The 47,172-nt window shown below is 62.0% G+C and carries 42 protein-coding genes and 1 tRNA gene (1 of these 43 cut by a window edge); 14 read left to right on the plus strand and 29 right to left on the minus strand.

Features of this window, described 5'->3' with window-relative positions:
* From OXH56_00980 to OXH56_01010, 7 genes are all read right to left on the minus strand, one after another.
* Window positions 1-426, minus strand: partial view of a phytanoyl-CoA dioxygenase family protein gene (locus OXH56_00980; protein ID MCY3553870.1) — the 5' portion only. Its footprint begins 372 nt before the window's first position; only the first 426 of its 798 coding nucleotides appear in the window; its start codon is at window positions 424-426; its stop codon lies beyond the left edge, outside the window.
* Between the two features lie 42 nt (window positions 427-468).
* The gene (locus tag OXH56_00985) at window positions 469-951 is read right to left on the minus strand and encodes a lysozyme (GenBank protein MCY3553871.1); all 483 of its coding nucleotides are present in this window, start codon (window positions 949-951) and stop codon (window positions 469-471) included.
* Between the two features lie 60 nt (window positions 952-1,011).
* Window positions 1,012-1,452, minus strand: a complete 441-nt coding sequence (locus tag OXH56_00990; GenBank protein MCY3553872.1) for a hypothetical protein — start codon at window positions 1,450-1,452, stop codon at window positions 1,012-1,014.
* Window positions 1,453-1,578: 126 nt separating this feature from the next.
* Window positions 1,579-2,811 carry an XRE family transcriptional regulator gene (locus OXH56_00995; GenBank protein MCY3553873.1) on the minus strand — a complete coding sequence of 411 codons (1,233 nt, stop codon included), beginning with the start codon at window positions 2,809-2,811 and terminating at the stop codon, window positions 1,579-1,581.
* Between the two features lie 190 nt (window positions 2,812-3,001).
* Window positions 3,002-3,988: a mannonate dehydratase gene (locus tag OXH56_01000; protein MCY3553874.1), complete on the minus strand. Its 987-nt coding sequence runs from the start codon at window positions 3,986-3,988 to the stop codon at window positions 3,002-3,004.
* 13 nt (window positions 3,989-4,001) lie between these two features.
* Window positions 4,002-5,132: an amidohydrolase family protein gene (locus OXH56_01005; GenBank protein ID MCY3553875.1), complete on the minus strand. Its 1,131-nt coding sequence runs from the start codon at window positions 5,130-5,132 to the stop codon at window positions 4,002-4,004.
* A gap of 18 nt (window positions 5,133-5,150) precedes the next feature.
* The gene (locus tag OXH56_01010) at window positions 5,151-6,332 is read right to left on the minus strand and encodes a molybdopterin-dependent oxidoreductase (GenBank protein MCY3553876.1); all 1,182 of its coding nucleotides are present in this window, start codon (window positions 6,330-6,332) and stop codon (window positions 5,151-5,153) included.
* Window positions 6,333-6,566: 234 nt separating this feature from the next.
* Between OXH56_01010 and OXH56_01015 the strand changes: the two genes are divergently transcribed.
* A complete protein-coding gene (locus OXH56_01015; protein MCY3553877.1) occupies window positions 6,567-7,721 on the plus strand; it encodes a sialidase family protein in 1,155 nt (384 codons plus the stop codon).
* A 722-nt stretch (window positions 7,722-8,443) separates the two neighbouring features.
* Here the strand turns inward: OXH56_01015 and OXH56_01020 are convergent.
* Window positions 8,444-9,574 carry a DNA methyltransferase gene (locus OXH56_01020; GenBank protein MCY3553878.1) on the minus strand — a complete coding sequence of 377 codons (1,131 nt, stop codon included), beginning with the start codon at window positions 9,572-9,574 and terminating at the stop codon, window positions 8,444-8,446.
* A 200-nt stretch (window positions 9,575-9,774) separates the two neighbouring features.
* Here OXH56_01020 and OXH56_01025 point away from each other — a divergent pair, with 200 nt between their 5' ends.
* Together OXH56_01025 and OXH56_01030 are read left to right on the plus strand one after the other, a co-directional pair.
* On the plus strand, window positions 9,775-10,005 hold the full coding sequence (locus OXH56_01025; GenBank protein ID MCY3553879.1) for a prevent-host-death protein: 231 nt from the start codon (window positions 9,775-9,777) through the stop codon (window positions 10,003-10,005).
* A complete protein-coding gene (locus OXH56_01030; GenBank protein MCY3553880.1) occupies window positions 10,005-10,385 on the plus strand; it encodes a type II toxin-antitoxin system VapC family toxin in 381 nt (126 codons plus the stop codon). The genes OXH56_01025 and OXH56_01030 overlap by 1 nt, the downstream gene beginning before the upstream one ends.
* Before the next feature lie 30 nt (window positions 10,386-10,415).
* On the opposite strand, the gene OXH56_01035 is transcribed toward OXH56_01030, so the two are convergent.
* The 5 genes from OXH56_01035 to OXH56_01055 all read right to left on the minus strand — a co-directional run bounded on the left by OXH56_01035 (window position 10,416) and on the right by OXH56_01055 (window position 18,497).
* The gene (locus OXH56_01035; protein ID MCY3553881.1) at window positions 10,416-10,844 is read right to left on the minus strand and encodes a cupin domain-containing protein; all 429 of its coding nucleotides are present in this window, start codon (window positions 10,842-10,844) and stop codon (window positions 10,416-10,418) included.
* 131 nt (window positions 10,845-10,975) lie between these two features.
* A complete protein-coding gene (locus tag OXH56_01040; protein ID MCY3553882.1) occupies window positions 10,976-15,598 on the minus strand; it encodes a M28 family peptidase in 4,623 nt (1,540 codons plus the stop codon).
* Between the two features lie 46 nt (window positions 15,599-15,644).
* Window positions 15,645-16,550 carry a phytanoyl-CoA dioxygenase family protein gene (locus tag OXH56_01045; GenBank protein MCY3553883.1) on the minus strand — a complete coding sequence of 302 codons (906 nt, stop codon included), beginning with the start codon at window positions 16,548-16,550 and terminating at the stop codon, window positions 15,645-15,647.
* A gap of 22 nt (window positions 16,551-16,572) precedes the next feature.
* Window positions 16,573-17,805, minus strand: a complete 1,233-nt coding sequence (locus OXH56_01050; protein MCY3553884.1) for an ATP-binding cassette domain-containing protein — start codon at window positions 17,803-17,805, stop codon at window positions 16,573-16,575.
* Window positions 17,805-18,497, minus strand: coding sequence for an ABC transporter permease (locus OXH56_01055; GenBank protein ID MCY3553885.1), 693 nt, complete (start codon window positions 18,495-18,497; stop codon window positions 17,805-17,807). Before OXH56_01055 ends, OXH56_01050 begins: the two co-directional genes overlap by 1 nt.
* Window positions 18,498-18,735: 238 nt before the next feature.
* On the opposite strand from OXH56_01055, the gene OXH56_01060 reads away from it, so the two are divergent.
* The 3 genes from OXH56_01060 (at window position 18,736) to rho (ending at window position 23,090) form a co-directional block, all read left to right on the plus strand.
* Window positions 18,736-20,046, plus strand: a complete 1,311-nt coding sequence (locus tag OXH56_01060) for an ABC transporter permease (protein MCY3553886.1) — start codon at window positions 18,736-18,738, stop codon at window positions 20,044-20,046.
* Window positions 20,047-20,048: 2 nt separating this feature from the next.
* On the plus strand, window positions 20,049-21,335 hold the full coding sequence (locus OXH56_01065) for an ABC transporter permease (GenBank protein ID MCY3553887.1): 1,287 nt from the start codon (window positions 20,049-20,051) through the stop codon (window positions 21,333-21,335).
* Window positions 21,336-21,839: 504 nt separating this feature from the next.
* Complete coding sequence (gene rho / locus OXH56_01070; protein ID MCY3553888.1) at window positions 21,840-23,090, plus strand: transcription termination factor Rho; 1,251 nt, start codon at window positions 21,840-21,842, stop codon at window positions 23,088-23,090.
* An 88-nt stretch (window positions 23,091-23,178) separates the two neighbouring features.
* Here rho and OXH56_01075 read toward each other — a convergent pair whose 3' ends face one another.
* On the minus strand, window positions 23,179-23,457 hold the full coding sequence (locus tag OXH56_01075; GenBank protein MCY3553889.1) for a hypothetical protein: 279 nt from the start codon (window positions 23,455-23,457) through the stop codon (window positions 23,179-23,181).
* Between the two features lie 101 nt (window positions 23,458-23,558).
* On the opposite strand from OXH56_01075, the gene OXH56_01080 reads away from it, so the two are divergent.
* The gene (locus OXH56_01080; GenBank protein ID MCY3553890.1) at window positions 23,559-24,857 is read left to right on the plus strand and encodes an MFS transporter; all 1,299 of its coding nucleotides are present in this window, start codon (window positions 23,559-23,561) and stop codon (window positions 24,855-24,857) included.
* Between the two features lie 166 nt (window positions 24,858-25,023).
* Here OXH56_01080 and OXH56_01085 read toward each other — a convergent pair whose 3' ends face one another.
* The 4 genes from OXH56_01085 to OXH56_01100 all read right to left on the minus strand — a co-directional run bounded on the left by OXH56_01085 (window position 25,024) and on the right by OXH56_01100 (window position 29,236).
* On the minus strand, window positions 25,024-25,836 hold the full coding sequence (locus OXH56_01085; protein MCY3553891.1) for a hypothetical protein: 813 nt from the start codon (window positions 25,834-25,836) through the stop codon (window positions 25,024-25,026).
* 154 nt (window positions 25,837-25,990) lie between these two features.
* Window positions 25,991-26,491, minus strand: coding sequence for a peptidylprolyl isomerase (locus OXH56_01090; protein MCY3553892.1), 501 nt, complete (start codon window positions 26,489-26,491; stop codon window positions 25,991-25,993).
* A 210-nt stretch (window positions 26,492-26,701) separates the two neighbouring features.
* Entirely contained in the window at window positions 26,702-27,298 is a 597-nt protein-coding gene (locus OXH56_01095) for a peptidylprolyl isomerase (GenBank protein MCY3553893.1), read from the minus strand.
* A gap of 75 nt (window positions 27,299-27,373) precedes the next feature.
* Window positions 27,374-29,236 carry a radical SAM protein gene (locus OXH56_01100; protein MCY3553894.1) on the minus strand — a complete coding sequence of 621 codons (1,863 nt, stop codon included), beginning with the start codon at window positions 29,234-29,236 and terminating at the stop codon, window positions 27,374-27,376.
* Between the two features lie 245 nt (window positions 29,237-29,481).
* On the opposite strand from OXH56_01100, the gene OXH56_01105 reads away from it, so the two are divergent.
* Both OXH56_01105 and OXH56_01110 read left to right on the plus strand, forming a co-directional pair.
* A complete protein-coding gene (locus OXH56_01105; GenBank protein ID MCY3553895.1) occupies window positions 29,482-30,405 on the plus strand; it encodes a DUF4835 family protein in 924 nt (307 codons plus the stop codon).
* A 263-nt stretch (window positions 30,406-30,668) separates the two neighbouring features.
* Window positions 30,669-31,529, plus strand: coding sequence for a hypothetical protein (locus OXH56_01110; protein ID MCY3553896.1), 861 nt, complete (start codon window positions 30,669-30,671; stop codon window positions 31,527-31,529).
* 63 nt (window positions 31,530-31,592) lie between these two features.
* Here OXH56_01110 and OXH56_01115 read toward each other — a convergent pair whose 3' ends face one another.
* From OXH56_01115 to thyX, 7 genes are all read right to left on the minus strand, one after another.
* Entirely contained in the window at window positions 31,593-32,417 is an 825-nt protein-coding gene (locus OXH56_01115; protein ID MCY3553897.1) for a carbohydrate ABC transporter permease, read from the minus strand.
* A 58-nt stretch (window positions 32,418-32,475) separates the two neighbouring features.
* Entirely contained in the window at window positions 32,476-33,357 is an 882-nt protein-coding gene (locus OXH56_01120) for a sugar ABC transporter permease (GenBank protein ID MCY3553898.1), read from the minus strand.
* Entirely contained in the window at window positions 33,354-34,748 is a 1,395-nt protein-coding gene (locus OXH56_01125) for a sugar ABC transporter substrate-binding protein (protein ID MCY3553899.1), read from the minus strand. The genes OXH56_01120 and OXH56_01125 overlap by 4 nt, the downstream gene beginning before the upstream one ends.
* 85 nt (window positions 34,749-34,833) lie before the next feature.
* Entirely contained in the window at window positions 34,834-36,243 is a 1,410-nt protein-coding gene (locus OXH56_01130) for a sugar ABC transporter substrate-binding protein (GenBank protein MCY3553900.1), read from the minus strand.
* A 121-nt stretch (window positions 36,244-36,364) separates the two neighbouring features.
* Window positions 36,365-37,864, minus strand: coding sequence for an alpha-N-arabinofuranosidase (locus OXH56_01135; GenBank protein ID MCY3553901.1), 1,500 nt, complete (start codon window positions 37,862-37,864; stop codon window positions 36,365-36,367).
* A 36-nt stretch (window positions 37,865-37,900) separates the two neighbouring features.
* Window positions 37,901-38,896 (minus strand): ribonuclease HIII, encoded by a 996-nt coding sequence (rnhC, locus tag OXH56_01140; protein MCY3553902.1) that lies wholly within the window; start codon window positions 38,894-38,896, stop codon window positions 37,901-37,903.
* A gap of 67 nt (window positions 38,897-38,963) precedes the next feature.
* Complete coding sequence (gene thyX, locus OXH56_01145) at window positions 38,964-40,055, minus strand: FAD-dependent thymidylate synthase (protein MCY3553903.1); 1,092 nt, start codon at window positions 40,053-40,055, stop codon at window positions 38,964-38,966.
* 145 nt (window positions 40,056-40,200) lie between these two features.
* Between thyX and OXH56_01150 the strand changes: the two genes are divergently transcribed.
* From OXH56_01150 to OXH56_01170, 5 genes are all read left to right on the plus strand, one after another.
* The gene (locus OXH56_01150; GenBank protein ID MCY3553904.1) at window positions 40,201-41,088 is read left to right on the plus strand and encodes a phytanoyl-CoA dioxygenase family protein; all 888 of its coding nucleotides are present in this window, start codon (window positions 40,201-40,203) and stop codon (window positions 41,086-41,088) included.
* Window positions 41,089-41,230: 142 nt separating this feature from the next.
* The gene (locus tag OXH56_01155; GenBank protein ID MCY3553905.1) at window positions 41,231-41,527 is read left to right on the plus strand and encodes a type II toxin-antitoxin system RelE/ParE family toxin; all 297 of its coding nucleotides are present in this window, start codon (window positions 41,231-41,233) and stop codon (window positions 41,525-41,527) included.
* Window positions 41,524-41,811, plus strand: a complete 288-nt coding sequence (locus tag OXH56_01160) for a putative addiction module antidote protein (GenBank protein ID MCY3553906.1) — start codon at window positions 41,524-41,526, stop codon at window positions 41,809-41,811. Before OXH56_01155 ends, OXH56_01160 begins: the two co-directional genes overlap by 4 nt.
* A gap of 73 nt (window positions 41,812-41,884) precedes the next feature.
* Complete coding sequence (locus OXH56_01165; GenBank protein MCY3553907.1) at window positions 41,885-42,736, plus strand: SDR family oxidoreductase; 852 nt, start codon at window positions 41,885-41,887, stop codon at window positions 42,734-42,736.
* 14 nt (window positions 42,737-42,750) lie between these two features.
* Complete coding sequence (locus tag OXH56_01170) at window positions 42,751-43,593, plus strand: SDR family oxidoreductase (protein ID MCY3553908.1); 843 nt, start codon at window positions 42,751-42,753, stop codon at window positions 43,591-43,593.
* 130 nt (window positions 43,594-43,723) lie between these two features.
* On the opposite strand, the gene OXH56_01175 is transcribed toward OXH56_01170, so the two are convergent.
* The 4 genes from OXH56_01175 to OXH56_01190 all read right to left on the minus strand — a co-directional run.
* Window positions 43,724-44,587: a hypothetical protein gene (locus OXH56_01175; protein MCY3553909.1), complete on the minus strand. Its 864-nt coding sequence runs from the start codon at window positions 44,585-44,587 to the stop codon at window positions 43,724-43,726.
* Window positions 44,588-44,755: 168 nt separating this feature from the next.
* Window positions 44,756-46,429: a thiamine pyrophosphate-binding protein gene (locus OXH56_01180; GenBank protein ID MCY3553910.1), complete on the minus strand. Its 1,674-nt coding sequence runs from the start codon at window positions 46,427-46,429 to the stop codon at window positions 44,756-44,758.
* A 170-nt stretch (window positions 46,430-46,599) separates the two neighbouring features.
* Window positions 46,600-46,673 (minus strand) — tRNA-Met (locus OXH56_01185).
* Window positions 46,674-46,711: 38 nt separating this feature from the next.
* A partial coding sequence (locus OXH56_01190) for a Gfo/Idh/MocA family oxidoreductase (protein MCY3553911.1) occupies window positions 46,712-47,172 on the minus strand: 461 nt, incomplete at its 5' end.

The following is a 47,172-nucleotide window of genomic DNA, read 5'->3' on the forward strand; positions in this document are numbered from 1 at the left end:
GCGGGGGTCGTGGCGGGGCACGTCGTCCGGCAGCGGGAACTCCACCCGGTCGTCCACGTGCCACAGATCGATCGCCTGGCCCGGCGCGTTGCGGATCACGTTCTGACCGCAGAACTTGCAGTCCTCTCCCACGACCGCCTCGGCCAGGCTCAGGATCGGCTCCCGGATCAGCATGTCCACGAACACCGCGTCCAGCTCCAGCGTGTTCCGCAACACGAATCCGTCGCCCTGTCCGCTCACGTAGTCGGTGCCGGCCAGCACGGGATCGTTGAAGCAACGGTCCGTGACCTCGCGGAGTGCGTCGATTTCTTCCCGCGTCAGCACCCCGGGGATGAGGGTGACACCATTCCTGAAAAAGTCCTCGAGAATCACTTCCATTTGGGCGTCGTCGAGGCGCTCGCCGGGTAGTATGCGTTTTGAGATCACGGTTCATCCTTCCGTTTACCAATCCCAGACAGTCGATATTCGCTAAACACTCGCCCTTTCAGCAGCAGTTCTCAAGACATCTACTATACGTTGGGCTCGCTCACCTACTTGATTGAACCAACGCGAGTCCTCGGCCTCAATGGCAGCGAGGGCATAGTCACGCTTTTCTATGGCCACGATCGTTTTTTTGAACTTCCGAAACGTTGTCAGACCGAGGTTGAACATCATGTTCGATACTACCCGTTTAACATCATCAGGATGAGAATCGAAGTCGGTGAAGACGCCACGTGCTTCAATGTGGCATCGTTCGATATCGTTCTGACAAAGGTATTTCGCTTCTTTGTCAGTGATTCCGTCATCAACGTTACTCCGACCTAAATAGGCTGCTTCCTCCTCCGAAATACCTACGTCCTCAAGGTTTCGACCAATACCAATGGTCTTTTTGTTTGCCGGACACATGTAGGGTATAAGACGAACCCCTTCGTCTCTCTTCAAGTCTTCAAAAAGGCGGTCTTTCCAGTCCATTTTCAAAACTCCAAATTGTTCAACTGTATGGATATTACCAGTAGTTTCTACATCCCGTTTTTAGTTGTATGGATTCCTCCCGTGTCTACTAATCCGGTTTCTGCGAATGAATCGATGTAGTCCATCACCAGAATCCTTAATTATGAAACGGTGTTTTCGCGCCCATTGGTCCTTTATCGCCGCCGCTTCATTTTCACTCAACAGATCCTGATCTATCATGGATTCGAGCAGATCTGGTGTTGTAATGACTTTAAGATTTTGGTTGATACTATGAGCATGCTTAATGGCACGGCGGTCATCCATTGCCAGGATGAGATTACGATGGACCGCAAGCGCGATGGCAGAACACTCACCACCACCCAGGATCCTCGTTGCGATAAGTGATCCAAAAAGCTCCAGTTCATCAGTACTCTTTATGGTCATTTGCTGTAGCGTGCCGTCAGAAATGGAGTTTCGTAGTTGAAGCTTCTGTACCGCGTAATGATCGGTTATTTCTGACACGACATGATCCGTAACGATGTAATTAAGGGAATGTCGCCTTAATAGGTCCATACGAGCTATTCGCAGGAAATTGACAAGCACAGATGTATCCAGAGCGACTGAGGACATTTGCATCACAATTACCCTTTAATCCCCTCGAGCTTTAGCAGCAAGGTCCAGGAATCGTGGACCATCGATTTTAAGTACTTTACTAAGTTCGAGAAGTCGTCCCTGCGAAATCTCCTCCTGTCGATAGGCTTCAATGGCCAGATTTGCAACCTCGAAACGCAATTCACGCCCTGACCGTTGTATATTGTCTTTTCGTTCGACACTATCTGCGTCATTCAGCTCATTGAGTAGCTGTTTACCGAATCCCTCAAGTGACTTTAGGCTGTCCGTCTCCTTATCAGTTAACAACTTAAGGCTTTTAAGTCTATATAGAGCCGCTTGATAGCTAACCCCGAAACGATGTGCAACTTGTGCCACATCCTTGTATGAGATTGTTTTGGAACTTGACTCTTTACGTATTACTCCTTCAGAAGAACCACCGCTGGCAGCATCATAGACAGTCTGAATCCTGTGGTACGGGGTTTTAAGTTCCAGATTCTGAAAAATCTCATAAACGCCATCGGCAGGTATCAAGAAAGACGCTGCAAAAGCATTGGCTCGTACTTCAACGAGTTCTGATGAATTATCACTACTCGAAACAGACAACTGTCCATTTCTATCCATTAAGGCATGCGCGTATTCATGAGCATACGAGAACTTCTTGCGTCCTCGAGAATGGTTAGCATTGACTACAATGGCCAGACCGAATGAGATATGATTCAGAAAAAGACCAGAAACACCATTAGGCAGTTCTGCATCTGATGCCCAAACGCCTTGAGATACGATGAGTTCCGAGATTCCGCGAACCGGAGATTCGCTCAGACCCAGGCGACGGCGTTCTTCGACTGCCGCTTTGTTGCCTTGAGTAATGGCTTCTCCCTTCGTCCTGGGAGTTCTGAAATCATACGTGGGTAAACCGGTACGAGAATCCAGTCCAAGGACCTCCTTCAGGGCAACACCTTCTTGAAAAAGACTAAGGCACCCCCAGACCTGCTCACGCACAGTAGGATCCACATTTAATTCCGGCGCGACACGATACAAGGCAACGAAGATATCCTTTTCCTCGGCAGCCTCCTGAAAGAAGAAGCCTATCGGTCGTCGAAAGCATTCAGCAAGTCTTGCCAGTTCCATTGTCGAAACTGACCGGTTACCGGATTCCATCTGAGTTATTGCTGTTCTTGTCACCCCAATGGCATCCGCCGTCGCCTGTTGACTGAGCCCCCTGAACTCCCGCGCATAACGCAGTCTTTGTCCGAGCTCTCCGAGATCCATTACTCACCTCCCTCGCAGTGGTGGATCGGTTGGCGATACGTAATAGGACATATACTCATTTCGAACATTAATGTCAATATAGTTCCGTTATTGTTTGAAATTAAAACACACGTGGCAACGTATTTCGACAAGCTATTGCCGGTCAAATACCGATTAGATGGTTGAGTATATTCTGAAGAACCGGGTGGCCCTACCCCTCGTCCATCACGGCCTGGATCATGGCCCGGATGTAGCCGAACTCGTAGGCGAAGGCCTGCCGGTAGCTGTCCGGATCCTTGTGACCCGGCGCGTGGTCGGGCACGCACATGTGCGGGTAGCCAACCTCTTTGAGCGCCTGCATGTTGCGGTGCATGTTCATCACGCCCTCGTCGGGCCAGACCTCCTGGAACTTGTTGCGCCCGCCCACGATGTTGCGGAAGTGGCAGAGGAAGATCTTCTTGCGCGAGCCGAGGTAGCGGATGATGTCCGGCACTTCGTTGAGGGGATCCAGCGAACTCTCCGCCATGCAACCCAGGCAGAGGTTGACGCCGTGATAGGGGCTGGGACAGATCTCGATGAATTGCTTGAAACCATCGAAGCCACCGAGCACGCGGTCGACGCAGCGATATCCGGGCGGGAGCCACGGGTCGCAGGGATGGCATGCCATGCGGACCTTGCATTCCGTTGCCACGGGGATCACCCGTTCCAGGAAGTAGGTGATGCGGGCCCAGTTCATCTCGGCCGTCACGGGCTCGTCGTACCTGGCCGGCCGGTCCTTCGCCTTCTCCAGGTCCCAGGTGCTGTAGATCGAACCGCCGCGTCCGGGCGGATCGCTCTCGGTGCGCTGGTTCTCCATCTCGCACAGGTAGTACTTGATCGCGGGGATGCCCGCTTCCGAGGCCTGGCGCACCATGTTGCAGACCAGCTCGATTTCCTTGTCGCCTTCTTCGTACTTGCCCAGCATGTAGTTGGGCACCTGGCCGCCGTCCACGTTCAGGTCGGCGATGGGCAGGGCCACCATTTCCATTTCGATCCCGAAACGGGCGCACTTTTCCTTCTTGGCCGCCAGTTCCTCCACGTCCCAGCCGTACTCCCGGTGGAAGGTGATGTTGAGTTCGCTCTTGTTGAAGACGCCGTGACGGGCCAGGTATTCCAGGTCTTCGTCTGCCGTGCTGAACTGCTGGGTACCGACGTGCATGGGATCCTCCGTGTTATGTAAACTTGCGGGTGCTGGCGATGCCCAGGATGCGCGCGGCGGTACCGCCCATGATCGCGGCCAGGTCCGCCTCGCTCAAGAAATCCGCGTACTTCTCGATCCAGTCCCGGGACTGGCGGTAGGTGCAGAACCGGTTCTGGAAGGGCATGTCCGTGCCCCACAGTAACCGGTCCGCTCCAATGCGGCCCGCCATCTCCTCCAGCGCCGGCCAGGCCTCGCGGTAGGGATAATCGAATAGGTCGCCGATGCGCACGGGGAAGCAGACTTCCAGGCTGAGGTTGGGGTTATCGAACGGTCTCCACAGGCCATCCGGCAACACGAGACGGTCTCCTTCGATAAACATGCGCCAGGGGAAACCGTGGGTGATGCTGCAGACCGTATCCGGGTAGCGGTCCATCCAGTCCATGAGCACGCCGAGCTCGCCTAAGTATCCCTGCGTGAGGTCGGCATGGTAGCCGAGGACGGGGCCGGCGCCCAGGGTGAAAAAAACAGGGACGTTCATCGCGGCCACGGCGTCCCAGAACGGACGGTAGGCGCCGCCGCTCCACGGCTGCTCGCTTCCGCGGTAGGCCAGCGAGGCATTGAACTTGACGGCGTGCAGCCCGTGTTCCCGCACGGCCCGTTCGATCTCTTCGATTACCCGGTCCGGTTCCGCGGCGATGCGCCATTCGTCCACGGGCGCCATGGAATACAGGCGGCCGGGAAAGGCGGCGACGCATTCGGCCTGGAACGCGCTGTCGCGGCCCAGCATGGGATTGGTATGGAGCAGGGCGGCGTCCACGCCCGCGTAGTCCAACTCGGCGATCAGGTCGCAGGGCGTGTATTCGAGATTGCGCAGGTGGGGCGGGTAGAACTGCTTGGTGTAGTCTTCTCCGTCGATCGTCCACACCACGCGGCCGTGAGTTCGATCGACGCGGAAATCCACGTCGGGGAGCGTGGACCAGTCTCCGGGGGCCTCAGGCGCGATCGCCTCAGACGAGGCGGGCGCCCGGTCCCGGACCCGCCAGGCCGGCTGGTGATGGACCGCGTGCTCGGCCTGCATCCATCTCAGGTGGTCCCGGGCGTCGGCGTACCCGGCCTTCGCGTCACCCGGCGGAAAGCAGTACGCGTGGGAATCGATGATCATGGATCGGGAAACGGTTCCCTAGCTTTCGAAGGTCCGTATAGTGCGAGTTACCTGCCCGTTGCTCTCCCAGTAAGTCTTCTTGCCGGCCAGGTACGGGTCGTCCGGCGCCGGCTGCATCGTACCGGCCGTCGTTATGCCCCGCGACGTGATCGTATGCTCGCCGGGGGACGGGCGGTCCCAGTCCAGCCGCCAGAACTTCCAGGCGTACTCGGCGTCCTCGCCCTCGATGATCTCCGCCGTCTGCCACGGACCGTCGTCGATGCACACCTGCACCTCCCTGAGCGGTTCGCCCCAGACCGCGCCGTAGATCCGGTGCAGGGGACCGACCCGGGTGACCCGCGCCGTGACGGAGTTGATGCGGCCCTTGCCCACGGACTCCTGGCGCCACACGGTCTCTCCGTTGTGGGTCTCCTCGCGGATCGTGACGTAATCCCGCGAAATGAACCGCCCCATGTACCGCGTGGTGCGTACTTCGATGCGCTTCAGCCACTTCACCTGGGTAATCCCGTACCAACCGGGTACGATGAGGCGCAGGGGATAGCCGTGCTTCGGCGGCAGCGTCTGGCCGTTCACCTCGTAACACAGCAGGATGTCCGGGTCCATGGCCTGCGCCATGGTGAGGGAACGGGCGAAGTTCTGCTTCATGGTCAGCGGTTCGCTCCGGCGGGGGGTGATGACCTCCTCCCCCTCGTCGTGCCCGAAGAAAACCACCTCCATGCCGTTGTCCCACATGCCCGCCCGCTCCAGGATCGGCGCCAGCGGCGTGCCGGTCCACCGGGCGTTGAACACGCCGCCGCGGAAGACGGGAACGCCCCGATTGCCCGAGCACTCGAGGGTGAAGTCCAGGTCTTTGCGCGGCATGGATTTGATCTCGTCCAGGCTCAGGTTGAGCCTCTGTCTCACCGCACCCGTGATTTCGAGACTGTAGGTATCTCCGTCGACAGTCGGCTCGGGATAGTGGCTGGCCGAAAAAAACTGGTCCACGGGCGTAATCCATGACTCCAGGCCGTTCCAGTCCAGCAGCACGAAATCGGGGCTTCGCGGCGGCCCGAATTCGTCGATCCAGTTTACGGGGGTTTCGTCCCTTGCCAGCTGGTCCAACTGGGCCAGCACGTGGGACGGCAACAGCGTCATGCCGGCGGTCGCGATCCCTCCCTTGATCAGCACGTCTCTGCGGGACAGGTTAGATTTCCCGGCCATATGCGTATCCTCCCGGCTCGCTCGGCTCGCTCGGTTCAGTTACTTAGATTCGGTCTCTTCCGATAAACTGATATGGGGGTTGTTGTGATCGGTTCTATGATACATTGGGTGGGCGGAACAGATCAAGGGCTATGTTCAGATCAAGGGCAATGTTGACAGGCCCTTCCTTACCCGGTAAAATCGATTGTTCATCTCACACACCCGGCACTTTGACCCTCCAGGAGCTTTTGATCTATGAACCGACTGCTCGCCGAAGATTACCTCGTTTTGGCTACTTCGCCCGATCCGGAGAACGTGTACGCCGGTTCGCCCTCGATCGCCCGGATGGACTCCGGACGCCTGCTGGCCAGTTACGAGTGGTTTCGTCCGTCGCCGCTCAAGGAAGCCGTGCCGGACCAGACCGAGGTGCTGATCAGCGACGACGACGGCGCCACGTGGAGCCTGGCGGCCCGCCAGGATTTCATCTGGGCGACCATCTGGACCCACGAAGACGACGCCTACCTCATCGGCAACCGGCGGAAGAGCCGGGATATTGTCATCGGCCGATCCCGCGACGGTGGCGCCAACTGGGAGGGACCCGTCACCCTATTCGAGGGCAGGCACCACTGCGCGCCCACGCCGGTATTGATCCACAACGGCTTCGCCTACCGTGCCTTCGAGACCTGCGACGCACCCAGCCGCTTCGACTGGAAGTCCCTGGTGGTCGCGGGCAACCTTTCACGCGATCTGCTGAATCAGGCGGCCTGGCGGATGTCGAATCACGTCCGGTTCCCGGGCATCCCTGACGTGCTTTCGCAACGCAGGTACCCGGAGAGCGCGACCCACAAAGTTCCGGCCGACAGTTTCCTGGAAGGCAACATCGTACGGGTGGACGGCGAGATCCGGATGATCATGCGCACGATCGTAGACGGCCACACGACGTCGAGCCTGGCTTCCATCGGCCGGGTCGAGGACGATGGCCAGACCCTGGACTACCGGTTCGTCCAGTTCCACCCCATGCCGGGCGCCCAGTGCAAGTTCCAGATCGTCCACGACGAGGAAGGCGGCCTGTACTGGACCACCGTGACCTTGTCCACCAACCCGTGGCAGGACCGGGAGCCCCTCCGACGCATGGGCTTCAGCGGTCCGCCGGGCAACGAGCGGCGCATCCTCATGCTCATGTACAGCGTGGACGCGCTGAACTGGTTCCAGGCCGGCTGCGTGGCCATGAGCAGGAGCATGATGGAGTCCTTCAGCTACGCCTCGCAGGTCATCTCCGGAGACGATCTCCTGGTCGTCGCCCGCACCGCCCGGGGCGGCAAGAACCAGCACGACACCAACCTGATCACCCTCCACCGGGTAAAGGACTTCCGCGATCTGGCCCTGGATCTGCGGCCGGTTGATTTGTAATGTTGATAACGTAAATTACTGTTAAATAGGTTTGCTACTACTGGCATGTAATTCCACTATTGTGTAATGAAAAATACACTGGAGGTGTTCCAATCAACCAGATTCGAAACGAAGTTGTACGTGATGCATTCAACACTGACCGTGATCTTCCTTATCAACTTCGTCTGATGGATTTCGAGTCAGCAATGCAGGACGTTTACGATTTCTTTCACGATGTCAATTCCCACCTAGTAGCACGTGGACTGGAACGTCTTGACGATATGTTGCGACCAGCCATCATGTCCGGAGTCCTGTCTGACATGCTAACGGCAAGTCTTGCCAAACACTCACGCGTACTTACGGAGAACAACTATTTCAATGGGCATCCAGACCTGGTAGTTCAGGGAGTTTATCCTGGAAACTCGGTAAAGGCTGGAGATCAGGGGGTGGAGATAAAAACCACAAGGAAAAAAGGTGGCGCAGTCGATACACACGGGGCAAGAAATCAGTGGATGTGTGTATTTGTCTACAAGGTGGACAACAAAACTGAACCAGCTTCAGCAAGACGGCCAATGGTTTTCAAGGAGGTCTACTTATCTCATGTGACCTTGGAAGACTTTCGACGGAATCCTCGTAGTGAACTAGGTACACGAACTGCAACGCTCGATCGATATGGCGTGGCGAGATTCCGCGAGAACTGGGTATACAAAGACTTGTAAATCCTTGTTATTTTGCGTGCACAATCATAGTTCAGAAAGCGATTGGACTGCTTTTTTTGCCATATTGAAATACAGCGAGTCCTTCTCAATTCCAACTGACTCATATCCCACTGCTTCCGCTGCAGCTAGCGTAGAACCGGCTCCTGCGAAAGTGTCAACTACTATACCCTGCCCAAGAGGAAGCACGCCTCTTACCAACATACGCATGAATGTTTGTGGCTTTAAGCTTGGATGTGGCGCGATAGCCCTTTCATTCTTCCTAGTCGGAGAAGATCGGATCACATCTCCAAAGGGTTTAAAGCTGTCCGGTCGACGAAAACCTCCAGTTCGCCATTTACGCAGATTATCCTGAACCCTTCCTTCGATAGGCCTACGAAATAGCAACCAGGGCTCCCACATGGATCTTGGGAGTACACTGACCCCTTCGAATTCATCGTGCGCCGCCTTAGGCCGGTCGCCACCTCGCATTGTCATCACCAACCGTACAATTTCACCCCTCCTTTCAAGACCCGCGTCCGCAATGGCGCCTGAAACGATATGGGAAAGAAGAGGATTAGAAGCAACAACAACATTAGCGCCCGGTACCAGCTTGGGTAACAGTAGCCGGGTCCAAATAAAGAAAAACTCGCGGAGATACAGCTTCTGTCCATCAGTTAGAGTAGTAAATCGGGGTAGTGGCGACCGGACGTTTCCGTCAAATGAAGGAGGTATTCTCCAGACTCCTCCCTTCCTGCTTCTGAGCTTCGACTGTTCTTTCCTCGAGTATTCCTGCAGACCGTAGGGTGGATCTGTGACTATAGCATGTATTGAGCTATCTTCCCGAGCATCCAGCCAGTCTAAACAGTCACCGTGAATTAACGTGGCATTTCCAATTCTGTAAGGTGTCTCCAACTCAGTATTGCTAAGTATCGTTTGTTGCAAACTGCTGTCATAATCGTCTTTGAGTCGGTAAATTCCTCTTCTTTCCCTTACAAACATTGATGGAGTATTAAGGCGCAGATAGGATCTTATAGAAGACTCTGGCATGTGTCCTTCGACCTTCGCGACTCTTTCAGCAACTTGCTTCGCCGACAAAGCATCCGACGAAAGCCTCATTACTCGTATTATGGCGTCCCTTACTTGCCCTGGAGCATATCGTTTATGATCATTTGCCATAGTAGAATTATAGACGTCGGGACGTCGAAAGTCAACGGTTTAACCGCAAGAAGACTTAACTTTTTGACTGGAGAAATGACATACGGACAGATTAGGGATTTCCTCGAATGAGGCGATAAACTGACTTGACATTTGCAGGACGATGCCTTATATATGACCATAGACATGACTATAGTCATTTTATACCAAACGAGGACCGCATGCCGACGATTTCGAAAAGCAAGCTCAAAGCCAACATGCTCCAAGTTTTCAGGGAGATCGAGGAATCGGGCGAAGAACTGATCGTGACACACAACCGGCGTCCCGTGCTGCGCATTCGGCCCATTGGAACAAAGCAACCGGTTGACCGGGTATTCGAGAAGCTGCGTGGGAAAGTCGTCTACCGCGAGGACATCAACACGCCCACCACCGACGAATGGGATGAAGCGTAATGGTCGTACTGGATACGTCCTCACTGATATTCTGGACGCTCGACCCCGGCCGCCTGTCCGAGACCGCCGAAGAGACCATCGCACAGGCCGACCGCGTAGGCGTCAGTTCGATATCGATCTGGGAGATCGGCATCAAAGTAGAACGGGGCAGGCTTGTACTGCCGCTTTCCGGCGCGGAATACCTGGAAAACCTGGAGCAAACCAGTCGGGTGGAAATATTGCCCGTGGATCTGAGTACCTGGATCAGGAACCTGCAACTGGATTGGAATCACCAGGATCCTGTCGACCGGACGATCGTCGCCACGGCTTCTCTACACAACTGCCCGCTTGTGACTTCGGACAACGTGCTCCGCAGTTTCTACGAGAAGGCTGTCTGGTAAGGACCGCCCACCTGGCACCGCAGACACTCCTCACACCGGTGCCGGCGCCACGTGTTCCAGCCCGAACTCTTCCCGCAGGCGGTCCATTTCCACTTTCAGTACATCAGGATCGGACGTGTCGGCGGACATGCGCTCCAGCAGCTGATCGGACGCCTTGAAGAAGCGGTCAAGCCCCGCGGGCGTGCAGATCAGCATAACGTGCGCCGGATCGTCCCCTGTGTTCCAGAACGAATGGGGTTTCCATCCCGGCACCGTAACCATCTGGCCGGCCTCGAGCACGAAGGCGCTTTCGTTAAGGAATTGGAAGGTAAGCATGCCTTTGACAACCAGGAACATCTCGATGAAGGCGTGCCGGGTGAATACGGGCGGCGGGCTGTGGGGCGGTTCGACGGCCTCGATGACCGTGACGCGATCCTCCGTGGCGGAACCCGGGGTCATGACCCGTACGTTCTGGCCCATGAGCGTCCTGAGCCAGGGGCCTCCGAGGTCTCCGGGGCCTCCAAGGCCGCCAGGACCTCCAGGACCTCCAGGGCCTCCGTTGCTGTCGCCTTTCATGGTTTCGCTCCAACAGTCTGACAACAGGCCCGCGCTCAAATCGCTCGCTCTCCCGCGTCTCTGGCGGGTTCCGCGACCACTTCACCCGTCACTGCCGCGATCATCTCCCGGCCTTCGTCCGCGTAGACCTTCTTGACCTCCTGGTCCACGGTGCGCCATACCAGGAATTGCTTGCGCAGCACATTCAGGAAACGCCGGTTGAGCCGCTGCCATGAATCCACGTCGCCGCTCAGGCGGTAGATGTGCACCCACACCGCGTACAGGTCGTGTTCTTCCTCGGCGGGGGCCGCGTGGAGGGACACGCGTTGGCTGACCCCCGCGTCGTAGGGTGCCAGCCAGGTCTTCATGCTGATTTCGTAAGTGGACGCTTCCGGAACAACATCGGACGCCCGCCCCTCGCCCGGAACGGCCGTGGCCGCCCCCCCGACTGCCGAAGCGAGTCCATTCTTCCCGGTCAGGACCACCTCGTCCGTCAAGAAATTCCCCAGCGTGCTTTCGCCGTGGGATTCGAAGAATCGCGTCAGGTAGGCGTAGAGGCCAAGCGTCTCCGTGCGGCTGATGGTGAAGGGGAACTCGAAACGCCAGTCGTCGCCCTCGGGCTCGGGGAAGGACCACTGCCGGTTGACGTCCGGCACGGCCATCTGGGAGGCCTTTCGTGCAGGATAGATCGTCGACAGCATGACCACCGCCATGACCATGAACGTGGAGGCCACGGCGGAAAGGGACGAGTAGTTCAGGTTCAGCCCCGCGAGCAACTGGTACTCCGTGATCCCCCGGGCCAGGGTCTGGCCGATCAGGTAGCCGGACATGCCGCCGATGACGGCATACATAGCCGCCTCCGCCATGAATAGCGCGCCGATGTGGGCCGGTGCCAGGCCCACGGCGCTGTAAACCCCGATCTCGCTGAAGCGTTCGTAGACGGCGTTCATCATGGTGTTCAGGATGATGAGGGCGGCCACGACCATGGGAATGAACAGATCGCCGAGTCCGGACAGCGAACTCAACGCCATGGCGCTGTATACCGCGACCTCTCCGTCCACGGACGCCACCACGGGGATCCCGAGACGCTGCATAAAGCGTTCGATCCGGTTGGCGGCCGCTTCGTCCGTGGGAAACCGGACCGCGACGGAGCGGAGGGTCCCGCCGAGATCATTCACATAGGCCTGCGGGGTCAGCAGGATGTTCGCGGCCGGCAGGTGCTCGAACGCAGCCATATCCACGGGCTCTTCGTCGTAGTCCATCAGGGCGAGTTCGGTCAGCAGATCCTGGCCCGTCGCCGTGTAGTCCACGGGTGTGAGCGGCTCGCCGTCCAGGTCGGTAATCCTCTCGAGATCGGCCGCGTCGAACACGCCGATCACCTCGAAGGGCTGTCCGAACACGAGGACTTCGGATCCCACGATTTCATCCCCGGTCAAACCGAGCAGCTCCGCCATTTCGGCCGGGACGATGCATACTTCGCGCTCCCCGGGCTCGAACCACCGGCCCGATTTCAGCGTGCGGTCCAGGCCGCTCACCTCCCCTTCTTCCGGCAGCAGGCCGAGGATGGCCGAGGCATAGGTGGAATGGTTCGTACCGTCCGGTCCCTCCCGGTCCATCCTGATGAAGGTCGTCTCGCCGGGGAACGTGCCGGAGTACCACGACCGGGATACGATGGTGATGCCCCGGTCTTCGGCCTCCGACGAACCGAATTCGGAATCCACGTACTGAAAGGTCTGTTTCTGGAGCGGTCCCCAGTTGGGGTTGCGGACGAGGAAGCCCGTGTAGGTGGGCTCCGTGTCCCGGCTCAGCGTCTGCAACCTGAGGAAGGTCTGCACGGAGGTGAAGGAAAGCACGGTGAACACCAGGAGCACCAGGGTGACGCAAGTCAGCAGGGTCCGGGCCTTGCGCTTCCGCATGTTGCCGATGCCCAGGGAGAAGGCCGTGGCCAGGGCGCTCGAGCGCCGCACGTCGGTGGACTGCACGGTACGGTTGTCCTGCCGGACCTCCCGCATGGTCTGGCTGAATCGTTGGGAAATGATCCAGATGACGACTGCGGCGAGAACGAAGGTCATGAAGGCGAGGAGCACGATGTCGGGCGCTGTGGTGATCTGGAAGGCCGGGTGGGTGAACCGCAGCAAACCGTATGCAGCCAGGAAGATGGCGACGGTAGTGGCGATCCGCTTGTACACGTTGGCGAATCCGAAGACCAACCGCTCCAGGGCGTATGCGAACGGGATAACGAGCACCATGTAGAACAGTACGCCCTTCACGACGTCGTTGGCCGTCCCGGTCGCGTCCGGATAGGCGCGGGACTCGTATCCCCACGCGGCCCGGGCGTGCTTGATGAACCGGTCCCACTGCAGGGCCTGCCGGGCCGCTTCGGCCAGGTCCAGCAGGCGGCCCGCCTCCCGGTGGAAGTCGTCCAGCCGGGTGTTGCTCACGCCGACGGACTTGAGCGCGCCGATCCGCGCTTCGTCCAGGTGCCACATGTCTTTCGCCACCTGGTAGGAGGTCAGGGGGATGGCGTCGATCCCCGCCTTGAACCCGATTCCCTCCGGGTTGTTCTCGTCCGCGTTGGTCAGGATGAGGCGGCGGCCGAACAGGCCGGTGGACATGGTGACCTTGAACCGGCTTTCCGGCGGCATGAAGAGGACGGCCGTGTCCTCCTCGTACGAAAAACCCGTGGTCCACCCGCCCTCCTGGAAGGTCATGCCCCATTCGAGGGGCGGATTGCCCGACTCGTCGAGCACCACGGCCTCGTTCAGCCGGGTCAGGAAGCGCGGATCCACCAGGTCGTAGATGTTGGTCGCCTCGGACCGGAAGACCACCGTGGGTTTTTCCTTGTCCACCCAGTCCATCTTGATCTCGAGGGGGTAGGCGCCTTCCCCGTAGGGACCGCGGTCCGGCGCGTAGATGATTTCCCCCGTTTCGGGGTCCATCACGTAACCTTCCGTGGGGTAGGTGCGCCCTGCCTCCAGTTCGGTACTTTCGGCTACCCCGGTGCTGTCCGCCACCACGAAGATCTCGTTCTTGACGCCGCTGATGGTCTTGTTGTAGCGGCGGAATCGGACTACGGCGCCGGGTTTGGGCTTGCTCGGGATGTAGTCCTCCCGGGGATCGAACTCAACGACCCGGATCCTGCCGTTCACGAAGCGGTCCTCGAGCTGCATCTTGAAGTCCGGGAACAGGCGGGGATCGTTGACGCCGCGGCCGAAGAGCTCGGTCAGCAGCAGAGTCTGCGTGTACACGTTGCGGAAGTTGACCCGGTCGAGGTCGTCGATGGGCGTGTCCACGAACTCTCGGACATCGAACACCGTGGCGAAGGACAGGGCCGGGATCCCCATCCAGAACATGAGTTCGGCTTCGAGGCCGATCTGGCCGGCGGGAAAGAAACCGGCGGTCCGGTGCCCCTGTGAGGGGGAGATCACGTTCACCAGGGCGTCGACCGGTATGGCGCCCCGCCGGATCACTTCGTCGGCGTAACCCATGAAGGTCCGGCCGAATGGCGTGAAGAACCGCTGTTTCTCGAAGGAATCCCCCCCGAAGAAGACGCCGGAGTAGATGACGCCGACCTGATCGCGCGCGCTGGACAGGTCGATACCGGCGAAGAGCTTGATGTTGATGGGGTCTTCCAGCTCGTCCGCGAAGTGACTGGAGATGCGCGCGTGGCGGTAGGAGAAGTCGTTTATCCCGCTGAGCGACATGAAGTGGCCCGATGTCGCGAGTATCAACACGGTGCGTGCGGGAGGATGGGCCGCGAAGTAGCGGGCCATTTCAAGGAGCGCGGCAACGCCCGACGCCTGGTTCGCGCCGGGGGATACGGCCGGCACGGCGGAAATGGAGTCGTAGTAGGCGTTGAGGACGATGACCTCATCCTTCAGCACCGGATGCGTCCCCGGGATCTTACCGAAGACATTGTAGGCCGGCCGCCGTTTCCAGGTCATGCGTCCTCTTGCCCTGACGTTGATCGAACCGTTGGATTCGAGGTATTCGACCAGGGGCCGGGCCGCTGCCTTTTTCATCCAGAAACGGGGGAAGTCGAGGGGTACCTGGAGGTGCTTTTCCTCTCCGTCGACCCTCGTGGTGTGGTCGGGTTCCGCGAAGATCACGGCCCGGCCGCCGAGCTGGGCGGCCCGCTGCCAGTTTACGCCGGAATTGAAATCCATCAGGAAGACGGCGCCGGTGGGATCGATACCGTTGAAGTCCGCCCACTCGCCATTTCCGACGTAGTGAAGCATTCCCGTGATGCCGCCTGGCGGCGTCGTGGAGGTACGCACCAGGTTGGGCCACAGGGCGTAAAGGGGGATCGTCCGGGCCTCCAGGGTCGTGGCATCCAGGAGGGTCAGTTCGCCGCCTTCATCCAGGGGGATGGATGAGACGAATTCCTCCATCTCCACGTCCTCGAGGCCGATTTCCCGCATGCGGCCGGCCAGGTAGTGAGCCGCTTCGGTGGCGCCCGGGTAACCGGCTACCCGCGAGCCGAAGGACACCAGGTCGGTAATGGTCTGCCGGATCCGCGCCGAATCGACCACGGCGGCCACCTGGCCGTCGCCGATGGGTTCGGCCAGGTACGCCACGCGATCGCGGACACCCGACGTCTGGCACGCGGAGGCCGCGAATTGTACGAGCAGCAGGACCACGCCGGCAAGATTGCAGGCAATGTTTCGATTAAGGTGCAAGGCGTCTTCCCGCAGGTTGGGAGTGACGGCACATCCGCTCAACGCGCTAGACCTTCCACTTCCGCCGCATCTCTTCCATGGAAACGGTCTTCCCCTCGGTCCATGCGTAATGGGCGACGGGGTTTTCGCCGATCCACCGGTGGTCGACGGGCTCACTGGCCAGTTGGTAGCGGGTATCTGTGCTGATGCGGAACCGGTTCGACGTGTTGTTGATGGACCCGTGCATGGTGTACATGCCGAGGACGATCACGTCCCCCATGCTGAACTCGCTCGTCTGCCACTGGCCCCCGTACTGGTCGACCATCTCGATGGGCTCGTTGGTGAAGTGGCCCGTCACGTGGTCCCGGTCCACATCCATCTGTCCGTAGGTCTCCTTGACGGCCTCGAACTGGTGGGATCCGGCCAGGATGACCAGGGGTCCCATGTCGTAGGTCACGTCGTCCAGGGGCGTCCACACGGTATACAGGTTCGGCGTGCCCCGGCCCATGTAGACCATGTCGTAATGCGCCCCGGTATTGTCGCCCGGACCCACGGCCCGAAGCCACTTGTAGTCGAAAGTGAGGACGGGGCCGCCCAGGAACCGCTCGAAGAACCCCATGATTTCGGGAGAATTGACTACGGAGAGGAACTCGTCGGTGTGGGTCACCCGCTTGGCGCCGCCGAAGAACGCGCCCCGCTTGCCCGGCGCAGCCACCCCCAGGTCGAGGGGATAGTCCGGATCGATCTGGTCGTTTGCCTGGAGATTCTCCAGCACGACCCTGCGCGCTTCCCGGACCTTATCCGGATCGTGGAGGCCGCGGATGAGCAGGTAGCCGTCTTCGGCCATGCGTTCCCGCAGGGCTTCCGCGTCGTCCAGCAGTTCGTTCGCTTCCCGGAGCGTGGACAGGTACTTCCCGTCCATCAGCAATTCGTCCTTGCCCATGACCAGGCTTGATGGTTCCCGGGTGGTCATTGGTTCCTCCGTGGTTGGTCCTTCATGAAGCCCGCACGGCCGAGGCGTCGATGGCGGCATACACCGTATCCCCGACGGTGATGCCCATGCCCGCGAAAGACGTCCGCGCCACGTGGACGGTCAGTCGAAGGCCGGCGGCCGCGTCCGTGTGAGGGCAGGCGGCCGGTGGTGGGCCGGTGGCCGCGTCCGTGTGAGGGCAGGCGGCCGGTGGCGCGCCGATGTCCCGGCACGGTCCGGCGTCCACGTCCAGACGGATACGGTCTCCGTCCACCGCCGCCGCGGTCACGACGCCCACGAGCGTATTCGCGGCGTCTGCGAGCGTATTCGCGGCGTCTGCGAGCGTATTCGCGGCGTCTGGCGTACGCGTCGGCGTGCGCGGCGACCTCGCCAGCCGGATTTCCCGCGAAGAGATGACGATGTGGGCCGGTCCGCGCGCGGCCGTGTCCGATCGCAGGGTCACCCCGCCGTCCAGATAGACGACCGGTCCGTCGGCAGATTCCTCGATGCGTCCCTTGAAGACGTTCTCCGGTTCCTTCTCGAGCATCCGTCCGTCACGCATGATCAACACTTCGTCGGCGATACGATAGGCCTGGTCGTACTGGTGCGTCGAGAGCACGACGGTCATGCGCCGCTGGCGGCAGGTCTCCGCGAGAATCGCCTCGATCTGCTTCCCGTGTGCCGCGTCCACGCTGGCCGTGGGCTCGTCGAGCAGCAGGACGTCGGGGGCCGTGACCAGGGCCCGGGCGAGTCCCGCGCGCTGCGCTTCTCCGCCCGACAGGCTGTGGGCGGGCCGGTGGGCGAACTGTCGGAGTCCCACCTTGTCCAGCATGCCGGTCACGCGTGCTTCGATGGCCTCTTTCGCCATGCCGCGGAACCGCAGGCCGGAAGCCACGTTCTCGAATACGGTGGACCGGAACAGGTACACGTGCTGCATGAGCAGCGTGACGCGGCGGCGGTACTGCCGGCTGCGGCCCGGATCGGCCCCGTTCACGGGCCGCCCTTCGAAGAGGATCCGGCCCTCCTGCGGCAGGGTCAGCAGGGCGAGTATGTTCAAAAGCGTGGACTTGCCCGATCCGTTCGCCCCGTAGACGGCATAGGTCCTTCCGGCGTACAGGGCGAGGTTATCGACCTGTAAATGAAACCCGGGACCGTAACGGTGCGCCAGGTGCTCGCCCACGATGATCGGATCGGCCGTGTTCGGACCGGCGGTTTTCGGACCGTCCGCGACCGGATCGGCCGTGATCGGATCGGCCATCAGTCGTCGAACCCCTGCAGCCAGTGAAAGAGAATGTTCGCGCCGAAAGCCGTGAGCAGAAGGATGATCCCGAGGGCGATGGCCAGGCCGAACTCCCCCTTGTTGCTCTCCAGGGCGATCGCCGTCGTCATGGTCCGCGTGCTTCCCTTGATGTTGCCGCCCAGCATCATGGCCGCGCCTACCTCGGCGATGACCCGTCCAAAGGCGGCCACTACCGCCGCCATGATGCCGAACCGGGCCTCGGAAATGAGGGTGCGCGCGGTCTGGGCCGTCGTGGCGCCCAGCGTAAGGGCCGTCTCCGTGATCCGGGAATCCACGGCCCGAAACGCAGAAAGGGTGAAGGCCGCCACGATGGGCAGGGCGAGGAGCGTCTCGCCGATGATCATGGCGCTCGGTGTATACAGCAGTTCCATGAAGCCGAGGGGGCCGCGCCGGGAGATCAGGGCGTAGACGAAGAGGCCGATCACCACGGTCGGCATGGCCAGCATCGTATTGAGCACCGTGGTCACCAGCCGCTGGCCCCTGAACCGGTGGGTGGCGAGCAGGTAGCCCGCGGGCAGTCCCATCAAGGAGGCCAGCAGGATCGCGGACACCGCGACGAACACGGAAACGCCGACGATGGTGTACACGCCGGATTCGCCCGTGACCAGCAGGCGGACCGCTTCCTGAAATCCATTGTACAGGTAATCCATAACCCCTATGAAACAACAAAACGGCCCGGCGAATCAACAGGTTTTTGCCCCGTAGGATCGACCGAAATACGTTGACAGAATCCCCGGTGGACCTTAGGTTGTCTGGCATCCAGCGGAGCCGGACTCCGTTGGCGCCGCGGCCAGTCGGACGGGCTCGCCCCACCAGGCAGTTTCCTCATCCCTCGAATCGCGGTTTCGCAAGTGATTCTCCAGTACAAGCAAAGGATCAGACGATCGGATGCCCGTTATAGGGATCATTGGCGTCCTGTGGCTGCTGCTCGTCCTGGCCGCGGGATACTGGGGTAACCGGCGAAAACTGGACGCGACGTTCGTCAAGGGCGTCCAGACGCTGATCACCATCGTCGCCCTGGCCGTCGCGGCGCCGCAGCTCGGCGTGTTCAATACCGCCCTCGCGACGCTCTGGCTCCTGCTGTTCGTCGCTGCTTCCACCCTGTTGCGGCGCTTTCGCGTGCCGCACCTGGCCGCGCGGGCCATCGCACTGGCGGCCGTGAGCCTGGCGCTTTGGGGCACCGACTCCCAGAACGTCATGCTGATCCGCACGCTGATCATGCTTGCGGTCACCAGCATTTTCCTCCTCGGACTGAACCTGGGCTTCAGGTACCTGGTCCGACGCATCCTCTGGATCTTCCCCGTACTCTTCGCCGTCTCGGTCATCACCTTCTCCATCATGCACGCCGTGCCCGGCGGTCCATTCGACGCGGGCGGCGAGACCGGCGGCATTCCGCTGACGCCCGAGGTCCGCGCCAACCTGATGCGCAAGTACAACCTCGACCAGCCGCTCCACATCCAGTACATCTCCTGGGTGAGCAACGTCATTCGGGGCGACTTCGGCTATTCCTTCCAGCACCAGAGCAAGACCTGCCAGGAGCTCATCGCCCAGGCCTGGCCCGTCTCCGTCCACCTGGGCAGCATGGCCCTGGTCGTGGCCCTTACCGGCGGCTTGTTGCTGGGCATTCTCGCGGCGGTATACCAGAACACCTGGATCGATTACGTCGCCTCGCTCACGGCGGTATTCAGCATCGTCACGCCCAGTTTCGTCGTCGCCGTCGGGTTGACCGTCGTCTTTTCCCTGTGGCTGCACCTCTTTGAAACGGGAGGCTGGAATTCGCCCAAGGACTGGGTCATGCCGGTGATTGCCCTGTCACTTGGGGACATGGCCGTGGTGGCAAGGTATACGCGGTCGAACATGATCGAGGCCATCCGGGCCGACTACGTGCGCACCGCCCGGGCCAAGGGCCTCACCGAGTTCTCGGTCGTGGTGGTGCACGTGTTCAAGAACGCCCTCATCCCCCTGCTGACCATCGCGGGACCGATGATGGCCAACCTGATCACGGGGTCCTTCTTCATCGAGACGATCTTCCGGATCCCCGGCCTGGGGCGGTACTTCACCACGAGCGTGTTCGCCCGGGACTACCCCATGATCATGTCCACGGCCCTGCTCTGGTCGTCGCTCATCGTCGTGATCTACGTCATCACGGACCTCATGTACGCGCTGGTGGACCCCCGCATCCGGTATAGGAAGGATTAGGCATGGATCCGATCGGCACAACGGGCGAAGTCGGCATCGTCTGGGTCCTCGGCGCGATCCTGGGATGGAGCTGGGACACCATGATCCTCGAGGTGGGACGGATCGCCCTGGCGATCCAGCTGGTGCTCTACCTGCCTCACATGTACCGCCTGGGACACAAGGACGAGACCGGAAGATGGGCGTCCTTCTGCCACCGGGTGGTCCAGCGCAAGTCCTACTTCGCAGCCGCGGGCGTCGTCGCCCTGCTCGCGGCGTGGTGGCTGCTCGGTCCCTGGATGGATCAGTACCCCTACGGCACGGAGGATATCCCCGAAAGCCTGTCGGAATCCATGAGCTGGGACGGCCTCGAACCCTTCTTCTCCTGGGCGGGGCAGATCTTCCGCGTCGCGCTGGCCACGGAGTTCACCCTGCTCTGGCCGCGGGCCTACCGGTATTTCAAGAAACACGACAGCGGGCTGTGGGCGGACGCCACGCGGCGTTTCTCCCGCAACAAGCTCTCCCTTGTCGGTCTCTTTCTGGTGCTGCTGCTGAGCAACACGGCGCTGCTCGCGCCCTGGATCGCGCCCCTGCACTACACAAAGCAGAACTTCCTCGTCGCCTGGCAGGAACCGTCGTGGATGTTTCCCTTCGGCACGGACGGACTGGGCCGCGACCTCTTCAGCCGGGTCATCTACGGTGCGGAGATCTCCATGACCGTGGGCGTCCTCGTGCAGGCCATCATCTTCGCCATCGGCGTGCCCCTGGGCTCCCTGGCGGGGTACGCCGGGGGCCGCGTGGACAGCGTCATCATGCGGGGTGTCGACATCATGTCGGCCTTCCCCGGTCTGCTCTTCATCATCCTGATCATGTCGTGGCTGGGCGCCGGGCTCTTCAACATCTTCGTCGCCATCGGAGTGACCGGATGGGTAGGGGTATGCCGTCTCCTGCGGGGGCAGATTCTGTCTTTGAAGGAGAAGGAATTCGTCCGGGCGGCCAAGGCCATGGGCGGCAGCCACCTGCGCATCGTCGTCACCCACATCCTTCCGAACAGCCTGACGCCGCTGATCGTGGCCCTGGCCCTGGGCATCCCGTCGGCCATCTTCGCGGAAGCCGGCCTGAGCTTCATCGGCATCGGCATCAGCCCGCCCACGCCGAGCTGGGGGCAGATGGTCGGCGAGAACGCCAACTACATCCGGTCCTACTGGCACCTGGCGACCTTTCCCGCCATCATGATCGCCCTCACCATGCTCGGATTCCAACTCATGGGCGACGGACTCCGGGACGCCCTCGACCCCAAGATGAACGAGTAGGCCGCGCCTCAGAAGGGCCCGGCGGCGATTGCGTTTACGAAAAAAAGTGGCCAAGGGACTTGACAGCGCGACTTAAATCCGTATATTTACCCGTGTCGCCCACTCGGCGGCAGCCCGAACCTTGCACGTTCCCCTGATTGATTCCTCATTGGAAAGCCGAATCTTCCTTAGATCAAGATTCATGACGGCCGGTACCGCATTCTACGGGATTACCCTATCACCAAGGCAAGTTGCGTTTGCCCGCACCCGCACCCTGATGGCATAACCAGAACCAATACAGCCGCGCGTCTCCAGACGCGGCACGCCCAGGCCCGACTATCGGAAACGACCCGTTCGCAAGCCGACGTTTCCGCCGCACACCATGTTCACAACCCAGTCTGATCTCAAATACACTCCCCACGACGCGTCGCGGGATACGGCGCCTTAAGGAACGCCCGGAAAGCGGGGGTTCAAGGGAGTTCACCGAACGTTATTTCAAGAACGTTTTTACAAAGGGAAGGAAGCATGCACATCCTGGAACTCAAGACGAAAACCCTGCCGGACCTGTACTCCATCGCCCAGGAGCTCGATCTGCAGAGCTACACGGGCCTGCGGAAACAGGAACTGATCTTCAGCATTCTCCAGGCACAGACGGAGAAGGAAGGCGTGATCTTCGGAGAGGGCGTACTCGAGGTGCTGCCGGACAACCGCTGCGGGTTTCTCCGGTCGCCGGACTACAGCTACCTGCACGGCCCCGACGACATCTACGTGGCGCCGTCCCAGGTCAAGCGCTTCGACCTGCGCACCGGGGACACCATATCGGGACAGATCCGGCCGCCCAAGGACGGGGAGCGCTTCTTCGCGCTGCTCAGGGTGGACACGGTCAACTTCGACAATCCCGAGGCGAGCAAGGAACGGACGCTCTTCGACAACCTGACGCCCATCTACCCGCTGGAGCGCTTCCAGCTCGAATACTTGAAGGACAAGCTTCCGACGCGGGTCATGGACCTGCTGACGCCGATCGGCAAGGGGCAGCGCGGACTGATCGTGTCGCCGCCGAAGGCCGGAAAGACCATGCTGCTGCAGGAGATCGCCAACGCCATCACGGACAATCACCCCGAGGTGGTGCTCATGGTCCTGCTCATCGACGAGCGGCCGGAAGAGGTGACCGACATGGAACGGTCGGTCCAGGGCGAGGTGATCAGCTCCACCTTCGACGAACCACCGGAGCGTCACGTGGCGGTCTCGGACATGGTCCTCGAGAAGGCCAAGCGGCTGGTGGAACACGGCCGGGACGTGGTCATCCTGCTCGACAGCATCACGCGCCTGGCGCGGGCCCACAACGCGGTAACGCCCCACAGCGGCAAGATCCTGTCCGGCGGTATCGACGCCAACGCGCTGCAGAAGCCGCGGCGATTCTTCGGTGCGGCACGGAACATCGAAGAAGGCGGGAGCCTGACCATCGTGGCCACGGCGCTGATCGAGACCGGCAGCCGGATGGACGAGGGCATCTTCGAGGAATTCAAGGGCACGGGCAACATGGAGCTGGAGCTCAGCCGCAAGCTGGCGAACCGGTGGATCTTCCCGGCGATCGACCTGAGCGCGTCGTCCACCCGCAAGGCCGAACTCCTCCTGGAACCGGATATCCTGGGCAAGGTGAAGATCCTGCGGAAGTTCCTGGACGGCCTGGGTCCCGTGGAAGCCATGGAACTGATGACCGAGCGCCTCTCGCGGACGCCGACGAACGTGGATTTCCTCAAGTCCATGAACGAGTAGCGGCGCGCACCCCGAGCCGCGGGCAGGGCTGGGTCGGGCCGGGCCAGCCCTCGCGGTCCCGGCGGGCGTATCGCAGCCGGATGCAGCCTTACTTGAGCCGCTTGTAGAATTCTCTGAACTTGCGTTCTGACTCCGCCTTCTGCACCGGCGTCATGGCCTGGTAGAATCCGCAGTCGTTCGCGAAGGAGGGCGAGAGGGAGTTTCGCCTCGGGACCTTGTAGGCCTCGTACTTGAAGGTATAGATCTCGCAGGTCACATCGTCCCCGTGCATGCCCGGCATGACGTGGACGCAGTCGGTGCAGTCGCGCCGCGTTTCCCCCAGGTGGCCATGTGTCCGGTTGTGCATGATCGACTTCAGCTTGCTCATCAGCATGCCTCCTGTAACGTCTCCAACCGCAGTCTTACCATCAAAGTGATTAATCGAAGGGTAAACGGACCACCCGCCCTTGTCAACCGCAGGTCTGGCCCGTGACGACAAAAACTGGTTCGGCCCTCTCGTACACCCTGCTGCTCAGGGAGAATCGGACCTACCGGTTCGTCTGGCTGTCGCAGGTCGTATCCAACGCGGGTGACTGGTTCAATACCATCGCCGTGCTGGGCCTGACCCTCGCCCTGACCGGCTCCGGTCTCGCCCTGGGTATCGTCACGATCTGCCAGATGCTGCCCCCCTTCCTGATGACCCCGCTGGCCGGCGTCGTCGCCGAGCGTTACAACCGCAAGCGGGTGATGATTACCGCCGATATCCTCCGGGCCGGTGTGGCCCTCGGGTTCCTGCTGGTCGAAACAGCGGACGACGTCTGGATGCTGTACCTCTTCATGGCGCTGCTGTCCGGCCTGCAGCCCTTCTTCGACGTGACGCGCACGGCCGCGCTGCCGAGTATCGCCCGGGGCAAGGCGCTGCTGGCGGCCAACGCGCTGTCCAGTACGACCTGGGCCGCCATGCTGACCATCGGTTCCGCCGTCGGCGGCCTGGTGGCCGACCACCTGGGCCGGTCCGCCGCCTTTCAGTTGAACGCTTTCAGTTTCCTGGTATCGGCGGTTTTCGTGGCCCGGATCGCCATTCCCGCCGCGTCCGGTGCGGGACAGCCGGTACGGTTCCTGTCGGATTTCATCGAGGGCATGAAGTACATCGGCCGCGACCGGCCCACGCGGGTCTTCCTGCCGGGCAAGGCCACCTGGGGACTCGCCGGCGGCGGCGCCGTGCTGTTCTACGCCGTGTTCGGGGGACAGGTCTACCGCGCGGGCGACACGGGCATCGCCATCCTGTACACGGCCCGAGGGATCGGCACGCTCCTGGGCGCCGTGCTCATCAAGTTCTTCGACTCGATCCGGCTGGGCAAATTGAGGACGGGCATCCTCATCGGGCTGGTAGGCTACGGCGCTTTCTTCATCCTGTTCTCGCAGGCCCCGTCCATCTGGCTGGCGGCGGTCTGCATCATCCTCGCCGCCGCGGGCAGCATGGTGATGTGGGTCTATTCTTCCCTGGGGCTTCAACTCGTGGTGGACGAAGACTACCGCGGAAGGGTGTTCGCCGCGGACCACGGCCTGTTCACCCTGGCGTTCTCCATTTCGACCCTGGGGACGGGCCTGCTGCTGGACGCCCTGGCGGCGCGCCTGGTGGCCTTTATGGCAGGGGCGGCCGGCATTGTGATCGTGGTCGCCTGGTACCTCTTCGCCCGCCGCATTCCCTTGGGCGGAATCCATTCGGACCAGGACGGAGACGGCCAGGACGGAGACGGCCAGGACGGAGACGGCCAGGAAGGCTAGCGTCGCACGTGGCAGCGCTCGGCAGGACGGCTAGCGTCGCACGTGGCAGCGCTCGGCAGGACGGCTAGCGTCGCACGTGGCAGCGCTCGGCAGGACGGCTAGCGTCGCACGTGGCAGCGCTCGGCAGGACGGCTAGCGTCGCACGTGGCAGCGCTCGGCAGGACGGCTAGCGTCGCACGTGGTAGCGCTCGAGCCGTTCGAAGTCTTCAATGTTCTGGTCTATGAAGGCCTTGATCTTGAGGTGCCCGTCCCGTAGTTCCAGGCCGTCCAGGGTCTTGGGAATAAAGAACAAAACCCGCTGGAAGAACCCCGCCACGCCCCGCTTCCGGCCCGACAGGCCCTCGAAGTCGGTGTACCGCGCCCATTCCAGTTCGTCATATAGTTCCAGCGTCACCAGGTAACTCGTCCGGGGACCGCTGTCGTCGGTGTAAGCGGTCTCGGTGCCGTGTACGATCACGTCGGCATTCAGGATGTCCCGGTCGAAGCGGAACGTGTAGTTGATGTCGTAGAGCGCGCGGATGTGAATCAGGAAATCGCCTGACCGGGCGGCGTCGGGGCTGAAAAAGAGGTACGAGACGTGGTGGAGAGGAAAGGTAAGGCCCAGAGAAAAACCCTGCTTCAGGGCTTCGTCGACCGCTTCCCCGTCGGCATAGAGAGGAAGATTACGTTCGGCGATCCACCGGGCCAGGACCACGTTGACCCGCAGTAACGTAAGCGTGTCCTGTTCCGCGGCGGTAAACATGTGAGTTAAATCCGCCGCATTCAGCCGGAGGGCCGTAGAATCGCCGGCGAAGGCACGCAGGCCAGGGGGTACGGGCCGCGGCTCACGCTGTTCCAGCCCGGCCAGGAATGCGTTCAGGTGGGGCGTGGCCGGTTCGAAGGCCTTCAGTTCGCCCGGAGAAGCAAGGACCAGCCAGGCGGCGCAAATACACGCCAGAGGGAGCACATTGGCCCTTAACCACACCAGCGGAAGCGCCATGCTGTAACCTGCATACCCACGGAATGCGCTCCTCATGCCGCTTCCCTATGCCTGGCCTGGTGTGGCCGGCCTGGTTCGGCCGACCTGGTCAGGTCTGGTCCGGTCTGGTCCGGCCTGGTTCGGCCGACCTGGTCAGGTCTGGTCCAGTCAGGTCTTATTGCACCCGCTCTATGGTCAGTTTCTCCAGCACGATATCGAAAAGGGGACGATCGTTCCGCGTCTGCACCCGGCCAATGGCGTTCACCACTTCCTGGCCCTTCATAACCTGGCCGAAGATGGTATAGCCTCCGTCCAGATACGACTTCGGGCCGTGGGTGATGAAGAACTGGCTGCCCGCGGTATCCGGCGATCCCGCGTTGGCCATGGCCAGCCGGCCCGGACGGTCAAAGCGCAGCGAACCCCGGATTTCGCCCTTGATCTGGTAACCCGGACCGCCCTGGCCCGTGCCAGTGGGATCTCCGCCCTGGATCATGAAGTTGGAAATGACCCGGTGAAAGAGGGTCCCGTCGTAGTACGGACGCTTTACCTCCCGCCCGGTTTTGGGGTCCTTGAAGGCCCGGGTGCCCTCAGCAAGTCCGATAAAGTTATCCACGGTGGCAGGCGCCAGCTGGTCGAAGAGCTTGCAGATGATGACGCCCATGTTGGTCTGAAACACGGCGTAGGTCCCCGGTCCCAGATCCTGGGACGCCAGTTGGCCGGATTCCGCCTGTGCCGCGTCGTTCGTCTGCGCCGCGTCGTTCGACTGGACGGGCGGAGCCTCCGTTACGTTCGACCCGAAGCGTGGATTCGCCGCGGCCCCAACGGACCAAGCGACGAGTCCCGCCAGCACGGCGGATATCGCGGTGATACGTATCAAAATCATCCTTTACTCGCCCTCCCCTCTGACCACGGTCACTTTGACGATGCTGACCTCTTCGATGGGCCGTGACTGGTTCGCGGGCACTTCCGAAATGGCGTCGGCCACTTCCTGTCCCTCCACGACCTGGCCAAAGATGGTATGGACCATGTCGAGATGGGGCGTAGGCGCTACCGTGATGAAGATCTGTCCGCCGTTGGTGTTGGGGCCGCGATGCGCCATGGCCAGGCGGCCGGGCTGGTCGAAACGCAGTTCCTCGCGCAACTCGTCATCGAACACGAATCCGGGGCTTCCCATGCCGGTACCGGCCGGATCACCGGTCTGGATCATGAAGTTCGGAATGACCCGGTGAAAGATCACGCCGTCATAGTAAGGCGTACCGGACATGGTTTCGCCGGTTACCGGGTGGACCCACTCCCGTGTGCCTTCGGCCAGGCTCGAGATGATGTCCACGGTCATGGGTGTCTTGTCGGGGTATAATTCGCATTTCATGGTGCCCAGGGTGGTTTCGATGATCAACATGTTTGCGGGTTCTCCGCTGGTTTCGGGTGGCTCGGACGATTCGCCGCAGGACGCGGCCAGGAACAGCATGCAAATGGCAGCCATCAAATAACCTGAATTGCGCATCTTACTCCTCCACTGACTTTAAATGGTGAATTGGTCGACGCGAGCCGATTACGGCTATCCGACGCGCGCCGCCGTGTCCGGCCGGGTGACGTGCGCCGTGGTCTGCCTTTTTCGATAGGGCAGGTTGTGGCTCTTTTTATACTCCCACTGGAGCCTGTGGTTTTCCTTCTCTGTCGATATGAAATCCCAGGGAAGCGACTGCAGGTCCGCCATGTCCCCAAGATAGCGAGAGGTATCCATCCCCAGTTCCGCCGCGGCGCGTTTCCAGTCGCCGTCCATCCGCGCGGTTTCCATCACGAATCCACTCAGTTCCCGGCCGCCGCGGGACAGAATAGCCTCGAAGTAGGCGGACTTCAGGCTCTCGTGCTTGACGTCCACGCCCGCCGTGCCGCGCAGGGCCTTCTGTATGCGCTGCAACTTGCGCCTTACTTCCTTCGGAGACGCCATGGGACTCCACTGGAATGGCGTCAACGCCTTCGGCACGAAGGGATTGATGCTTAACCGCAGCCGTCCGCCCGGTTCCCCGCACTCCCGCTGAAGCAGGGCAAGCCGGCGCGTCATCTCGATGAGTTCATCGATGTCCGCGTCGGTCTCCGTCGGCAAGCCGACCATGTAGTACACCTTGAGGTGCTTGATGCCCTTCTCGAGTATCCTCCGGGCGCCGGTCAGGATTTCCTCCGAGGATATGGGCTTGTTGATCGCCTTGCGCAACCTTTCCGACCCGGCCTCCGGCGCGATGGTCATGGTACGCAGCCCGGTCTTCAGCATCAGTCTCAGCAGGCTGTCCGGGACCAGGTCGACCCGGACCGACGAAACGCCTACGCGGAGCCCGGTTTCATCCAGGCCCGCACAGAGTTCGTCGAGGTGGGGATAGTCGCACATGGCCGAGCTGACCAGGCCCACGGCCTTCAGCCCCTCCTTGCCGTCGCGCGCAAGGGACGCGTTCTTCGACCGGATGACGTCGAGTATGGTATCCGGCTTCAGGGCGCGGAACTTCGGATAGACGTAACTCACGGCGCAGAAGCGGCACCGGCGGGGACACCCCCGTGAGATCTCGATGAGCAGCATGTCGCCGAACTCGGTGTCGGGCGTGAGTACGGCGGAATGGGCGGGGTAATCCTCGAAATCGCGCACCTGCTGCTTGGCGATACGTCCGACGGGGGCGCTTTCCGCCTCGGCTGCCTGGACATCGCTTTCCGCGCCGGCTGCCTGGACATCGAATTCCGCGCCGGCTGCGGCGGTACCGCATCCAGCGTCCGCGGCATCGCAACCGGCATCCGTGACCGCCCCGACGGCCGACGGCCCCTCCCGGTCACCCGGGGATGCGGACTGGAAAGAAGGCACATACATGCCTGCCAGCGACATGGTACGGGCGAGATGCTGTTCACGGTCCAGTCCCTGGTCCGCAATGTAGCGGTCTATGTAGGCGTAAGCCGCCTCTTCGCCGTCGCCGATGACCATCACGTCGGCGAAATCCGCCAGGGGCTCCGGGTTGATGTAGGTAATCGCGCCTCCGATCAGCACGATCGGATCGAAGCGTGTCCGGCTTTCCGTGCGCACCGGCACTCGGGCGAGTTCCAGTATGCGGACGAGGTTGGGATAGTCGTTCTCGAAGGACACGGAGAAAGCCACGATGTCGCACGAACCAAGCGGCAGCCCGGATTCGAGCGTAACCAGCGGCTTGCGGGACCTGGACAGGGCTTCCAGGCTGGAAGGCTCCGGGAGAAAGGCCCGTTCGCAGACGACGTCGTCCCGCTCGTTGAGGTGACGGTAGATGGTCTGGAACCCCAGGTTCGACATGCCCAGGTAGTAGGTATTGGGATACACCAGGGCGATTCGAACGGCCTTGCCGCCCGGATTCTTGTATATGGTCCCCCGTTCGCGGGCGAGGGTCTCCGCCAGGGATTGTCCGAACATGCACCCTTCCGAAACGCTGATCGGCCGCGCGGTTCCGCTTCCATGGCCGCACCGGACCGATCGTCCGTGTCACCATCCGCTATGGACGGCAAAAATACAGTCCATGGACCCGAATGTCAAGGCTCGCGCCAGGTCAGGCACCAGGGCTGCGGCGGTGCGGGATAGGCTTGACAGGCCCCGGTCGCGCGGTTAGTTTTCCGACATTCGACGGCTGTTGCGATACCCCGTATACCGGGAGCATGCCCATGGATGCGATGACGCACCGGAAGACCCGGAAACTAACGTGGATACCGGCCGGCGTACTGGCGCTCTGCCTGCTGGCGATTCCGCCGCAGGACGCACGCGGGCAACAGGTAAGAGCCGACGTCTTGGCGCACCTGGAAGCCTTGCCGGTCCTGCACCGCGAGCAGATGGCGGACTTCGGCCTTACGCTCGCCGACTACATCGAAGAATGGGACTGGCTGGAAGAGGACCTGCCCGAGCCGGTACACGTGGGCATCGAAGCCATTCTGGCCTTTATGGGCAGCGCGGTAAAGACTCAGTACGGCTCGCGCCTGACCGTGTACAGCGGAACGGACCTGAAATACCTGGACCGGTGGTGGTTTTTCGAGTACGAGCGGGAAGACCTGCTGCAACACGACGACCAGCAGTTCAATGCCCTGACGTGGCTGATCGATTACTACGTGCACATCATGATCGGGCACGCACTGGACAAGTACACGGATTTCGGCGGCCAGAGCCATTTCCAGCGCGCCAATGCCATTGCGCTGGACGGCCGGTTCAGCCGCGATTTCCAGCGGGGGTGGGACGAACGGCTGGACCTGATCGACGGGATCCTGGCCGAAGACTACAAGCCCTACCGCCTGGTCCGGAACCGGTATTACCGGGGGCTGGCGGCGCAAAAGGATAACAAGTTGGTGGAGGCCCGCACCCTCTGCCGCGAGGCCGTGGATCTAATGGCGGAAATTCACGAAAAGAACCCGAGAGACAAGTGGCTGAGTGAGTTCCTGAATGCCCACTACCTGCAGCTGGCGGATGTATTCAGCGCGGAATCACCCACCGAAGTGCCCGATGCGGAGTCTTCCAGGGAAGCCTACGACATGCTCATCAAGATCGATCCCGAGCACAGGCCGACCTATGAAGAGCATGCGGAGCGGGTGGGACGTTGACTCGGCAGTCCGGACCGGACCAGGTTGGACCAGGCCGGACCGCACTGGACGGCACTGTTCCGGGCCGTCCATGGAACGTTCAGTCTCCCCGGCGGTACTTCGCGGACCGGACCGACCATCTCCTTGACCTGTTCCGCTGAAACCGGCTGCGGCCACAGGTAGGACACCGCCACTTGCGCTGCTTGTGAAAGCTGCGCTTCTCCTCGATCATCTTTCGGTCGCAACGGTTGCAGCGCATGAGTATCGAAAAGGGAAGACAGTCAATGACCTATGAAAAGGAATTTGGCAGGACCGGCAGGACCGGCAGGACCGGCAAAACACGTAGTCCCGCCAGGACCGGCACACTCAAAATCCTGATCCCGGGCGTCCTGATGGTGCTGGCGGCACTCCTCGGCGCCCCCACGGTCCACGGATCCGAAGACGATCCGGCGATATGGCGTAAAATGGTGCGCGCATCTACCACCGTGCACGATGTTTTTCTTTCCCGAACGCCGCAGATCGTGATCTACGGCAACGGCCTCGTCGTGTTCCGGGACGACGAAGCCCAGGCACTGCACCGCTTTGTCCGGCTGGAAGGTGAAGAAGTGCCCGGTCTGTACCTCGTCATGCAGACCACCTTCGGCCTGTCGAGCCTGACCAACGAATGGCTCGATAACGAGTTAACCTACGCCAGAAGCATTCAGGAGCCCTATCGAGACAACAACGACAAGGTGACTATCTGGATCGGGATGCACTCGCCGCCGAGTCTGCACACCTACTCGCCCGCGCTCCTCAAGGCCCGTTCCGTCAACGACGTGATCGCGCCGGCGTGGAACGCCATGTACAAGTTCAACCTCTTCCTCGCCGGTTTCACCCATCCGAGGGCCGCACCCTACGTCCCCGACCGCGTCGAGATCGCCGTGCAGCATCTGCCCCGGTACATGGCGGACCAATCCGGCGAGGCCGTGGACTGGCCGCTGGATACGATCGACCTGGCCGAGGTAAAGGGGAAGCGTCCGCGGGGATACCGCACGCTCACCGGACCATCGGCCCGCGAAGCCTACGGGCTGCTGACCGGCAACCAGGTTATCCGCTCCGGCGATCAGCTGTACCTCGTCTGGGTGCGCCCTGTCCTGGTTCCCTGATTTGGCGCGCTGCATCGCGCGGACGGTCCTTCCAGATCACGTGCTACGGCCGCCACCCTGCCCTCAGCCCTTCACCGCTCCCAAAGCCAATCCCCTGACCATGTACCGCTGAACGAAGGCGAACACGGCCAGCGCGGGAAGCAGCGCCAGCGTGGCGCCGGCCATCATGCGCCCCCAGTGGACGTCGTACTTGCTGATGAAGTTGTACAGGCCCACGGGCAGGGTGAAGGTGGATTCCGTGTTCAGGAACATCACGGCGAAGAGCAGTTCATTCCAGGCACCGATGAAGGCGAACAGAAAGGTGGCGATCAGCCCGGGTCGGGCCAGCGGCACGGCCACGCGCAGGATGGCCCCCATCCGGTTGCACCCGTCCACCATGGCGGCCTCTTCGAGTTCCGACGGGACGCCCGCGAAGAAGCCCTGCATCATGAGCGTGCAGAAGGGGATGTTCAGCACGGTATACACGATCATCAGGCTGTAGAGCGTATCGAGCAGCCCGAGTACCCGGAAGATGATGAAGAGCGGGACGATGAGCACCACCACGGGCATCATCTGGGTCGCCAGGAAGACCAGGAGGGTGGCCTGGCGCCCACGGAACCGATAGCGCGCCAGGGCATAGCCTCCGAGCACGGACACGGTGAGCGTGCAGGCCGAGGCCAGGCTGGCGACCGTGAGGCTGTTGGTGAAGAACCGGGGGATGTCGGTGCGCAGGAAGACCTCGGCGTAGTGTTCCAGCGTAGGCGCCGCCGGGAAATACCGCAGGGGCCATATGAAAAGGTCCTCCGCAGGCGTAAGGGAAGTAGCCACCATCCAGTACACGGGAAAAACGGCGAAAACGAAGAACGCACACAGTCCGGTGAGCTGAACCAGCCGGCGCATTGGATGCATACGGATCATCGTCCCTGCCTCAAATGGCGGCCTCAAATGGCGGCCTCAAATGGCGGCCTCAAATGGCGGCCTCGTCGCCGTAGAACCGGGTGACGCGGAGGAATACGGCGGTGAAGGCCAGGGAGACCACGGTCAATGTCACGCCCAGGGCGGCCGAATACCCGAAATCCAGGCCCAGGAAGGCCTTCTGAAACACGTAGAGCGCCAGGGTGCGGGAAGCTCCGGCCGGCCCGCCCCCGGTCATGACCCAGATCAGGTCCGCCCAGTTGAAGATCCAGATCGCCCGGAGCAGAATGGTGATGACGATGGCCGGCTTCACCATGGGCGCGGTGACGCGCCAGAAGGATTGCCAGGCCGTAGCGCCGTCCATGTCGGCCGCTTCGTACAGACTCGGCGGGATGGCCTGCAGGGCGGCGAAGAGCATGACGGCGAAGAAGGTGACCCCGAACCAGATATTGGCGAGCACGCAGGAGAAGAGTGCCGTCTCCTCCCGGGACAGGAACCCGACCTTCTGATCCAGCAGGCCGGTCCGGATGAGCAGGTCGTTGACCAGCCCGAATTCCCCGTTCAGGAGCCAGGCCCAGATGATGGCGATCAAAAAGCCCGAAACGGCCCAAGGCGCGAAGACGATAGCCTGGAAGATCCCGCGGCCCCTGAACCGCGCGCTGTTGAGCAGCAGTGCCAGGCAGAAACCGAGCAGGAACTGGAAGCACAGCGATACGACCACCCAGACCACCGAGTTCCACAGGCTCCGCCAGAAGTACTCGTCCCCAAGCATGAAGGCGTACTGGTCCAGTCCGACGAAGGGCGTATTGAGGGGATCCATGAGTTGGTATTCCTGAAGCGACAGCAGGAACACCGTGGCCATGGGGTAGAAAAGGAATCCGGCGATAAGCAGGTAGGCCGGCGCCAGGAGCAGGTAGGGATCGGCCTTTTTCATGGCGCGAGGGGTTGCCGGGTGCCGAGGGGCTGGGTGGTTCCGGGCGGCCGCGGCGTCTCGGGACCGTGGCGTTCCACGTAACGCTGCTGAGCCCGGCCCAGGAAGTCGGCCAGCCGGTCGAGCGTTTCCCGCGGCGACTGCCGGCCGAGGAGCATTTTCTGCTGTTCCTCGGTGACCAGCACCTCGATGAATTCACCCATTTCGGGCAGATAGCTCGGATACCAGTTCTGCAGGAGCCTCGTATCGGTGGCCATGTCCATGAACGGTCGCAGGAACCCCTGGCCGAAGTAGGGGTCGTCCATACCCTGCTTTACCGTCGGCAGCACGCTCGCGTCCTTGCTGTAGGCGATGAGCTGCTCCGGCGCCATCATCCACGCGTAGAACGCCAGGGCGCTGTCGAGGTTCTTCGCCTCTTTGGATATGGAGAGGATCCAGATGTCGTTGGAAGCCACGTGGGCCCGGGGCCCGGCGGGCATGAGCGCCGTGACCAGGGTCGATTCGTCCATGCCGTAATCCAGGCAGGTGCGCACCACTTCCGGGTCCTGCTCGATGCACCCGCAGATCCCGGACCAGAACCCCTGCACCAGTTCGTTGTATCCCCAGTTCACCGCGTCCGCCGGCGCCAGCCCGTCCCGGTAGAGATCGTTCCAGTAGGTCAGTCCTTCCACGTGTTCCGGGCTGTTGATGATGCAACGCTGGTCCTCGTCGAACCATTCGTTCGTGCCGGAGAACTCCTCCAGAATGGGCCACCAGGTCCAGAAGCCCCCGCGGGCGCCGCGCAGGGCGTAGCCGTAACGGCCGCGGTCCCGGTCGGTGATCCGCTCCAGCAGCGTGCGCCAGCCGGACCGGGAAGCCGCGGGTTCCAGTCCCTGCTCGTCCAGCCACCGTCTGCGGTAGAACATGGCCCGTGTCGTCAGCTCCAGGGGCAGGCCGTAGACCCGGCCGTCCTCGATGGCCGTGCTGCTCTCGCACCGGAGCAGTGCCGTCCGCGTGAAGGCGTCGCGGTGGGGCCACGACGCGTACCAGGACGTCAGGTCCTCGATGGCGCCCATGGCCCGGAACTCGGCCATCCACTGGCCCGTGGCCGTGATCACGTCGGGCGGGTTGCCGCCGGCGATCATGGTGAGCAGCTTGGCGTGGCCCTGGTCCCAAGGCACGGGCATCACTTCCACGCGCAGGTCGTCCCGCAAGGCCATGAAGCGGTCGACCTGGCGGGCCAAAGCCTGGTTCTTCACCTCGCCCATCGGGCTGAAGACCGAGATGGTCCGGCGGTCGTCCACGCCTCCGCAGCCCAGCACGGCCGCGCCCGCGAAGGCGGTGCCGCCGACCCGCAGTATGTCGCGGCGGGTAAGTCTACGGGGTTTCCTGAGGGATCTGGCGTGGTGAGGCATCGTGTGGGTTTCGTAGCAGCGTATCGTCCGCCTGCACGGTCCAACGCGCTGTCCGTGCAGTCGTACGTTGTGGTCTATTGACGCGCTATGCCGGTGGTCTCGGCGTATCCGGACCGTATCGGTCCACGTACTTCCTCTGCGCCCGGGTCATAAAGTCGGCCAGCCGGTCGAGCGTCTCCCGGGGAGATTGCCGCCGCAGCAGCATCTTCTGGTGCTCCTCGGTCACCCGCACCTCCAGAAACTCTCCCATCTCCGGCAGGTAGTTGGGATACCAGTTCTGCAGGATGGCCGGGTCCGTGACCATTTCCACGAAAGACCGGTAGAGACCCTGTCCGAAGGCCGGGTCCTCCATCGCATCGGCGAAGGGCGGGATCATGTTGACGTCCCTGCAGTACCTGAGCCGCTGTTCGGGCGCCATCAACCAGCCGAGAAACGTCCAGGCTTCATCCTTGCGCGGGGAGGCCGACGACATGGACGTATACCCCCCGTCGGACAGGGCCACGCGGGCCCGGGGGCCGGCGGGCATGACCGTGATGGCAAGGCTGTTTTCATCCAGGCCGTGCTCCAGGCAGGTCCGGACGACCTCGGGGTCCTGCTCCATCGTGCCGCAAAGCCCCGACCAGAATCCCTGGACCAGTTCGTTGAAACCCCAGTTCAGCGAGTCGGGCGGGGCGAGGCCGTCCTGGTAGAGATCGTTCCAGTAGGACAGGCCCGCCACGTGGTCCGGACTGTTGATGACGCACCGGTGGTCTTCGTCGAACCAGGTGTTCGTCCCGGCGAATTCCTGGGCGATCGCCCACCACGACCAGAAACCGCCCCGGGCCCCCCGGAGCGCGTAACCGTAACGCTGGCGGGAGGGATCCGTGATCTTTTCAAGCAGTACGCGCCACTCCTCGCGCGTCTGGGCCGGCGCCAGGCCGTGTTCGTCGAGCCACTCGGTGCGGTAGAACATGGACCGGACGGCCACCTCCGTGGGCAGGCCGAATACCTGGTCCCCGTCGAAGGCCATGGTCGACCGGGTCAGCCTTTTCACCTGTTCCGAATAGCCCTGGAGATGGGGCCAGTCCCGCACCCAGGGTCCCAGGTCCTCGAGGGCGCCCATGGCCCGGAACTCGGTCACCCACCAGCTGGGAATGGTCATGACGTCGGGTGGCGCGCCGCCCAGGATGGCGGTGAGATACTTCGAGTGGGCCTGGTCCCAGGGCACCTTGATATGCTCGATCCGGATGCCGGGATGGATGTCCATGAACTCCGCGATGAGCGGTTCCAGAGACCGGTGCTTCTCCCGCGTCTGGGCCGTCATGAAGCGCACGGTCGTCCGGTCAGCCTGGCCCGCCTGGCCGGCCCGGGCGGTCCGGCCCGGGCGGTCGTCACCGCCCCCACCGCAACCGGTCACGGCCGCGCCAAGCAGGACGCCGCCGCCGAGTAGGGCGCCGCCGCCGATTTTAAGGACTTCGCGGCGCGAAAGTTTCCGGGGTTTGGCAGATGCGGTCATGGGATGGAAGGGACGAAGATGCGACTGTCGCGGAAGACGCGGCGCCGAAGGGTCGCGGACCGGGCTGCGCTACCAGGGCGGCGCAGTCACGGCCCGGGCGGTGCGGACCGAGTGCCGCGTCCTACCATTTCTCGAGTTCGAAGGTCATCGCCGCGAAGGACAGCGGGGGAAGAAAACACTGGCACCTGCCCCCGGCGATCTTGATCTCCCGGTAGGGCCGCTTGCCGACCAGGTCGGGCTGTTCGAATGAATTTGCCGCCTTCGGGTCCTGTCCTCCGGTGAGTATCTCGGCGCCGACCAGCGACTCGATCGGCCGGTCTTCGAGCACGATGCGCAGCGGCACGTCGGTGTCCGTGCTGCGGTTCGTGACGAAGACATGCAGTTTGCGGTCGTTCTGGATCATGGCGGCGTCGATGTAGTTTACCCGCCCATAGCTTTCGCTCATGTATCCCGCGCCGTCTACAAAGGTCCTGAGCGACGTGCCGTCCTGCCGACCCGCGTACATCGTGAAGGGGTGGTAGATGGACTGTACGAGCAGGTCGTCTCCCCGGGTGATCAACGGCGCGATGACGTTGACGATCTGGGCGATGTTCGCGATGCGGACCGAGTCGGCGTGGCGCACGAAGCTGTTCAGGAATCCGGACACGACGAGGGCGTCTTCGAGGTTGTACACCTCCTCCACCAGGTGCGGCGCGAATTTGCCCTCTCCATCCGTTTCGCGGTTCTTGTACCAGACATTCCATTCGTCGAAGCAAAGGTACGTGCGCTTGTCGCTCCGGCGCCTGGCCTGGACGAAGCGGCATACCGCATCCATCTCCTCGATCTGCCGGTCGATGGAGTTCGTGACGGCCAAGTAGTCCGGCGTATCGTCCTTCGGGTTGCCCACGTAGCGATGCAGGCTGATGTAGTCGGCGTAGTCGCCCAGGTAGTCGAGGACCTGCCGGTCCCAATCCATGTAGGTGTCGAACATGTCCACGGAGCAGGAGCCGCAGGCGACCAGTTCGATCCGCCGGTCCGCGTCCTTCATCATCTTCGCGGCCTGCTGGGCCCGAATCGCGTATTGTTCCGCCGGCACGTGGCCGAGTTGCCAGTGTCCGTCCATCTCGTTACCCAGGCACCACAGGCCGACGTCGTAGGGCATCTCCTCCCCGTTGCCCACCCGGATGTCGGCGAAGTTCGTGCCCGCGGGGCAGTTGCAGTACTCGACCCAGTTGCGGGCTTCCTCGGGCGAGCCGGTACCGAGGTTGACCGTGAGCATGGGCTGCCAGTCCATTTTGCGGCACAGCCGGATGAACTCATCGGTGCCGAACGCGTTCGGCTCGATGCTCTGCCAGGCGAGTTCGCGCACGGTGGGACGCAGCTTCTGCGGACCCACGCCGTCCATCCAGTGGTAACCGGACGCGAAGTTGCCGCCGGGATACCGCATGACGGTCATGGACTGACGTTTCATCGCATCCATAACGTCCGTGCGGAACCCGTCCTCGTCCGCGTGGCTGCAATCCGGGTCGTACACGCCCTCGTAGACGGCCCTGCCGATATGCTCCAGGAATCCTCCGAAGATCCTCGGATCAACCGGTGCGATCTGGAATTTAGTGTGTGCGTACAGTGTCGTCTGTCGCATAAAGGCTGCGTTTCCTAATGGTTTACAACACCTGGCTTACACTACCTGCGCCGTGGTCTTGTAGTGCATCTTGGCCACGGAATGGAGTCTGTCCACACCATGCCGTTCGACGTATTTCCTGCCGGCGGCGATGACCGGCGCGCCCGCGCCCTTGGGCAGGATGAGTCCGGCCTCGCCCGACAGCCTTTCCAGGTATTCCAGGAACCGGTCCCGGGCGAGAATAGACGCTGCGGCCACGGCCAGGTACCGCTCTCCCCGGTGTTCCTGGATCAGTTCGATCTCGCGGCCCTTTTTCATGAGCCGGGACCGGATGTAGCTTTCATTGCCGAACTGGTCCGTCACGGCCAGTTGGCACGGGGCGCTTTCCAGCAGGCTTTCGATGGTGCGGGCGTGTCCCCAGGCCAGGAGATGGTTGAGATTCCTGCCTTCGCGCCGGAATTCCTCGTACAGCGTGTTGTACCGCTCCGGCGGTATGATCACCTCGCGGTATTTTCCGACGCAGATCCGCCTGATCTCGGCCGCCAGCTTGCGGCACGTGGCGTCGCCCAGCTTCTTGGAATCCCGGATGCCCAGGGTCACCAGCCGGTCCCGGGTCCCGTTTTCGACCAGGACGCCGCCCACTACCAGCGGACCGAAATAATCGCCCTTGCCGGACTCGTCCGTCCCGATGTGGGGAAGGGGAAGCTTCCGGGTCCCGGCACCGCCGGATCCATTGGCGCTGCCTTTTCCATTGCGACCGCCGAATCCAACGCCGGCCGTTTCCGCGGTCTCATCCAGGAAGGGCGATAGCACGTGCAGGATCACCTGGAGCAGATTACCCGCCCTGCCCTGGATCATCAGGGTGCCTTTCCGGTACTGCTTGAGGACCAGCCTTTCCCCTTCGTCCTCGAACGCCAGTACCCAGTCGCACCAGTCTTCAGTCCTGCGCTCCGTCGGGCCGAGGTTCTCCAGGGCCTCGAGGATCCCGCGCCGCGTGCCGACGTCGGCGATATCGTATCTACGGGATACGGGCTCCGGTTTGCCTCGGTTCATCGGTAACCGCTTTCCGGTCGTGCCCGGTCGCTCGATGCCGGGCATCCGGCCATCAACCCGCCAGACGCTAGGCGGGATCGTCACCTGACCGCCACGGAACCGGCATGTTCAGCTGCTGAAGCTTGGCTTCGAGCTCGTCCCGCTCCCGGCTGCGGCGCAGCTTGCCGGACTTTGAAATGTACCGGTATTCCACCAGTAATTCGTTGACTTTTCCGTTATCGCCCGCCTGGATCGCCCGGATGATTTCCCAGTCCAGGTGGGTCAGCTGCATCGCGTTCACGCTGTAGTCCAGAAAGGCCTGCCAGGCGATGGGACACCAGGCCGACACGATGCGGTGTCCGATCAGACGGGCGTACTGGCGGATCTCCCATTGCGCGTGGTCATCCATACGCAGCAGGAGGAACCGCAGCAGGTTCAGGAGATTCACCTTCCAGTAGGCTTCCGTGTAGGTGGACAGGGGCAGGTCCTTGCGGGCCTGTTCCCGGGCGATGCCGGCCTCGATTCGTTCTTCGTAACGGGTCCGGGCGGCCTCCTGGAGTTCCCGTTCCTTTTCGGTAAAATAGGCGCCCCGCTCGGTATCGACAAAACCGCCGCTGCCCTGGCGGTTGCCCTCCGCCTGAAACCTCCACGCATCGGGGGACGTGGTCTGCGTCGCGTCGATCGCCAGCGAGTAGCGGGTGCTGTACTCGTTGACCGAAGCCGTCCGATGCCGGATCCACTGCCGCCAGCAATCCATGGGCACCCGGAGGTGGAACTTGATGTCGCACATCTCGAAGGGGGTGGTGTGCTGATGCCGCATGAGATAGCGGATCAGCCCCCTGTCCTGGTGCACCTGGCGGGTACCGGCGCCGTAGGACACGCGCGCGGCCTGCACGATGGAATGATCGCTGCCCATATAGTCGACGACACGGACGAACCCGTCGTCGAGCACCTTGAAGGGTTCGCCCAGGATCTCGTCCAGTTCGGGTACCGTCGGACGGTCGAGTTGTTGCGCTTCGATCTGTTCGGGTACTTCGGGTTCTTCGGACACGGCATCCCGCAGTTTGGGGCGTGGTTTTCCAGGGGAAATCCGGCGTCCGTTCCGGGTTGCGAAAGCGGCGTTCACCACCACGGCATTCACCTCGGAAATGGACTTGGGGACGTTAACCGGGGCGGGCATGGCTGTCAAGGCATTTTGTGGCCTTCGGCGCGGGGATTCAGATCGATGTTTTTATCGTTGCGCCGTGCATCTGCCGGGCTATCTTCTGTTGCTTAAGCACCCGATATCAAAATCAAAATTGCCACTTCGTCAGGAGGGTTTCTCCATGCCCGAATCGCCGGCCTTTACCACCATGAGCGAAGAGGAACAGTACCTGTACGACCTGCAGGGCTTTCTACACGTGCGTGGTTTCCTGGACGGGGACGAAGTACAGGCAATGAACGCGGCCCTCGACGCCAATCCCGACCGGCTCGGTTCGTACGACGGGCCCAACGAACTCAGCGGTGACTGGCGGGGCAGGCCCTTCGAAGGCAAGTACGCCCCCTTTCGCCACTACGAGGGCATGCTCACCTGGCCGCAGCCCTGGTGCCAGCCCTTTCGCGACCTCCTGGTCCATCCGAAGATCATACCCTATCTCAACACCCTCTTCGGCCGCGGCTGGAAGCTCGACCACGGCGTCGACGTGCTGATCGCCGAAGCGGGTTGCGAGGGGCTCAAGATCCACGGATCGGGTAACGCGACCTTCAACGGATCACGGTACTACCACTATCACAACGGGCGCATGCGCTCGGGCCTGATCGTGTGCCAGTTCGCCCTGGCGGACGTGGACCCCGGCGCGGGCGGGCTCTGCGTCATCCCGGGCAGCCACAAGGCCAACTTCACCTGTCCGGAGGACATCCTGACCTGGGAGGCCAACCAGGACCTGGTCCATCACATCGTTCAGCAGGCAGGCGACCTGGTGATCTTCAACGAGGCCACCGCCCACGGCACCCTGCCCTGGCACGGCAAGCACGACCGGCGGGTCGCCCTGTACCGGTACACGCCCAAGTACCTGCACTACGCCGGCGGCATCTACGAAACCAGTCTGCCCGAATGGACCTCCGAGCTCACCGAGGCCCAGCGCGCCGTGCTGGAACCGCCCTACATCTACCACCACCCCATCGTGGAAGACGACGGCGAAACCGTCGTGCGGCCGCGGAGAGAGGGCGAGTGAGGATTGCGGGGCAAGATCAGGATCAAAAAATACGACCAGTATGTAATGTAAGACTGCAATTGAGGCGGCGGAGATTCCGTTTCAGTCGCACTTGCTGATCAAGTCAAAGTTGACAGAGTGTGAACTGTAGTTTACATTACATATGATCGAGATCATTGAAAGTGCCGTATTCAGGCGATGGGTCCGTGGCCTGTCTGACCGTAGCGCGGTTGCACGCATCAATGCGCGTTTGCGAAACATCTCACTGGGTAATGCAGGGGATGTCAAGCCCGTGAGACACGGTCTGTTCGAAATAAGATTACATCATGGACCAGGCTATCGGATCTATGTCCTTCGCGAACGGATGAGGATGATCGTATTCTGTGCCGGCGATAAAGACAGTCAAAGGCGGGATATTGCGCACGCCGTCAGGCTGGCGAGGGAATGGAGTTGGAAATGAGTATTTCATTTTCAAAGTGGAAAGTGACGGAGCACCTGCGCACCTTGGAAGACGCTCGTCTCTACCTGGAAGCATGCGCGAAAGAAGATCCAGGAGATGGCAGTCTCATACGAGCAGCATTGAATGATATCGCCCGATCGGGGAATATGAGCTGGCTGGCCCGTGAGATCGGAATGAGTCGGGAAGGGTTGTACAAAGCACTGTCGGAGGACGGTAATCCCGCATTCTCCACGGTAGTTCGTATCGTGCGTGCCCTGGGTCTCCAGGTGCGGTTTACGGCGTGACTGGTTTTTTCGCTGAATTGCCGAGTGTCGCAGACAGAAACAGAACTCGAGTGATCCGTTTAGAAGGTTCATAATGTACAACCTCCACGGCAAAACCGCCCTGGTCACCGGCGCGGGCGGGGAACGGGGCATCGGCCGGGCCGTCGCCACGCGGCTCGCGAAGGAAGGCGCCGACGTCATCGTCAGCGACCGGGTCGCAAATCCCTATCCCGGCGACTCGTCGGAATGGAAGGGACTGCCCTCCGTGGTCAGGGAGATCGAGGCGGCGGGGCGCAGCGCGGAGGCCATCCTGGCCGACGTCTCGCAGGCCGAACAGGTGGAACGGCTCGTATCCGGGGGGATCGACCGTTTCGGCCGCATCGACATCCTCGTGAACGGCGCCGGCTCCCTGCCGGGCAAAGACCGCGTGCTCGTCGTCGATATGGAGGAGGAAGCCTGGGACAAGGAGATGAACGTCAACGCCAAGGGCGTGTTCCTCATGTGCCGGGCTGCGGCGCGCCACATGATCGAGCGGGGAGAGGGCGGCAAGATCATCAGTATCGCCTCCACGTCGGGCAAAATCGGGCGTAAACGGTTCTCGGCCTACTGCGCGTCCAAGGCGGCCATCATCCGGTTCACCCAGGCCCTGGCACAGGAAGTCGGTCCCCACGGGATCAACGTCAACTCGGTGTCGCCCACCGCGGTCGATACCGAGCGCCTCGGATTCATCGAAGAGGCCGTATCCGACGGCGCCGTCCAGGGCACATCGTGGAAAAACAGCGAAGCCCACCGGGCGTTTATCCAGGAGAAGGCCGGTATTTCACCCCTGGGACGGGTGGCCCGGAGCGAAGACGTGGCACAAACGGTCGCCTTCCTGGCCTCATCGGAATCGGACTACCTCACGGCCGTGGACTTGGTGGTGGCGGGCGGGGCGGAGATCTTCTGATGGACGGGACGTCAATGACCCCTCGTAAACCCCGCCTGGACGGCAAGGTGGCCGTCGTGACGGGCGCGGGCACGCAGAGCGACGTGGCGGGCACGGGGCAGGCGACCGCCGTGCTCCTGGCCCGGGAAGGTGCGAAGGTGCTGCTGGCGGACCGAAGCGCGGAGAACGCCGGTAGGACGCTGGCCGTCATCGAGGAAGAAGGGGGTACGGCTTCGGTCTTCGCCGGGGACGTGACCCGCTCGGACGACTGCCGAGCCATGACCGAAACCGCGGTGGAACGGTACGGCGGGCTGCACATCCTCTTCAACAACGTGGGGCTCAGCTATCCGGGTACGGTGGTGGACGTGCAAGAGGCGCACTGGGACGAGATCATGGCGGTGAACCTCAAGGCCAAGATGCTCGCAAGCCGGTTCTCCATACCGGCGATGATGGATTCCGGCGGTGGATCCATCATCAACGTGGCGTCCATCGACGGATTCCGGAGCGGATGGTCGTACAACGTCGCCTACGAGACTTCCAAGGGCGGGGTCATTGCCCTGACGATCAACATGGCGGTACAGCACGGCAGGGACGGGATCCGCGTGAACTGCATCGCCCCCGGGCACCTTCACGGGTCCTTCACCGCCGGGCTTTCGGATGCGCACCGGGAACTCCGTTGGCGTTCCACGCCGCTCGGTACCGAGGGCACGGCCTGGGACGTCGCCCACGCGGCCGTCTTCCTGGCCGGCGACGAATCCCGCTGGATCACGGGGGTTACCCTCCCGGTCGACGCGGGCTCCTCCATCGCGCTGCCCCTGTCGGTCCTTCCCAGGGACGAAGGCGGCATCCTCCCCGACGCCGAAAGTGCTCGATACTGACCCTGGAACCGTCTCCCGGTTGGATAACCCCTTGAAACGTAAAGCCGGTCCTCCCCGCTCGATCGTTGAATGGGGAGAACCGGCCTCGGGATAATTCATTGCCAATGGCGATCCGGTCGACGGGACCGCGTCAAGGCCGATGGGTCTTCATGCGGGGCTGCTTCCGGGACGCCCGGTCTTCCTCAGGAGGCGGTGGTGGTGGCTTCACGGCGCGCCGTTCGTCCTTCGGTGGCGGTGGTGGCGTCCTGTCGGGTGGACGGTCATTCTTCGGAGGGGGCGGGGCCACGATGGGCGGTTCATCCTTGGGTGTCGAAGGATTCACCGGTCGCCGGTCATCCCGACGAGGTGGTGGTTTCGCCGTCGGACGGTTATCCCGTCGAGGCGGTCGGTAGACGGTCGGCCGGTCATACGGCCGGCGGGGCCTCCGAGGCCGGTACACGGTCGGTCGGTCATAGGACGAACGGGGTTGATAGACGGTTGGCCAGTCCTGCCCTTGTCGGGTTGGTAAAACGTTTGTCAGGTCATCCGACTGCCGGATCGCGATCGCGTCGATCCTGAGCGTGTAGGCTTCGCTGCTCCGGTCCGCGTCTGTTTTCTCTCTGGAGAAAAACCGGGCCACATTTTCCAGTTCGGAATAGAGGGAGATTTCCTCTTTGGTCTCCTCCACCTTGACGATGAGCAGCCTGTTCGCCCCGATCTGCGATGCTTTCAGCCGCAACTTGTTGACTAGGCCCTCGCGCGACGTACCCGTGAGGTGCATGGCTGCGACGCGAATGTAGGAACCGGGCCCCATTTCAGACACGGTGAAGATGGTCTTAACGTCGAAGTACCCGACCGAAGGCAACGCGCCCTGGCTGTCCAGCCAGACTACCGTCGTTTCCGATCCGTCCGTCGAGCCTGAATTGCGCGAGTCGCCGGTCCCGCCCGAACCGAGCTGGCTGTAAGACGAGCATCCGGCGAAGATCATGGCAAATGCGAATACAAGACAGCGCATAATGGGCCTCCTGTCTCAGGAATCGCGGAATAGCCAGTATCGGATTCTGGGAATACTGAGAATCTGTCGCTGTTTAATTGTAATGTACTAACTATTTGATAAACTGGAAACGATTTCTGTGGGAGGCCGGATGCCCGGGGGAGGGCGTCCGTGGGCAATCGCCCATCTTCACTCCGGAACGTAGGCTTTCGGCGCCATGGCGTCGATATCGGTAGCCACGTCGACGACGACCGGTCCGTCCGCCGCCACGGCTTCTTCGAGCGCCGGCCGGATCCGCTCCGGGTCCTCCACGCGTATCCCCTTGCATCCCATGGACTTGGCCACCCCGGCGAAATCCACGTCCTCGAAGACCCACAGGTCGTCCGACCCCTGGCCCCGCTCGCCGCTCGCATCTTCGAAAGCATCCCGGCACTGGTTGAAGGACCGGTTGTTGTTGATCACCGTGACGGTGTTGATCCCGAACCGGGCGGCCGTTTCGAGTTCCCCGAGATGGTACCAGAATCCGCCGTCGCCGGTGAAGCAGATGACGGGACGGTCCGGCGCCGCGCACTTTGCGCCCATGGCCGCGGGGAATGCCCAGCCCAGGGACCCGGCGCAGCGTAGGTAGGTCTGTCCCGGATCCGTGATCTCGATCATGGCGCCCGTCCACATGCCGGCGTGGCCCGTGTCCGACAGGAGTATAGCGTCGGACGGTAGAAACTCAGTGATTTCGCGGCACAGCCGCTCGGGGCGGATGGGCACGGCATCGGATCGGAGCAACCCGTCGAATTCGGACCGCCACCGGTCGACAAGTGCTCGCACCCTCTCCGTCCAGGCTGCCCGGTCCGGGACCAGGGCCACGGCCTCGATGAGGCGCTCCAGCGTCGCTTTCGCGTCGCCCTGAATAGCGACTTCTGCGGGATAGTTGCGGCCGATCTGGGCGGGGTCCACGTCGATCTGTATGGCCGGCGTCCCCTGCCGTGGAATCTGCCAGAAGTGGCTGACCTGCCCGCCTGTATGGCTGCCCACGAAGATCACGAGGTCCGCCTCCGAGACGATCTCGTTGGCGCACTTGCGGGAGTAGGTGCCCACCACGCCCGCGGACAGCGGGTGGTCCTCGAGTATCGTACCCTTGGCGTTCAGCGAAGTCGCAACCGGGATGGACAGTTTCTCGGCCAACCGTACAACCTCGGCCTGCGCGCCCGATGCGGTGACCCCTCCTCCCGCGACCAGTACCGGCCGCTCCGATCGCGCAATGCGCTGCGCTGCTTCCGCGACACGACCCGGCTCCGGTTCGGGGCGGAAGGCCGGATACCGGGAGAAGGAAGACTCCACGGTCACCTCGGCATCAAGCTTCGACCCTGCCGCGAGATCACCGGACAGCCCCAGGAAGTCCAGGTGGACCGGACGGGGCGCGCCCGTGGTGGCCTCGCGGAAGGCCTGACGCAGCAGGAACGGGATCTGTTCCACACCGTCCACGTAGGCATTGAACTTGGTGACCGGGTCGTAGAGGGGGCGGTGGTCCACTTCCTGGTAGGCCTGTTGGTAGAGGTAGTGGGGCATCCAGCGGCCCGTGACGGCGATGACCGGCGAGCATGCGAGCCAGGCGTCCTGGAGCCCGGCGGCGAGATTGGCCGCGCCCACGGACTGCGCCATGGCGATGCCGGGACCGTGGGCGACCCGCGCGTAACCGTCGGCCATGTATGCCGCGGCCTTTTCGGAATGGCACCGGATCCGCCGGATACCCAGTTTCTCCATCTCCACCAGGGCACCGTCCAGCACATAGGGAACGTGGAAGACGGCCCGGATCCCGTAACCGCGCAGCATCTCCGCGATGTACCGGTAGCCGGTCATTTTAGCCATCGGGTTACCTCGGTCAGATATTGTACGGTATAAACGGCCTGGGGCGGCTCACCGCGTAGCTCTCGCCACCGCGGATCTCTCGTCAAAATTATGCCAGTGCAGCACGGGACCAGCGGATCGGCACAAACAAAAACAGGGGCGGTCTTAGGAACCGCCCCTGATCGATCGAGTAGCGGGGGGAGGATTTGAACCTCCGACCTTTGGGTTATGAGCCCAACGAGCTACCAGACTGCTCCACCCCGCGTCGTCTATCCTGTTAATATACGGAATTCGCGGTTTCTGTCAAATGCTTTTTGCCGAATGCGGCACGTCCGTCATCGCCGAACCATCGGTGATGCCGCACCCCGCGAAGAGGGTGCGCTGCACCGCCATATCGTGGTCCAGGGTATAGTCCGGCTCCTTCGCGCCGGATATACAGGCCGCGAGTTCGGTCAGCAGCGAAGGCGGTCCCGGTGGCGTCGGAACGGACAGCTCCTGCCATCCCGCCGCATAGTCTTCGAAGGCATCCGCCAGCGAAAGCGTCAGGTTGTTCGAACCGATCGGCGTGTGGATGGCCGTACCCTTCGTGCCGTACAACTCGATGCGCCGGGTCAGCCCGCTCTCCACGTGCATGGACGCGGTGTCGACCGTTCCCAGGCCGCCGCCGTCGAACCGGTGAACGACCACCGCGTTGTCCACGTGCTTCCGTTCGCCGTGGAACTGCCCGAAGGTGGCGTCCACCTGCTGCGGCTTGCCCATGAACG

The sequence above is a fragment of the Gemmatimonadota bacterium genome (assembly GCA_026702745.1).
GTDB lineage: Bacteria > JAAXHH01 > JAAXHH01 > JAAXHH01 > JAAXHH01 > JAAXHH01.

What these genes read in the sequence shown, in the direction of transcription:
- OXH56_00985 (MCY3553871.1), bottom strand. Translation starts at nt 951, where the DNA reads ATGGACTGGAAAGACCGCCTTTTTGAAGACTTGAAGAGAGACGAAGGG.
- OXH56_00995 (MCY3553873.1), bottom strand. Translation starts at nt 2,811, where the DNA reads ATGGATCTCGGAGAGCTCGGACAAAGACTGCGTTATGCGCGGGAGTTC.
- OXH56_01000 (MCY3553874.1), bottom strand. Translation starts at nt 3,988, where the DNA reads ATGCACGTCGGTACCCAGCAGTTCAGCACGGCAGACGAAGACCTGGAA.
- OXH56_01005 (MCY3553875.1), bottom strand. Translation starts at nt 5,132, where the DNA reads ATGATCATCGATTCCCACGCGTACTGCTTTCCGCCGGGTGACGCGAAG.
- OXH56_01010 (MCY3553876.1), bottom strand. Translation starts at nt 6,332, where the DNA reads ATGGCCGGGAAATCTAACCTGTCCCGCAGAGACGTGCTGATCAAGGGA.
- OXH56_01015 (MCY3553877.1), top strand. Translation starts at nt 6,567, where the DNA reads ATGAACCGACTGCTCGCCGAAGATTACCTCGTTTTGGCTACTTCGCCC.
- OXH56_01020 (MCY3553878.1), bottom strand. Translation starts at nt 9,574, where the DNA reads ATGGCAAATGATCATAAACGATATGCTCCAGGGCAAGTAAGGGACGCC.
- OXH56_01025 (MCY3553879.1), top strand. Translation starts at nt 9,775, where the DNA reads ATGCCGACGATTTCGAAAAGCAAGCTCAAAGCCAACATGCTCCAAGTT.
- OXH56_01030 (MCY3553880.1), top strand. Translation starts at nt 10,005, where the DNA reads ATGGTCGTACTGGATACGTCCTCACTGATATTCTGGACGCTCGACCCC.
- OXH56_01035 (MCY3553881.1), bottom strand. Translation starts at nt 10,844, where the DNA reads ATGGGCCAGAACGTACGGGTCATGACCCCGGGTTCCGCCACGGAGGAT.
- OXH56_01045 (MCY3553883.1), bottom strand. Translation starts at nt 16,550, where the DNA reads ATGACCACCCGGGAACCATCAAGCCTGGTCATGGGCAAGGACGAATTG.
- OXH56_01050 (MCY3553884.1), bottom strand. Translation starts at nt 17,805, where the DNA reads ATGGCCGATCCGATCACGGCCGATCCGGTCGCGGACGGTCCGAAAACC.
- OXH56_01055 (MCY3553885.1), bottom strand. Translation starts at nt 18,497, where the DNA reads ATGGATTACCTGTACAATGGATTTCAGGAAGCGGTCCGCCTGCTGGTC.
- OXH56_01060 (MCY3553886.1), top strand. Translation starts at nt 18,736, where the DNA reads ATGCCCGTTATAGGGATCATTGGCGTCCTGTGGCTGCTGCTCGTCCTG.
- OXH56_01065 (MCY3553887.1), top strand. Translation starts at nt 20,049, where the DNA reads ATGGATCCGATCGGCACAACGGGCGAAGTCGGCATCGTCTGGGTCCTC.
- rho (MCY3553888.1), top strand. Translation starts at nt 21,840, where the DNA reads ATGCACATCCTGGAACTCAAGACGAAAACCCTGCCGGACCTGTACTCC.
- OXH56_01075 (MCY3553889.1), bottom strand. Translation starts at nt 23,457, where the DNA reads ATGAGCAAGCTGAAGTCGATCATGCACAACCGGACACATGGCCACCTG.
- OXH56_01085 (MCY3553891.1), bottom strand. Translation starts at nt 25,836, where the DNA reads ATGGCGCTTCCGCTGGTGTGGTTAAGGGCCAATGTGCTCCCTCTGGCG.
- OXH56_01095 (MCY3553893.1), bottom strand. Translation starts at nt 27,298, where the DNA reads ATGGCTGCCATTTGCATGCTGTTCCTGGCCGCGTCCTGCGGCGAATCG.
- OXH56_01100 (MCY3553894.1), bottom strand. Translation starts at nt 29,236, where the DNA reads ATGTTCGGACAATCCCTGGCGGAGACCCTCGCCCGCGAACGGGGGACC.
- OXH56_01105 (MCY3553895.1), top strand. Translation starts at nt 29,482, where the DNA reads ATGGATGCGATGACGCACCGGAAGACCCGGAAACTAACGTGGATACCG.
- OXH56_01110 (MCY3553896.1), top strand. Translation starts at nt 30,669, where the DNA reads ATGACCTATGAAAAGGAATTTGGCAGGACCGGCAGGACCGGCAGGACC.
- OXH56_01115 (MCY3553897.1), bottom strand. Translation starts at nt 32,417, where the DNA reads ATGCATCCAATGCGCCGGCTGGTTCAGCTCACCGGACTGTGTGCGTTC.
- OXH56_01120 (MCY3553898.1), bottom strand. Translation starts at nt 33,357, where the DNA reads ATGAAAAAGGCCGATCCCTACCTGCTCCTGGCGCCGGCCTACCTGCTT.
- OXH56_01125 (MCY3553899.1), bottom strand. Translation starts at nt 34,748, where the DNA reads ATGCCTCACCACGCCAGATCCCTCAGGAAACCCCGTAGACTTACCCGC.
- OXH56_01130 (MCY3553900.1), bottom strand. Translation starts at nt 36,243, where the DNA reads ATGACCGCATCTGCCAAACCCCGGAAACTTTCGCGCCGCGAAGTCCTT.
- OXH56_01135 (MCY3553901.1), bottom strand. Translation starts at nt 37,864, where the DNA reads ATGCGACAGACGACACTGTACGCACACACTAAATTCCAGATCGCACCG.
- rnhC (MCY3553902.1), bottom strand. Translation starts at nt 38,896, where the DNA reads ATGAACCGAGGCAAACCGGAGCCCGTATCCCGTAGATACGATATCGCC.
- thyX (MCY3553903.1), bottom strand. Translation starts at nt 40,055, where the DNA reads ATGCCCGCCCCGGTTAACGTCCCCAAGTCCATTTCCGAGGTGAATGCC.
- OXH56_01150 (MCY3553904.1), top strand. Translation starts at nt 40,201, where the DNA reads ATGCCCGAATCGCCGGCCTTTACCACCATGAGCGAAGAGGAACAGTAC.
- OXH56_01155 (MCY3553905.1), top strand. Translation starts at nt 41,231, where the DNA reads ATGATCGAGATCATTGAAAGTGCCGTATTCAGGCGATGGGTCCGTGGC.
- OXH56_01160 (MCY3553906.1), top strand. Translation starts at nt 41,524, where the DNA reads ATGAGTATTTCATTTTCAAAGTGGAAAGTGACGGAGCACCTGCGCACC.
- OXH56_01165 (MCY3553907.1), top strand. Translation starts at nt 41,885, where the DNA reads ATGTACAACCTCCACGGCAAAACCGCCCTGGTCACCGGCGCGGGCGGG.
- OXH56_01170 (MCY3553908.1), top strand. Translation starts at nt 42,751, where the DNA reads ATGACCCCTCGTAAACCCCGCCTGGACGGCAAGGTGGCCGTCGTGACG.
- OXH56_01175 (MCY3553909.1), bottom strand. Translation starts at nt 44,587, where the DNA reads ATGCGCTGTCTTGTATTCGCATTTGCCATGATCTTCGCCGGATGCTCG.
- OXH56_01180 (MCY3553910.1), bottom strand. Translation starts at nt 46,429, where the DNA reads ATGGCTAAAATGACCGGCTACCGGTACATCGCGGAGATGCTGCGCGGT.